Here is a 57,671-nt window from a genome sequence, read left to right on the forward strand (position 1 = left end):
ACACTGACCCAGCCTCATGTTGATGTGATTAATACGGGCATTCAAGAAATTACTGAAAATGGAATTTTAGATACGGACGGAAATCTAAGAGAGGTTGATACCATTATTTATGGTACAGGCTTTGCCGCAACAGAATTTATGGCGCCCATGCAGATTACAGGTCTTGATGGTCGCACCTTAAAAGACACATGGAAAGATGGTGCAGAAGCTTATCTCGGTTTAACTGTGAGCGGCTTTCCAAACTTCTTTATGCTTTATGGTCCAAATACCAATCTTGGGCACAACTCAATTGTCTATATGATTGAAAGTCAGGTGAACTACATTTTAGATGCCATTCAAACAACCCTACAAAACAAACTTCTGTTCACCAATGTTCGTGCAGAAGTTCAACATGAGTTCAACCAAAACATTCAAGAAAAAATGAAGAAAACCGTATGGGCACAAGGTTGTACCAGTTGGTATCAAACTGCTGATGGTAAGAATACCAATAACTGGCCAGGTTTTACCCTTGAATATCGACAACGCACTCGTCGCTTCGATGTTGAAAACTACACGCAGGTTTCGGCTATTTCTTAAACAAGCTTCACCATAGGAAATGAGAAAAATAAACGGAGAATTTTATGAAGTCTTTTAAAAATAAAGTCGCAGCTGTGACAGGTGCTGGCTCTGGTATTGGACAGGCAATTGCTATAGCACTCGCGAAACAAAGCTGCCATCTAGCACTTTCCGATATTAGTGAAGCTGGATTAGCTAAAACAGTCGAGCTGTTAACGCCTTATTCAGTCAAAGTAACCACACAAAAAGTCGATGTGGCTAAGCGTGATGAAGTTGCAACTTGGGCAAAAGCTGTTGTAGATGAGCATGGCCAAGTTAACCTGATTTTTAATAATGCTGGTGTCGCAATAGGTAGCACGGCTGAAGGTGTGAGCTATGAAGATCTTGAATGGCTTATTGGTATTAATTTTTGGGGCGTAGTTTATGGCACCAAAGAATTTTTACCATTTTTAAAGCAAAGTGGTGATGGACATATTATTAATATTTCCAGCATGTTTGGCTTAACAGCTCAACCGACCCAAAGTGCCTATAATGCCAGTAAATTTGCTGTTCGTGGCTTTACTGAATCTCTGCGTCAAGAACTTGATCTACAAAATGCTGGGGTTAGCGCGACCTGTGTTCATCCGGGTGGTATTCGTACCAATATTGCCAAAGCTGCACGTATGAATAATAGCGTCCAGTCTTTAGGAATGGACCCTGTTAAAAGCCAAGATGCTTTCGATAAATTACTGCGCACCCCTGCTGACGAAGCTGCTCAACAAATTTTAGAGGCTGTTCGTAAAAACCGTCGCCGTTTACTGATTGGAGCCGACGCAAAAGTCGTTGATGTAATTCAACGTATTCTTCCACCGGGTTACCAAAAGATTTTTGCAACTGCAACCGCGTTGCAAACTCGCCTACTCAACAAATCAGCAAAATAAAAATAGTGGTCAGCATACTCTTACTTTTAAGAGATGCTGGTCAATAAATGACAAGCTCTAGTATGAGTTCTTATTATGAAGCAGCTTCTTGCATGGACCATCCGTACCACGCTACGTCCAGCTTTATCCCCCAAAACACCACTCAAACTACAACGTTTTTGTAGTGATGCAGCCAGTGTTATTGTGCTTGGGCCACGTGGCTATAAAACAAAAAAGCAAACAATTGCTCAAGTGCCAACAGTTCATATTCAGCCCAAAACGACTAAGTCAGGGCTGGGTATCTTGTATTTACATGGCGGTGGCTATGTTGTTGGCAGTTCAAAAAGTCACACTAAGCTTGCTGCTCAAATCGGACATGCAGCTCAAGCTCAAGTCTGGTTACCTGAATATAGCCTCGCTCCAGAGCACTCAAGCCCCGCTGCTATTGAAGATGTCATTGCAGTTTATAAAGCTTTACTTGCTCAAGAACAAGACCCAAAAAAACTCGTGATCGCTGGCGATTCTGCGGGCGGCGGACTCAGTTTAAGTACTGCAATTGCGATACGGGACGCAGGGTTACCGTTACCAGCGGCGTTAGTTTTACTTTCACCTTGGGTTGACTTAAGCCTCTCTGGAAGCACGATGAAAACTCATGCAGTTCAAGATGCAATGCTGTCAGAAGACTGGTTAGCTTGGTGTGCAAAAAACTATTGCGCGAAAAAATCAGTAACCGATCCAACCTGTTCCCCACTCTATGCCGACTTAACTGGATTACCGCCTATTTTGATTCATGTTGGTACAGAAGAAGTTTTATTAGATGATGCAAAACGTCTCGCTGAACAAGCTGGAAAATATGGTATTCCGACGAACTTTAGGATTTATGACCAAGTCGGACATGTTTTTCAGTTCCACACGGGTATACTAAAAGAATCTAATGACTCGATTGAGCGCATTGGGCAATTCATTGATAAGCATCACAGTCAATATAAAAAATAATCGCCAGAGAGGAGCCTCGGCATGACAACAAACAATTATGACTATGATTATCTCATTATTGGTTCAGGCTTTGGTGGTAGTGTTTCTGCTTGCCGTCTAACCGAAAAAGGTTACTCAGTTGCTGTAATGGAAATGGGGCGTCGCTGGAAAGCCGAAGATTTTGCGAAAAATAACTGGAATTCCCGCCGTTGGATTTGGCGTCCGGGCATGAAGCTTTTCGGCTATTTCAATATGCGCTTTTTTCGCCATGTCACCATTATTTGTGGTAACGCCGTAGGTGGAGGCTCAATTACCTATGCCAATACCCTACTCGTTCCACCTGAACATATTTGGGACGAAGGCACATGGGCAGATGCTGCGGACTGGAAAAATGAAATGCCTCAGCACTATGCAGAAGCAGAACGCATGCTTGGGGTGACGGATAATAAAATTTTTGGTCCAGCTGACCATATGCTCAAACAAATGGGTGAAGCTATCGGCGTGGGTCACACATTTAAACCGACTCGTGTTGCGACTTTCTTCCCACCCGAAGGTGAACAAGGCGGCAAAACCTACCCTGACCCATATTTTAACGGTGAAGGTCCAGACCGTGCGACATGTACCGCATGTGGCGGTTGTATGACAGGTTGTAAACACAACGCAAAAAACACTTTGGATAAAAACTATTTGTACTTTGCCGAAAAAAATGGTGCCAAGGTTTATGAAGAAACCAAAGTTGTTGATGTTAAACCACTCAATGGTAAAGCAGATGGCAGTGATGGCTATGAAGTAACCACTGAATGCTCAACCTCATGGTTTAATAAACAGCGTCGTACATGGCGAGTACGCAACGTGATTTTCTCGGCATCTTCTTTGGGTACTCAAGAGATGTTGTTCCGCTTAAAACAGTCTGGTTCTCTGCCAAATATTTCCGATGACTTGGGTAATCGGGTTCGTACCAATGCCGAATCTATTTTAGGGGTTCGTTTCTTTGGTAAAGATGTCGACATGAGCAAAGGTGTTGCCATTGGTTCAAGTATTTACATCGATCATGACACTCATATTGAGGCAACTCGCTACCAAAACGGTTCCGATGCAATGGGTCTCATGTGTACTTACATGGCAAAAGGAAAACCGGGTTGGACACGTATCTTCTTTTGGTTATGGGCGTTAATCTGCCATCCATTTATTTTTCTACGCATGAGCAATCCAGTTGGTTTTGCGCGTCAAACCTTGATTTTCTTGGTGATGCAAACTGCCGATGCCTCAATTAACATGCGCTTGAAGCGTAACTGGTTTTGGCCTTTTGGCAAGGTGTTATCGAGCGAAGGTAAAAAGCTACCGGTTTATATTCCACAGGCCAATACATTTACCGAAAAAGTCGCCAAAATGTTTAATGGACACCCTATGACGACCATTACCGAAATTTTATTTAACGTGCCTTTTACCGCACACTGTATGGGCGGCTGTGCAATTTCCTCAAGCCCAGAACGTGGCGTGGTGGATGGACAAAATCACGTTTTTAACTATAAAAACTTATATGTTGTAGATGGTTCAATGTTAGGTGCCAATTTAGGTGTTAACCCAAGTCTCACCATTACAGCTTTAGCAGAACGTGCAATGTCTTATATTCCGGCTAAACACACTTTGGGCGAACATCAGGATCATAGAGCAGAGGCAGAAACCGTAGAGATCACGAAAGCTTCTGCTTAAAATAGAAATTTGTTTTATAAAAAAAGCCTATTTTTAAATAGGCTTTTTTTATTTCGCTTTTTAAATTACATCGTTACGGCTTTAGCACGAGCTGCATGCAATTTTTTATAGCTCTCGATCAGACGTAAATGGCGATCAAGTCCTTCTAGTTTCATGCTAGTCGGCGTTAAACCGTAGAAACGAACGTTACCCTCTACAGAACCTAATACTGCCTCCATTCGTGTGTCACCAAACATACGACGGAAATTAGTCAGGTAATCTTCAAGCTCTAGTTCTTCATCCAACATCACTTCAAGCACCACGTTCATGCACTGATAGAACAAACCACGCTCAACGGTGTTAGTGTTATATTGCAGGTAAGTTTCGACTAACTCTTTTGCCTCTTCAAATTGCTGCAAAGCAACGTAAATCAACAATTTCAACTCTAAAATCGTGAGCTGTCCCCAAACTGTATTGTCATCAAATTCAATGCCAATGAGTGTGGTGATTTCGGTGTAATCGTCTAACTCACATTCTTCTAAGCGTTCAACCAATGCTTCAAGTTGTTCATCATCCAAACGATGCAGATTTAAAATATCTTCACGGAATGAAAGTGCTTTATTGGTATTGTCCCAAATCAAATCTTCAACGAGATAAATTTCTGAATAATCCGGTACTAAAATACGGCAAGCGGTCGCACCTAGGTGCTCATAGACTGCCATATACACTTCTTTGCCCATCTCTTCGAGAATACCGAACAATGTTGCAGCTTCGTCTGCATTCGACTCTTCGCCTTCTCCAGAAAAATCCCACTCAACAAAGTCATAGTCAGATTTAGAACTAAAGAAACGCCAAGATACCAAACCGCTTGAGTCAATAAAGTGCTCAACAAAGTTGTTCGGCTCAGTCACCGCATTACTTTGGAAAGTCGGTTGAGGTAAATCATTTAAACCTTCAAAACTACGACCTTGAAGCAGCTCAGTCAAACTACGTTCTAATGCAACCTCAAAACTTGGATGTGCGCCAAACGATGCAAAAACACCACCCGTACGCGGGTTCATTAAAGTCACACACATCACAGGGAACTGACCACCTAACGATGCATCTTTAACGAGAACAGGAAAGCCTTGCTCTTCTAAACCTTTAATACCAGCAACAATACTTGGGTATTTTGCTAATACGTCTTCAGGTACATCTGGAAGTGCAATTTCACCTTCCAAAATTTCACGTTTTACAGCACGTTCAAAAATTTCTGACAAGCATTGAACTTGGGCTTCCGCCAAAGTATTACCCGCACTCATACCATTACTTAGGTACAAGTTTTCAATTAAATTTGATGGGAAATATACAACTTCATCGTCAGACTGACGTACAAAAGGCAGCGAACAAATGCCACGCTCTACGTTACCTGAATTGGTGTCATATAAATGCGTACCGAGTAATTCATCATCTGGGTTGTAAATCTCAAGACAGTATTCATCTAAAATTTCTTGAGGCAATTCACCATTTGGGCCCGGTTTAAACCATTTTTCATCTGGATAATGCACAAATTCAGCATTGGCAATCTCTTCACCCCAGAACTGGTCGTTATAGAAGAAGTTACAGTTTAAACGCTCAATAAACTCGCCTAATGCAGATGCCAAAGCACTTTCTTTAGTTGCACCTTTACCATTGGTAAAACACATCGGAGACTGTGCATCGCGGATATGCAATGACCATACATTCGGAACAATATTACGCCAAGATGCGATTTCAATCTTCATGCCCAAATTCGCCAAAATGGCAGACATATTGGCAATGGTTTCTTCTAATGGCAGGTCTTTACCCTGAATATAGGTATGGCTTTCTGAAGTTAAGCTTGGCAATAACAATGCTTGCGCATCTGCATCAATACTTTCAACTTCTTCAATAATAAATTCAGGGCCAGTTTGAATAACTTTTTTAACAGTACAACGGTCGATTGAACGTAAAATCCCTTGGCGATCTTTATCTGAAATATCGGCTGGTAATTCAATCTGAATTTTAAACGTTTGCTTGTAGCAGTTTTCAGGATCAACAATATTATTTTGCGATAAACGAATATTATCGGTTGGGATATCTCGAGCTGCACAATACACTTTTACAAAGTACGCTGCACATAATGCGGAAGATGCTAAAAAATAGTCAAATGGGCCCGGTGCCGAACCGTCACCCTTGTAGCGAATTGGTTGATCGGCAATTACCGTAAAGTCATCGAACTTAGCTTCCTGTCGAAGATTGTCGAGATAATTAACCTTGATTTCCATGCTGGCACCTAAATATTTTTATGTGTCAGCACAGACACATAAAATTCTAAATATTGAAATATAAGCCGAATCACAGCGAAGAAATTGACTTAAAAAAAATGAGAGATTAAAGCCATGTGTTTAATGAACGACTCAATTGGCTTTAATAAGATTGGCGGTATTATAGAGTGATTTTGTGAAGTTGATAACTAAAGTTAAAACATTGATGCTCACAATGCTTTAACTTGTCTTTAATTTACTTAAATATTGAGCATTAAAATTTAAAGGTGTAGTCAACATTCAACCGTGTTTCATTTGCCGAGTGAAATGTCATATTGCTTGGCATATCGTTACGATAGTGAGAAAAACGAGCTCGCATGCCTAGGCCTTTTAATTTCCCTTCAGGAATTTTATAGCCTAAATCAAACTCCATCGACTCTTCTTTAAAACGCTGATCGCCATATTGCAGCAAATCAATATCTTCCCCTTTTGCATAGCGGGTCATAAAGCGCAGTCCATTTAATGAAACATCACCTAATCGTGCATTTTTAAAGTCATATTCATAACGAATCGAATAGACTTTTTCGTCTTTATTTGAGTAGTCAGAACTCATAAAATCAAGCACGACTGGACTTTCGGTTCCCGACAAAAACGGCAAACCAGTCGAGCCAAACGACTGCATATAGCCCAAAGAAACCGTATGGTTTTGATAGTTCAAACCAAATAAACCACTCATATGGCGGTTATCGACCTCTCCTATTTTTTTGCTTCCAGTTTCTTCACTATTAAAAAAACGCACGTCACTTAAAAAATTAAGCTGGTCATTTAAAGGCTGTTTTCCGTTAAAACCCAAAAATTGTTGCTGGTAAATGTCTTTGAGTTCAGCATGGTAGGCACGGAGACGATAGTCTTTTAACTGATAACTTCCTCCCAGCGTGTAAAAAGAATCAGTGGTTGCCGCCTTGTCAAAACGACGGTTGATATTGTCCGTTCCAACATCTGTAAAGCGAATTGAATCGCGCTGCCGCACTTCGTCGACATAAAACCCTTCGAGTTGAAGATTTGGAATTTCATTTGAAACAAAGCGAATACCGCGATAAGTCTGGGGGAACAAACGGGCTGGCGATGAAAATATGGTCGGTAATTGCGGAACCAGATCACCCACAAAAAGCTCATTTTTTCTAAATTTAGCCTTCCCTGTAATACCAATTTTTCCATAATAATCGTCACGAGAGTTATCAGTATTGACGGGTAATAAGCCACTACGTGCATAGTCATCAGCGCGACTTCCCATCAGGTTAAAACCCGCCATTGCCAGTACATCAACACCGAATCCAACTGTCCCTTCGGTATAACCCGACTGTCCTTTAAAAATTAGACCCTGCGCCCAATCTCTGGCAGCTGTATAGGGATATGGATCTTTTTTATAGTCTCGGTCAAAGTAAAAATTACGCAGTGTTAGCTCAGCTTTACTGTCTGCAATAAACTCCGCATGCACAACTTGACTAAATAATGGGCACAAGCATACCCCCACCCACAATGGTGTCTTTTTCATTTTTTATCTCAACTATTTAATTTTTAATGGATTAAGGTGCTGTTTTAAGCGAGTAGTTCTGCTCTTTCTTACTTCGGTAAAAAGCGCTACCCAGACTTAAAATCAGGAAAATAGCCAAAATAAAGACCACACCGTAATAGGCATAAAGCGTTGCGGGCGCAATACCTTTATCCAGAAAAATACCTGCAATCGTTGGCGATAAAATTGCCCCAATACGGCCAAAACCAATGGCATAACCCACACCGCGACTACGGATTTCGGCGTCATAAATTGTTGGAGAAATAGAATATAGACCTGCCACACAGCCATTAATAAGTGTGCCGAGTAATAACCCCACCATGAGTGCGACACTCACTTGAGACGAGACTGCGACAAATAGGAAAACACAAGCAGACGTTAGCCCTAAAAATAGGCTTAAGGCATAGAAAATTTTTATGCGTGATGCGAGTAAACCAATAATGGCTGCACCGAAAATACCGCCAATACTAATTAAAATACCGGTACTTACCCCTTGCTCTGGTGACATTCCCATTGAAATAAGAATTTTTGGCGTCCAGCTCATGACAAAGTAAAAGCCGAACATCACTAAAAAGAAGGCAAACCAAAGGCAAAGTGTTTGAAACCCCAGTTGTCCGGCAAATAATTTGCTGAGTTCACTGCCATTTTGCGTACTCATTTTTTCATAGCGCGGCATAACTGATAGTTCGTTAAACCCCATACGATTTACAGTTGTATTGATTCGTTCTAATGCCTGTTTTGGTCGTTTCGCGAGTAAGTAATCTAAAGATTCAGGCAATAACCATGCACTGATCAGCAACATTGCAATGGTGGTGATTCCACCCGCTAAAAAGATTGAACGCCAACCTAAATGTTCAATCAATGCCAATGATAGTACTCCGCCAAGTGTCGCGCCAATTCCATAACCTGTCGACATTAAGCTAACTGCGAGACTGCGCCAGCGAGCATTGGCATATTCACTTGCTAACACATTACTACTGGCAAGAATCCCCCCCACCCCAATTCCGGTAATAAACCGCAATGCTGCCAGCATGCCGTGGCTTTGTACAAAAGCACAGCCCAACATGCTAAGACCTGCGATCACAAGACAAACCAAGATGAGTAAACGGCGACCGATTTTATCAGCTAACGGTGCGAGAAAAATTGAACCAGCAGCCATTCCAAAAAGACCTGAACTGAGCAACAAGCCAATTTGTGCGCCTGAAAGTGACCATTCTGCTGACACGGACGGTGCGGTAAATGCCATTACCATCACGTCAAAGCCATCAATAATATTGAGACAAATACAGATCAAAATAACAAACCATTGGTAGCGGCTCATATTGTTCTGATTGATCTCACTCAGCACGTCTCTTTCCATTTGTGTATCTCCCTTGGATAAGACATACACACGACATTGCTAATATGAGCGATTGGGTGGTTATGCACATCCGTATCCATAATGACCTAGAGGAATATTTGTTTTTTGAGCATCCTGCTCTTTTTCTATACTGAATATTTGGATCCAAAAAATCAACTAAAATTATAAACGGATTATTAATAAAGTATATAAACGTATAAATTATATAACTATAAAATTATTAAAAACATAAAATTAGAAAGCTTAAATATTTTTATGGATCCATATTAAAAAATCTATTATGATCGATTCCAGAGCATTTTTTAGCCAAAAAAAAGCTCAGTTTATTTCCAGGAAATGCAAGATGCATTTATGAAACTTCAAAGGATTGTTGTTATGAAACTCAAAAGAGCAAGCCAGCTTACATTGGGACTTTTTTTTGCCAGCCAATTGTTTTACACAACGCAAGCAGCACCTCCAAAAAATCAACAACCACCTAACATCATGATTATTTTGGCCGATGATCTTGGATTTTCAGATATTGGCGCTTATGGCGGCGAAATTAAAACCCCTCATATTGATAGCCTGTTAAAGCAAGGAAAAATGCTTTTTAATTTTCATGCTTCATCAATGTGCTCACCCACTCGTGCGCAGCTTATGACAGGTGCAGATAACCACTTGGTAGGTTTAGGTGCGATGTATGAAACTTCAAAACGACAAGAACAAGTGGTTGGAGCCGATAGCCCGCGTGCACTCCTCAAAATTGATGGATATTCAGGTCACTTAACGCAAAATGCTTATACACTCGCAGAGATTTTAAAGACAAAAGATTATTACACCTTCATGGTCGGTAAATGGCACTTAGGCTATGCTCCCGAACAAAACCCTAAAGCCCGTGGTTTTGATCAATCTTTTGCTCTGCTCGATGGCTTCGATTTACACTTTAAAGACCAACCTAAAAACTATCCTCGTAACACCCAATACACTGAAAATGGTCAAAAGGCCACATTACCTGACAACTACTACTCGACCGACTTTTTTACACAAAAAGCTTTCGAGTACTTAGACAAAAATAAAGCACAAAAACCATTTTTTGCTTACCTAGCCTATACCGCTCCACATTGGCCAATACAGGCGCCTGCTCACTATAGAGACTTATACAAAGGTAAATACGATCAAGGCTACGATGAAATTCGAAAACAACGCTTTGAGAGACAAAAGCAATTAGGATTAATTCCTGCTAATGCAGAATACCCAGTCGAGCGTGGCAACCAAGCTTTAGGTACCAAAAGCTGGAATGAACTGACATCACAAGAGCGCAAATACGAAGCGCGTAAAATGGAAGTTTATGCGGGCATGGTTACCCAATTAGACGACCGCGTGGGTGATGTCATTCAATATCTTAAAAAGCATCATTTATATGACAACACTTTGATTGTGTTTATGTCAGATAACGGCGCTGAAGGTGGTGATCATAATTTCCCAATGGGTGATGCCGACAATCGCTATGAAAATATAGGCCATGCCAGCTCATATGTTTATATGGGACCACGCTGGGCCGAAGTGAGCAGCACACCATTTACCCACTGGAAGTCAGCTGCTTCAGAAGGCGGAGTACGAGTTCCATTTATTGTTAAATCGCCTGTGCAAATTTCTAAACAACGTGGAATCAACAATAACTTTGCGACAGTCAGAGATATATTCCCAACTGTTATGGAACTCGCGGGGATTCAAAATAATCAGGTTTATCCAACTTCAAGCACCAAAATTAAACCATCGGGCTTTAGTTTGATTCCTGCTTTTAAAGATAACACTGCCCGTATTCGTCCTGTTAATTATTATGACTTCAAAGAATTACATGGCAGCCGCTACGCCAAAACTGACGAATGGAAGCTTATTGAAAACTCACCTTCTAAATTTAAGAGCCATGGCTGGGAACTCTACAATTTAAAAACAGATTTTAATGAGCAACATAATGTTTATGCAGCCCATCCTGAGATTATCAAAGTCTTAAATGATAAATATTTAAGATATGCCGATGAAAATGGTGTTGTGGATTTTGAGCAATACAACAAAAAGTAGGAAAAATTAGATGAAACAGATCATGATGCTTTCATCGTTCCTCTTACTTTGTGCATGCCAAAAAACCACACCTCAACTAGAACAGACCACCTTGCCAGACTTAGGCAGCAAAGCTAAATGTACTTCTTATTCGGGCCTTCCTTCGGGTTGGCCTAAAAATAAAGAAGCAGGCATGGCCAAACTTCCGCAAGGAAAAATTGTTTTAGGCACTACACAAGGTTATGAAGATGAACGCCCATTAAATTTACAGGCAACTTCAGTTCCCGCTTTTTTAATTGATGCAACTGAAGTCACCAATGCTCAATTTCAAGAGTTTGTTAAACAAACGGGTTATGTCACCGATGCAGAGAAGCAAGGCGGCGCAGCTATGTTTGTACAACCAGATCGTCCAGTTGAAGAATTACAATGGTGGCGATTTGAAAAAGGTGCCAATTGGAAACATCCATGGGGTTTAAATAATCCCAAACAACCCGCACCTCACGAACCTGTTCGCATGGTGACATGGAATGATGCCTACGCTTATGCAAACTGGCTGGGTCATGACTTACCGACTGAGCTTGAGTGGGAATATGCAGCCAAGGGTTTTCAGCAAAATTCCGATATCGGCCCTACCCATGAAGGCCATATTGTAGCCAATTTCTGGCAAGGTGAATTTCCTTACAAAAACGTTCAGGAAGATGGTTTTAAGGATGTTGCCCCTGTTGGCTGTTTTAGTAAAAACCCCTTTGGGTTATATGACTTGATTGGCAATGTATGGGAATGGACGCAAACACCCTACACAGGCCCACGAGATCACCACATGGGAGATCCATCGAAATATCGGCAAAGTCATGAACAGATTTTGCAATACACGATTAAAGGTGGGTCTTATTTATGCGCAACTAATTATTGCGCGCGTTATCGTGCTGCCGCAAGGCATCCACAGGAACTCGACCTTGCAACTAGCCATGTCGGATTTAGAACAGTAAAACGCTTTTAAACGGATTTAAAAATGAAGCATATTTTTATTTATGGGATTTTATTCTCAGGGACAATCCTTGCCTGCTGTTTAGCTCACAGTGAAGTAGACGTTAATTTTCAAAATACACTCACACTAAAAACATTCAACTTCGACAGACAATATGAAAATGGTACTAGTCCCGATACTCATAGCTTGAGTCAAGGCTTGATTTATCGTGGTGACTGGACAACCAAGCTTAATGATGTACAACTACACCTCAATCCAAGCATTCAATATGCATATCGCCTAAGTAGCGACCAACACACCAATGATATGGTCATACCCTTTGACACAAATACCAAAAAACAAGCACAAGACCAAGTTAAATATGGCTTAGGTGCTGGAGTTGAATATCAAAACTTTCGCATGAATATAGGTGAAATCACCCCCGACTCACCACTTACCCCACAAGTCGATACACATCAATTACGGGTGAACTATAAAGGCTTAGAATTAAAATATAAGACATCGCAACAAAATTTCGAGCTGGGTTTAATTAACCGTTATTCGCCAAAAAATGAGGAGGACTACCACAAACTTGCCGTCTCAAAACATGAATCTGATGGGCTTTACTTTTTCCAGTGGGATGGGAAAACGCCTCAATATAATTGGAAATTTTATAATGGTTACTTAACAGATCTCATCAATCAAAGTTACTTTGCTTTTGATTATCAATGGACAAAGCAGCACACCACAAAATTACGTGTGTTTCGACACGACGATGTCGGTAAATCAAATCTTGGTGAATATGACAATACATCCGTAGGGGCTATGCATTTTATCAAACATGGCAATTTTACAACTGGAATTGGCTACCAAGAAAACTTTGGCAAAGATGGTATTCCAAAACTCGACAATATGCCCATCCCGCATATGGTTAACTGGACCTTAGGTGCGTTTACCAAAGCAGATGAAAAATCCTATCATTTCCTTGCTTCGTATGACTTTAAAGAATATATCAAAGGTCTAAAAATCACCTATAAATATATTTATGGAGATTCATTTCAGACCATGAATCAAAATGATTTTGAGCAAGAAAGTGATGTGTTGATTCAATATGACCTAAATGCTTGGATTAAAAATCTTAAATTTCTTTTCTTAAATATTAACTACGACACTAAACATGGCAAAAGTCTGGATGAACAGCGCATGATGCTTCATTACACCGTTAATTTCTAAATCTCAACACTCCCATAATGGCTTAACCACAGCCATTATGGATCCAAACTAAAACCACAAAATATTTCGCTTCTAAAATTCAAAAGAAATACAAAATCCTTTAATAGCAATTAAAAATACACAAAATAACCAAATCAAAAGAACAATATTTCTTAAAAAATATACTGCTTATCAATTGACCAATATTTTTATTTACTATAAATTGGATCCAATAAGTGATAAGGAGTCGTCACAATGTTTATTAAAAATGCATGGTATGTTGCCTGCCGTCCAGAAGAAATCCAAGACAAACCACTAGGTCGCACCATTTGTGGCGAAAAAATCGTTTTTTACCGTGGCAAAGAAAACCAAGTTGCAGCCGTTGAAGATTTTTGTCCGCATCGTGGTGCCCCACTTTCACTAGGTTATGTCGAAGATGGAAACCTCGTGTGTGGCTATCATGGTTTAGTCATGGGCTGTGATGGAAAAACCGTTTCAATGCCAGCCCAACGCGTAAATGGTTTCCCTTGCAACAAAGCATATGCAGTTGTTGAAAAATTCGGTTTTATTTGGATATGGCCAGGCGAAAAAGCTTTAGCTGATGAAGCAAAACTGCCAACTTTAGAATGGGCAGATCATCCTGAATGGAGCTATGGCGGAGGCCTGTTCCATATTCGCTGTGACTATCGCCTCATGGTCGATAACCTGATGGATTTAACCCACGAAACCTATGTTCACTCAAGCAGCATCGGACAAAAAGAAATTGATGAATCATTACCAATCACTAAAGTTGATGGTGACCATGTCATTACTGAACGCTATATGGAAAATGTGATCGCACCTCCATTTTGGCAAATGGCCCTTCGTGGCAATCACTTGGCAGATGATGTGCCTGTTGATCGCTGGCAACGTTGCCACTTCTTTGCCCCAAGTAATGTCCATATTGAAGTCGGTGTGGCACATGCTGGACATGGCGGTTATCACGCACCAAAAGACAAAAAAGTTTCATCAATCGTCGTAGACTTTATTACTCCAGAAACTGAAACCTCACATTGGTATTTCTGGGGAATGGCACGCAACTTCCAGCCAGACAATGCTGAACTCACCGATCAAATTCGTGAAGGCCAAGGCAAAATCTTTACTGAAGATTTAGAAATGCTGGAGCAACAGCAGCAAAATATCTTAAACAATCCACATCGCAAGTTACTAATGCTCAACATCGACGCAGGCGGTGTACAGTCCCGTAAAGTGATTGAGCGACTCCTTGCTGAAGAAAATAAAACGCCTCCTGAAACATCCGCACAAAAGTTTCCAAACATTCGGATTATTTAAAGGAGCATGAACATGGACGTTATTATTCAGAAAATTCACCAGCTTACCCCGACCATTCGTGCTTTTGAATTGGTTGCGGCAAATGGCACAGCGCTACCGAATTTTGAGGCGGGTGCACATATTGATGTGCATCTTAAAAACGGTCTAACCCGCCAATATTCACTTTCAAATTGTTGCAGTGAAAAGCATCGTTATGTAATTGGTGTTTTACATGATGCTAACTCACGCGGTGGTTCACGTTGTATCCATACTGAATATCGTGAAGGTGATCATTTAAAGATTGGTGAACCACGTAATTTATTTGAGATTCATCCTCAAACAAAGCAGGCGGTTTTATTTGCGGGTGGTATTGGCATTACCCCCATTTTATCGATGGCGTATCGACTTAAGTCAGTCAATATTCCTTTCGAATTGCACTACTTTGTCCGTAGTCATGAAATGATTGCCTTCTATGGCAATTTAACTGAGCACTTCGGTGATCAAGTCTATTTTCACATTCAAGATCAGCCAGATACCGAATGTAATATGGCAGAGGTTTTAGGTCAGAGTTCACCAGATAGACACTTATATGTATGTGGGCCTACAGGGTTTATGCAGTTTGTAATGAGCTCGGCTGAACAAGCTGGCTGGCACAGCGAGCAATTACATCAAGAGCACTTTGTCGCACAAAAAGCAGATACATCAAACAACGAAGCATTTACTATTGAAGTTAAAGGTACGGGCCGCCGAATTGAAGTATTGCCAGAGCAAACTGCTACTGAAGCATTAATTGCAAATGGTTTTGATATTCCTGTTTCGTGTGAACAAGGCATTTGCGGAACGTGTATTACTCGCGTTGTAGAGGGTACGCCTGATCATCGGGATCTATTTATGACCGATGAGGAACATGCTTTGAACGACCAATTTACGCCCTGCTGTTCTCGTGCAAAAACTAAAAATCTTGTGATTGAGCTTTAATAGCTAAGTTCCTTTATTAAAAAATAAAGAAACTTATTTCACCTTAAGCACTAAGAACATTTCTTAGCGTTTCACCTAAAATCACTACACTACTGTGCTCACGCATTAAGGTTTCAGCACGCCCTGCCTGACGATGTGTCAACGCATCGAAAATCGAACAATGCTGTAAATGTGCATAGTGCAAACGACGATATTCCGACAAAGCTTGCTTCTCATCATAGGTAATGGCTTGAGCAGAAGCCATCGGCAATTGATTGTTTTTTGCTAAAGCTTGTATGAGTGCTACATTTTGCGCGCCCTCAATAATCGTGTCATGAAAAATGACATTAAAATGATGGTAACGTTCTAGTTCAGCATCGCCAAACTCGTCTTTTTCATTAAAGAGTTTTTCAGTTTCTTGAATGCAATGTTGGAGGGTCTTTTTCTGCTCTTCGCTTAAACCTTGTTCTGCCAAAGTTTTTGCAGCCAACCCTTCCAGCACACCTCGCACTTCAAGCGCATCATGGACCAGTTGTTCTGAAATTTCACGGACGGTGTAGCCACGGGTTGGGTTCTTGATGAGAAGACCTTCTTGTTCGAGCAGCCGAAATGCAATACGAACAGGCTGTCTCGAAACACCAAGTAACTCGGCAGTGGGAATCTCAGCAATTCTGGCACCACCTTCAAGTTCCCCTGAAATAATCATTTTTCTTAATTTAAGTAAAACTTGTTGCCCTGAAGACATTTGCTGCCACACATTGTCAAAAACGTCACTTCGATGCTAACAAGTTCATTTGCAAAATGAAATAAATTTTCTGTGTGAATCAGTGCGTAGGAATTTAGCTCAACCTAAACAAGCTCATTTATTTAAAGGCTTTTAAGATTATTCACCATGATATCGAGATTATTACGAATTAAATAAGCCAGATTGATATCAATGCCTTCAAGCATTTTCTCTTCAACTTTTAATACAACTTCATTGCATTTATTGAGTTTTTCAACACCGCTTTCGGTCAGTGTAATTAAAATACGGCGGCCATGCGTAGGGTCTGGTTTCTTTTCAATCCAACCATTAACCAGCAAATCTTGCAGAATTTTATTGGCCGATTGCGGCTTTATGAAAGAACGCTCAGCAAGTTTTGCATTGGATACATTACTTTTTGAAGCTAAAACAGAAAGTGCCGTAAATTGTGGCAAGGTAATTTCAAGCTCTTTTAAATGCTCTGTTAAATGTTTACTAATAATTCGGTCAACACGAGCAATCATGTAACTTAACTTAGGCTCATCTTCTACTTTTTTTTGAACTAAATTTGAACGTACCATAACCTTTCATTCATCATAAGAAAATCTGTAGTGAAAGTATGAGATAGTCACCCCATACTTTCGTTAAAACTTAGCGAGCACCTGAGCTTTGTACTAAATGTACAGGCTGTTTAGGTTTTTTGACAAGAAGTAATGCAGAGATCGCTGCAATTAAGATCACAGGAATGCTTGAACCAATCACAATGGTCGGGCTTTGTCCAAGTGAGAGTAAAAAACCAGCCATTAAAGGTCCAGCAAAAGAACCAATACGCCCAATTGCAACCGCTGCACCAACTCCAGTTCCACGCATTTCGGTTGGATAATACATTGCTGCCAGACCGTACAATGCCGATTGTCCGCCCACAATGAATAAACCACAGCCCACTGCCGAAAGTGCCAGTAATGCAACGGTTGGAGAAATTGCCAAGCAACAAAGTGAGAATAAAATGCCTAGATAAATCAGCTTAATCACAAAACTCATGCGTAACTTATCAAGCAATACACCCATTAAGATTGAACCCAAAATTCCACCAACGTTGTAGCCCATCTGTACATAGTTTGCTTGTAGCTTCGATAAGCCTTGCGCACCCATCAATAACGGCAACCAGTTTAACAAGAAGTACAGCACCACTAAGGTACAGAAGAAACTCACCCAAAGCTGAATGGTCGACATGCGGCGTTCTTTAGCAAATAAAACTTCAAAGAATGGTGTGGTTTTCTGCGCTTGAACTTTACGTTGCAGGTAATCATTTGACTCAGGTAAAAAGCGCATGATGAGTGGAATTAACAAAATAGGCGCAATCCCACCAATATAGAAAATATGACGCCACTCTGCATCACCCGCCAACGACATGGCAACCACAGAAGTCAGTAATCCACCAAAAGGAATGCCGCTATACATGATACTTACCGCTTTGCCCTTGTGCTGGTCAGGCACAGCTTCAGAGGCAAGTGTAATCATCATCGGGAGTGCCCCACCCATTCCTAAACCGGTACAAAAACGGATGAGTAACAGCAAACTGAAGTTAGCAGCATATGCTGTTAGCAAAGACATAATTCCAAAAAGCAGAATACTAAAAATCAGAATTTTCTTACGCCCGACAATATCTGCAAATCTGCCGCCTAATATGGCACCCGGTAGTGTTCCTAAAATTGCAGCACTAAATGCCCATGCCATCTGGCCATTATCCAACATAAACTCAGCCCGCATTCGTGGAGCGGCTACCCCCATTGATTGAAGATCAAAACCTTCAAAAATTGCGATTGCAAAACAAAGCAGTAACGTAATCTTTGCTCTTGCAGACTGTCCTAATATCTTTTCCATTGTGTTGTCCTTTATTGACTAGTCGTTCCATTTAGCCCTTTGTGTATTGTTGTTTAAACACACCAAAAATATCAGTTAAACTTACTAAAAAATCAACATATTTTTATATAAAATTATTTATTAAATTAATTTTTATTTAAAATACATGCAATTATAAAATAATTATTAAATTTTAGAAAAAAGACTTGAATGTAAGTTTAACTGATATTAAATTAAATCTCAGAACATCACAAAATCATTCAAGGAGTATGAAGATGACTTATGAAAATCGCTGGGAAACCGTAGATGTTAAAGTTGAAGATGGAATTGCTTGGGTCACACTAAATCGCCCAGAAAAGAAAAATGCCATGAGTCCTACACTCAATCGTGAAATGATTGATGTGCTTGAAGCCATAGAACTTGATCAAAATGCACGTGTTTTAGTGTTAACTGGTGCGGGTGACTCTTGGACAGCTGGCATGGACTTAAAGGAATATTTCCGCGAAGTCGACACTCAGCCTGAAATTTATCAAGAACGTATTCGCCGTGACTCATGTCGTTGGCAGTGGCAACTTCTTCGTATGTATTCAAAACCAACTATTGCAATGGTTAACGGCTGGTGTTTCGGAGGCGGTTTCTCTCCATTAGTAGCATGTGATCTTGCAATTGCAGCAGATGAAGCAACCTTTGGTTTATCTGAAATTAACTGGGGTATCCCACCGGGTAACCTTGTAAGCAAAGCAATGGCAGATACTGTGGGCCACCGTGCATCTTTGTATTACATCATGACGGGTAAAACCTTTAGTGGTAAAGAAGCCGAAACCATGGGGCTGGTAAATAAAAGCGTACCACTTGAACAGCTAAAAGCAGAAGTGACTGAGCTTGCAAATTGCTTACTTGAGAAAAACCCTGTAGTGCTTCGTACTGCTAAAAATGGCTTTAAACGTTGCCGTGAACTGACATGGGATCAAAACGAAGATTACTTATATGCCAAGTTAGATCAATGTATCCATCGTGATACTGAAAATGGTCGCCAAGAAGGTTTGAAACAATTTTTAGATGAAAAATCAATTAAACCGGGTTTACAGAGCTATAAACGTACTGGTTAACTTTTGATTCTTTAATGGCAATGTAAGGACACAACCCATGCAAAATGTACAGTTACTAATTCACGGTCAATCTGTTGATGCATCAAATCAGGCAACTTTTGAGCGTATTAGCCCCATTGATGGATCAGTGGCAAGCAAAGCCGCTGCTGCAACTTTGGACGATGTTGATCGTGCAATCGAATCGGCACAACAAGCTTTTAAAGTATGGTCGAAGCTCTCACCTACCGAACGCCGTTTACGTTTGTTAAAAGCAGCCGATTTAATGGACCAAAAAACCGAGCAATTCATTGAAACTGGAATGCAAGAAACAGGTTCAACTGCCACATGGTATGGGTTTAACGTTCACCTTGCTGCCAACATGTTACGTGAAGCAGCAGCAATGACCACGCAAATTGACGGAAGCCTGATTCCGTCAGATGTGCCGGGCAATCTTGCGATGGGTGTACGAGTTCCTTGCGGTGTGATTGTAGGGATCGCACCTTGGAATGCACCTGTCATTTTGGCAACACGTGCGCTTGCCATGCCATTGGCTTGTGGCAACACAGTGGTGTTAAAAGCATCGGAAGCCTGCCCAGCAACACATCGTCTCATTGGTGAAGTGTTACATGAAGCGGGTCTAGGTGAAGGTGTCGTGAATGTGATTACGCATGCCGCTGAAGATGCACCACAAATCGTGGAGCGCTTAGTGTCTCATCCAGCTGTGAAGCGCATTAATTTTACCGGTTCAACCAAAGTCGGAAAAATTATTGCCGAGACTGCTGCTAAATATTTAAAACCTGTTTTACTCGAATTGGGTGGCAAAGCCCCTGTTGTGGTTTTAAACGAGGCCGACATTAATGAAGCCGTAAATGCAGTTGCTTTTGGAGCATTCTTTAATCAGGGGCAAATCTGTATGTCGACCGAACGTGTTTTGGTTCAAGACAATATTGCCGACCAGTTTATTGAAAAGCTCATTGAGAAAACACGTTCCATTCAGGCGGGCAACCCAACCTCGAAAGAAAATGCACTCGGTGTTTTAGAAAGTCGCCGTGCCGCAAACCGTATTCAGCATTTACTTGAAGATGCCCAAAACAAAGGTGCCGACTTACCTTTAGGTATTCATATTGAAGACACCACCATGCAACCGACGCTGGTACTCAATATTAAACCTGACATGCTGCTTTACCGCGAAGAATCGTTTGGGCCTGTCTGCACAGTTCAACGTTTTACAACCGTTGAAGAAGGTGTAGCACTGGCAAATGACAGCGAGTTCGGTCTTTCTTCGGCAGTGTTTAGCCAGAATATTTTGCAGGCATTGGAAGTGGCTAAACAGATTGATTCGGGTATTTGTCATATTAACGGCGCAACCGTGCATGACGAAGCTCAAATGCCATTTGGTGGTACAAAATCGAGTGGTTACGGACGATTTGGTAGTAAAGCCTCTATTGGTGAATTTACCGAACTACGCTGGATCACCATTCAGACCCCATCACGCCATTACCCGATTTAGTCGGATTAATGCGAACAACGACATATTAAATAAAAATTGCATGATGCAAAAAATAAAGCGCAGTGATGCGCTTTCCATGGAGTGAAAGAAATGCAAATGAATGCCACTCAATCACAAGACCGCGAACGGTTCGTAAAATTAGGGCAACATGATATTCATTATCACCATAAAGATGACACGCTCTATATCAGCCCAAAAGAGCAATTAAAACCGTATCCACAAAAACTGACAGATCGGTTAATTCATTTTGCACAAACCAAACCAGACCATATTTTTGCAGCAAAACGCAATGCTCAAGGTGAGTGGGTCAAACTAAGTTATGCAGAAGTTTTACAACGCGCATGGCATATTGCTCAGGCTTTACATGAACGTAAGTTAAGCCAAGAAAGACCTTTAGTCATTTTAAGTGGTAATGATCTTGAACATTTAACACTCTCTATGGGTGCTATGCTGGCGGGTGTGCCTTTCTCTGCTATTTCCCCTGCCTACTCTCTTATTTCTCAAGACTTTGGCAAACTCAAACATGTGTTTGAAGTGCTCACACCTGGATTGGTCTATGCCAGTGATGGTCAAGCATTTGCCAAAGCCATTCAGGCATGTATTACATCCGACATTGAAGTGGTGACCAACAAAGGTATTGTGGGCGATCAGATCTGCACGTCTTTTCAATCTCTGTTAGATACGCCTGTTTCAAATGTTCAAGAGTTTTACCAAACCCTTGATGAAAACCAGATTGCTAAATTCCTATTTACATCAGGTTCAACCAAATTGCCTAAAGCTGTACCGACCACACATTTAATGTTGTGTGTTAATCAGCAAATGCTATTGCAGACTTTCCCTGAGTTTGAAGAGACTCCTCCTGTTCTTCTTGACTGGTTGTCTTGGCACCACACGTTTGGCGGCAGTCACAATGTCGGCATCGCGCTCTATAACGGCGGTACGATATACATTGATGACGGCAAGCCTGTTCAGGGAAAATTTGACGAAACCATTCGTAATCTCAAAGAAATTTCTCCAACAGTTTATTTAAATGTGCCAAAAGGTTGGGAAGAACTGACCGAAGCTTTAGAAAAAGATGAAGAATTAAGAGAGCGCTTTTTTGCCAAAGTTAAAATTTTATTCTTTGCAGGTGCAGCACTTTCAGAAGCGGGCTGGAACAGGCTCGATAAAATTGCTCAGCAACATTGTGGAGAAAAAATTCGCATTATGAGCGGATTGGGTATGACTGAAACTGCACCATCTTGCGCTTTTACAACTGGTCCACGCGTGATGGCTGGCTTTATTGGCTACCCTGCTCCGGGATGCGAAATTAAGCTAGTGCCATGTGGTGACAAACTTGAGTTTTGCGTTCGTGGCAAACATGTCATGAAAGGCTATTGGCGCTTAAAGGCGGACCAGCAAAGCACAGTTTTTGATGATGAAGGCTTTTTCCACACAGGTGATGCTGTTCGTTTAGTCGACATCAATGATCCAACCAAAGGCCTCATGTACGACGGACGCATTGCCGAAGACTTTAAACTCAATACAGGCACTTTCGTCAATGTCGGCACACTACGCAACAAAGTGCTTATTCAAGGTAATTTACTGGTTCAAGATGTCTGTATTACAGGTTCAAACCTGAATGCTGTTGGCTTTCTGATTTTTCCAAAATTAGAAACTTGTGCTCAATACGCAGGCCTTAAGCTTGGCGAGCATTCTGCAACAGAGATATTACAGCATCCTAAAGTTCAGCAATGGTTCCGCCAATTTTTAACGACATTTAATAAAGATGCGACTGGCAGTTCAAATACAGTCTCAATGCTTTATTTAATGACCGAACCGCCTCAGCTCGATGCTGGAGAAGTGACCGATAAAGGCAATCTCAATCAAAGCAATATTACTAAACGTCGTGCTGCCTTAATTGATGAGCTTTATCAAAAGCAGGGCGACAACCCACTCATTATTCGGGTACCTACCTTAAAGCAATAAACAGTTGAAATAAAAAAGGAAGCTCAAACTTCGGTTTGAGCTATAGCCCCACTTTTGCCTAAAAAAAGGTTCAACATGCCACACGATACAGAATTTGAACTATTTCGAGACAGTTACCGCAGGTTCTTAAAAGAACAGGTCGCTCCGTATTACGAACAGTGGGAACACGATGGCCTAATCCCACGTGATCTATGGCTTCGTCTTGGGGAAAATGGCTTTTTGTGCGTAGATGTGCCCGAAGAATATGGCGGCTATGGCGCTCCTGTTCATTATTCTCTCATGCTAGTTCAAGAAACTGCTCAAGCTGGCTTTGCATCTTTGGCAGTTGCCATTGGTGGGCAAAGTGAGCTGGTTTCTCCTTACTTGCAAAATATTGGTTCCGAAGAACAAAAACGCTATTGGTTACCGAAAATGGTGACAGGTGAAGTTGTCACCGCAATTGCGATGACCGAAGCCAATGCAGGCTCAGACTTACAGGCCATACGAACTCAAGCCGTTTTAGAAAATGATTACTATCGTGTAAATGGTTCAAAAACATTTATCTCAAATGGTTTGCACGCCGACCTGATCGTTCTTGTGGCTAAAACCAATCCTCAAGCCAAAGCAAAAGGTATTTCAATTTTTCTAGTCGATGCCGCTTTAAACGGTGTTAAAAAAGGCCGCTCTTTACAAAAAATCGGACTACACGCTCAAGATACTGCCGAACTTTTTTTTGATGATGTGTATGTTCCTGCAACCCAGCGTTTAGGTGAAGAAGGACAAGGCTTTGCCTATTTAATGCAAGAGTTACCGCGTGAACGTTTAAGTATTTCCATGATGGCTTTGGGGTCAATTTTAGGCGCCATCGAACTGACCAAAGACTATGTGCTGGAGCGTAAAGCTTTCGGACAACCTTTAAGCCAAATGCAAAACACACGGTTTGTGCTCGCGAATGCACAAATCAAAGCGAAAGCCGCCCAAGCTTTTGTAGACCAATGTGCAGCGCTGTATCAACAACACCAGTTAAGTGTCACTCAAGTTGCCGCACTGAAATGCTTTATCACCGATGTCCAATGCGAAGTGATTGATCAATTACTTCAGCTTTTTGGTGGCTACGGTTACATGCAGGAATACCCGATTTCACGCTTTTTTGTGGATGCACGGGTACAAAAAATTTATGGGGGAACCAATGAAATTATGAAAGAAATCGTTGCCCGAGAACTGCTCGGAAAATAATTCGATTTAAAAACCAAATAAGGCAGACAGAACAACCATGCCTTGTTGAAAACAAAAAATGATATTTCAGGAAGAAATGCTATGTCGAAATTATGGATGTACTCTACCCTTATGCTCTCTGGTTCAGTGTGGGCTGGCAATTTTATTGATAACAGTTCAGTAGAACTCACCACACGAAATTTCTATTTTGACCGCGACTACCAAGAGCAATCTGCCTACCCTGCTGCCAAGGACTGGACACAAGGGTTTATTCTTAAAGCCAATTCAGGTTATACCGAAGGGACTGTCGGTTTTGGGCTGGATGTGCTTGCAACGGCAGGCTTTAAACTCGATGCCGATGCCGAGCATGGAGGTACAGGAAACTTACCCAGAGACACTCGCACCAATGAGCCTGCCGACTCATATGGCGAAATTGGTGTAACAGCAAAAGCTAAAATGAGCCAGACAGAGCTGCGCATAGGCACACTAATGCCGATGAACCCTGTTTTAGTAGCTTCGCCTGCTCGCTTGTTACCTCAAACTTATCGAGGAATTTCACTGACCAGTAAAGATATTAAAGATTTTGACTTACAGGCAGCCTATCTCGATAAAGTGAATCATCGTGATTCAACTAACTATGAAAAAATTAAAATTTCAGGAGTGAATGGACGGTTTAAAAGTGCCGAAACTGACGGACTGTATTATTTAGGTGGGAACTATCAGCTTGATCCAACAATCAAGCTCACAGCGTTCTATATGGATGTTGATGATCTTTATAACCAGACCATGGTCGGTGCCTTACACCAACACAAAATTAATGACACTACTAATCTGAGCTCGCAGTTACGCTACTACCGCAGCCGTGATGACGGACAAGCGAAGGCTGGTTTAGTCGATAATGATCTTTATCATGCTCACTTTGAGTTAAAACATCAAAACCATAAGTTTATTTTTGGAACCTTCCAACATCACGGCGACACTGCCTTTCCGTATTTGACCGGCGGTGAAACAGGCCTGTTAATTGATACATGGCCGGGCGAGTTTTTAAACCCAAAAGAAAAAGCCTATAGCTTCCGTTATGAATATGACTTTAAAGATTATGTACCGGGTTTACGTTTCATGACCCGTTACACCACAGGTCACAATATTTATGCACCTAACTTAGGTGGAACTAATCTAAAAGAACGCGAAACAGACTTTGATTTAGGCTACACCGTTCAAAGTGGCTGGTTAAAAAATCTAGGGTTACGCGCGCGCTATGCAATGTATGACAACAACATGCTCTCCACTGCCAACATCAAGCCTGTAAATGAAACCCGTATCAACATTGATTACACATGGAAATTTAAATAATTCAAAACAAGAGGTTCAGTTACACATAGAACCTCTTTTTATTTCGGGAAATTCATCATGAAGAAAGTTGTAACGCTACTCTGTGGAATGAGTCTGATTGCCCTGACTCATGCCGAAACGCAATATAACCCACCACCTATTCAGCTTGAGCCTTTAGCAAAATTTAGTGTTGATTTAAATGCGCCTGTTTGGGAATTAGGCACAACCAGTGATGCTGGTAAACGCCGAATTATTCCTATTACAGGAGGGTCATTCGAAGGCAAATCACTTAAAGGGCGCATTTTAAATAATGGCGCAGATTGGCAAATCGTTGACAGTAAAGGACTAGCCATTATTGATACACGATATTTGTTAGAAACCGATGATGGTGCGCTTATTTACCTTCAAACCAAAGGTTACCGCCATGGCTCGGCAGAAACACTAAAACAGCTTGCTCAAGGCAAAGATGTCGACCCAAAAAATTACTATTTCAAAATTACCATGCAGTTTGAAACCAGCTCACCTAAATATGCCTGGCTTAACCAGACCGTTGCGGTAGGTAGTGCAATGCGTTTGGGTAAAGCAGTTATTTATGATGCCTATACCCTGAAATAATAATTTTTATAACACCTACAAAAAGGATGGACCCTTCATTATGGATCAAAAAACTTTAGAACATTTACCACCAATCCATCACCATTTGGGTGGACACAATATCCATTGGAATGAAAAAAACACTGAGCTCGCCATCCACTACACGGCGCTAGAAAGCTTTACCAATCCACGCGGCACCGTTGAAGGCGGCATGATCTGCGCCATGCTTGACGACGTGATGGGACTTTTTGCATTTCTTGCCAATAACCATAAACCCGCCACCACCATCAACTTAACCATGGACTTTTTAAGACCCTGTGCTGTGGGCGAAGTCATTACAAAATGCCGATTCATTAAACAAGGCAAAACTGTACTGAATATCGAAAGTGAAGCTTGGCAAAACAACAAAATGATTGCACGAAGCACAGCTAATTTTCTGGTTTTAGATTAATTGCAAACATTCATTCAATAAGGATATGAATAAATGAATTACACCAACAATAAACGAATTTTGACCCACTCCGCTTTAGTACTTGCCATGCTTGGTTCTTTGGCAGGCTGTGGAAGTGATAGTGATGACACAACTACTCTCTCAACAACGAAACCGCCTCAGTTGTCTCCTGCTGTGGGCGTAAAAATGACAGGAAGCTGTTCAGACTTACTCGGATTTCAATACAACAATACCGTCATTAGCTCAGCCACTCTTCAAGAGGCAGGCACATTGACTGTAGCCAACAAACCAATTGGGGCTCATTGTTTGGTCAAAGGTTATATGGACCAACGTGTAGGCCCTGTCGATGGACAAACCTATCAAATTGGTTTTGAAATGCGCTTACCTGTTGATTGGAACGGCCGTTTTCTCTATCAAGGCAATGGCGGAACCGATGGTAATTTAATTCCTGCAACGGGTCAGGTCGGCAGCGGCGGTCCACTTACCAATGCCCTTCATGATGGTTTTGCTGTTATTTCTTCCGATGCTGGACATAATGCCTCACAAAATCCAATGTTTGGTTTAGACCCTCAAGCCAGAATCAACTACGGCTATGGTGCGATTACCAAACTCACGCCTATGGCAAAAAATCTAATTAAAACAGCATATGGTAAATTGCCAGACCGCTCCTATGCAGGCGGCACTTCAAATGGCGGACGCCACGCCATGATTGCCGCAACCCGTTTAGGCGACCAATATGATGGAATTCTAGCAAGTACACCCGGTTTTCATTTACCTCGTGCAGCCGCAGCTCAACTTTACACAGCACAGCAGCTTCGTCGTGTCGCAACCGATGAAAATGACTTAAGTACCGCTCTTACCCTTTCAGAGCGCAAAGTATTAGCAAAAGCGATTTTAGATCGATGCGATGCTCTAGACGGTGTTGCAGATGGGCTGGTTCAAGATGTTGAGGCTTGCCGTACTGCATTTGATATTCACAAAGACGTACCCGTTTGTTCAAGCACAAGAGATGGCACCTGTTTAAGTACCGAACAAATTGATGTACTAGCCAACATTTACCGTGGCCCTGTAAATTCGGCTGGACAAGCCCTCTATGCAACCCAACCTTTCGACCCAGGTTTAGTCGGCAGTAACTGGGCAAGCTGGAAATTTGAATCTTCGGTTGGAACAGCGCGTGACCCAGTTGCTGTCGGTATTCTTTTTCAGGTTCCACCAGACCCAACTGTAGTTCAAAACTCTAGACAGTTTGCTTTTAACTATAATTTTGATACTGATTATCTAAAACTATCGGCGACCAATGATGTATACACCGAAAGTTCGATGTCCTTCATGATGCCGCCCGATGAATTGAACTTGGATAAACTCCGTAATCACGGTGGAAAAATGATTGTGGTACAAGGTACAGCAGACGGCGTTTTCTCTGTGGATGACACCCAAAATTGGTACGATCAACTGCTACAACACTATAAAAATGATGCAAAAGGTACAGCGCCTGAATTTGCACGTTTCTTTAGAGTTCCAGGCATGAACCATACCCGTGATGGCATTGCGACCGACCAATTTGACGCATTGACTACTTTAGTCAACTGGGTGGAATATGGGCAAGCGCCTGACAAAATCATTGCGACTGCACGCGGCGCAGGTAATCCAAGTGGTCAAGTGAATACTGAACTTCCGCAAGACTGGGCACCAGACCGTACTCGTCCACTTTGCCCTTACCCACTGATCGCTCGTTACAATGGTCAGGGTGATAGCGAAAAAGCTGAAAACTTTAGCTGTAAATAACACCCTATAAGATAAAAAGAGAGCTTACATAGGCTCTCTTTTTATCTCACTCAACTTAATCTTAGCTCAAGCTTTACTGCTTAAACTTTTTAATACTTTTAGACAGATGAGCACGCATCATTTGTCGAGCCAACAAACCATCTTGATCAACAATTGCGTTATAAATATTGACATGATCATGGTGAACCGCTTTTAAATACTCTTCACGGTTTTCTGGGCTTTGCTCAATAGATTTTAAGCGTGCACGCGGAATAATTTTTTCACCAAGGTACTTTAAAAAATCAACGAAATATTGATTTTCAGAAGCTTCAGCAATCGCAATATGAAAATCATAATCTGCTTTTACCGTGCCATCATTTGCATCTGAAGAAATATGTCGCTCAAAGTCTTCAAGCGCTGCCTTCATTTTATCGATATGGATTTGCTTACGACGCTCTGATGCTAAAAAGACAGCTTCAGACTCAAGGCTAATCCTAAGCTCCAATAAAGAAACAATATCGTTAATGGTTTCTAAACTGGCATTAGAGAGCAAAAAATTCTGTTCCACAGTCTGCTCTTTGACAAAAGTACCAATCCCGTGACGAGTCTCTACAAACCCTAAAGAACGCAACTCAGTGATTGCTTCACGAATGACAGAACGGCTTACTTCAAAAGTTTCAATTAATTCAAGTTCGGTCGGAATCTTCTCTCCGACTTGGAAGTCTCCAGACTGAATTTTTTCGATCAGTTGTTCTACAATAATCTGGCTTAGTTTTTTTGTTGATCTAGGTTTAATTGCACTAGACATAATCTGAAGAACTCATGAAATGTTGAAAAAATTAGAAAATTCATTTTACTATAAACTTAGACGATAGTCATATTCGGTTTTTATACCCCTAAGTTATTAAAATCAAAATATTTTATCTCAATTATCAAACATTCACACATATTTAAAAAGTAAGCAACTTGTACTTATTTGAATATTTAATAATTCGTTGAATAAGTTAAAAAATATGCAGCCCAATACCCTTGATTGAGCTGCACAATTTTTAAATTTGAGCCTGACTTAACTGCCCATTGACCAGACGAGTAATCTGTAATGGATTACTATCTTTTAAGGCATCGGGTAATAAAACTTGTGGCGTATTTTGGAAACATACTGGACGCAAGAAACGCTCAATTGCTCCCGTACCTACCGAAGTTCCGCGTGCATCACTGGTTGCAGGGAAAGGGCCACCATGCACCATAGCATCAGACACTTCAACTCCTGTCGGGAAGCCATTAAACAATACACGACCCGCTTTGCCTGTTAACAAATGAAGAAGCTCACCTGCTTGAGATAATTCAGCGTCATCACCAATAATGGTTGCAGTAAGCTGGCCACCTAAAGCGTCAATTCCTTTTAATAAGGTTGCCTCATCTTCTACACCAATCACAATCGACATCGGTCCAAACACTTCATGTTGAAGTTTCGGGTTGCCCGATAATAAAACAGATTGGTCTGCTTTAAATAAGTGTGCTTTTGCTTGAGAAACTAGCTCAGGTTCCTGCCCCATTGCAATCACTTCAAAACCAGATTCGCCAGTTAATGCATCAATTCCTTGTCGATAGCTTTTTAAAGTACCTTCGTTTAGCATGACTTGAGGTACAGATTTTTGCGTAGTTTCACTTAAAGCTGCTACAAAACGATCAAACTCAGGACCTTGTACACCTAAAATGAGTCCTGGTTTTGTACAGAACTGACCACATCCCATATTAAATGAAGCAACCGTTTCTTGAGCAATTTGTTCACCACGTGATGTAAGGGCTTCGGGCAACACAACAACCGGATTAACACTCGACATTTCCGCAAAGAATGGAATCGGCTGAGGACGGCTCTGCGCAAGGTTATAAAGCGCCATTCCACCTTCAAGAGAACCTGTAAAACCAGCTGCTTGAATCAGTGGATGTTCTACTAAGTTTGCACCAACACGAGATCCAAAAATCATGTTGAATGTGCCTTTAGGCATATCGCAAACTTCAATTGCTTTTTCAATGGCTTCTGCTACAAGCTCAGCGGTTGCCATATGGCCTGAATGTGCTTTGAACACAACCGGACAGCCTGCTGCTAAAGCAGCTACGGTATCACCGCCGGCGGTTGAAAATGCAAGCGGGAAATTACTTGCGCCAAAAACAGCAACCGGACCTACCCCAACTTTGTACTGGCGAAGATCAACACGCGGCAAAGGCTTACGTTCTGGCAATGCAACATCTATGCGGGCACCGTAAAAATCACCACGTCGTAAAAGTTCCGCAAATAGTCTTAATTGACCAGTAACACGGCCTGTTTCGCCTTGAAGTCGGGCAAGTGGCAAACCTGTTTCAAGTGAAGCCACTTCTTGTAAGTTCGCGCCTAATGCTTCAATTTGACGAGCAATTTCTTCAAGAAAAGAGGCACGTTGCTCTTGAGATGTTTGGCTATAAACTAAAAAAGCATTATGTGCAGCTTGAGCAGCTTGATCCACTTCTTCAAGCGTTGCCTGACTAAATACATAACCTGTTGGTTGATAGTCTTTTGCACCTACACTTTCTATGCTTGGTGCATTTGCAGCAATACGTTGCCCATTAATAAACTGCTGACCATTATTTTTACTCATGTTTCGTCTCCAATGCCTGAATACATAAAATTATTGCGGACCTAAGGTTGCGATTAAGGCAGCTAAATCGTCATAGTCTGCTTGAGTTAAATCGCTCAATGGTGGACGTACAGGACCTGCATCATGCCCAACAATTTTGGCACCTGCTTTAATCATGCTTACCGCATACCCTGATTTACGGTCACGAATTTTAATAAGCGGCAAGAAGAAATCTTTAATTAAACGATTCGTCGTTGCAAAGTCATCACTGCGAAGCGCGTTATAAAACTCCATTGCAGTCTTTGGAATAAAGTTAAATACAGCCGATGAATAAACTGGACAACCTAAGGCTTTATATGGTGCTGCAAAAACCTCTGCTGTCGGCAGGCCACCTAAATATGACAAACGATCACCAATGGTTTGCGTTACCGCAGTCATCATGTCGATTTGACCAGAGCTATCCTTAAAGCCAATTAAGTTTGGGCACATCTCAGTTAATTTCTGAATCGAATCCAGATTTAATCTTGATACGCTACGGTTATAAAAAATTACGCCAAAGTCTACTGAGTTACATACTTGCTTGACATGTTCGATCAAACCTTCTTGGCTTGCTTCAGTTAAGTAATGCGGCATTAACAAAATACCGTGTGCACCTAAGCGTTCTGCTTCTTTCGCTTGTGCAATCGCTTGTCGTGTCGGACCGCCTGCCCCAGCAATAATAGGTACGCTACCTTTGCAAGTGTCTACAGCGGTCTTAATCACTTCCGAGTATTCATCTCCAGTTAACGAGAAAAACTCACCCGTACCACCCGCAGCAAATAAAGCACTTGCCCCATAAGGCGCTAGCCATTCAAGACGTTTTGCATAAGAAGATTTGTTGAAGTCCCCATTTTGGTCAAAGTCAGTCACTGGAAAAGAAAGAAGACCATCAGAAACAATGTTTTTTAACTCAAGAGCATCCATTAGCAAATATCCATACGTGTTTATGTTGTCAGACATCTTACATCACAAGTTTTATTTTTATCAATACATTTTCTCAATGAAAACTGAAAATTTTTAAAGAGCTAAAACTCCTCTATAACAACCTAATTAAATTAGACTTAAATATTTGTTTTATATTTAAAATTTAAAAATCACCTCAAATTTGTGTACAAACACAAAAAAGCTGCCCATCAGGGCAGCCATAAAATAAAAACATGTTGTATTTAAAACTAACGAACCAGACACGGTTTTTTATTATTAAACGACCAGTTTGGTATTAAAAATTGCATGGCATCGGCATCATTACGGGCACCTAAACCTTTTAATTTATAGAGTTCATGCGCTTGGTTAATTCGGTCCCAGTCCAGCTCAACACCAAGCCCCGGTGCTGTTGGTACCTGAATTTTACCGTCTTTAATTTCAAGCGGCACTTTCGTTAGCTGATCTGTACCTTCTTGCCAAATCCAATGTGTATCAATTGCCGTTACCTTACCTACCGCAGCAGCTGCAACGTGGGTAAACATAGCAAGTGAAATATCGAAGTGATTATTAGAATGTGAACCCCACGTTAAGTTGTACATATTGCAGAGCTGTGAAACTCGAACCGAACCTTCCAATGTCCAAAAATGTGGATCAGCCAGAGGAATATCAACGGCTTGCAACTGAATGCTATGCGACATTTCTCGCCAGTCAGTAGCAATCATGTTGGTCGCAGTGGGTAAACCTGTGGCACGTTTAAACTCGGCCATAATTTCGCGGCTTGAATAACCTTGTTCTGCACCACACGGGTCTTCTGCATAAGCCAATACACCTTTAAGATGTTTGCCTAACGCAATTGCTTCGTCTAAAAACCATGCTCCGTTTGGATCAAGCGTCACACGTGCTTCTGGAAAACGGCGCGCGATTGCTGTGACAGCTTCAGCTTCTTGTTCACCGTGCAACACCCCACCTTTAAGCTTAAAGTCTTTAAAGCCATATCGGTCATAAGATGCTTCGGCCAAACGCTGTACAGCATCGGGTGTTAATGCTTTTTCGTGACGAACTTTGTACCAGTCATGGTTATGCTGAGGTGTGGTCGCATAGTCTAAAGAAGTCTGTTTTTGGTCGCCAATAAAGAATAAATATCCTAAAACCTCAACTTCACTACGTTGCTGCCCTTCGCCAAGTAAACTTGCAACATTCACATTTAAATGCTTACCAAGCAGATCAAGTAATGCTGACTCGTAGGCAGTCACTACATGAATTGTGGTACGTAAATCAAAGGTTTGGTTCCCTCGTCCACCACTATCGCGATCAGCAAAATTTTGCTGGATTTTTTTGAGTAAATTCTTATATTCCCCAATAGGCTGCCCTTCTACCAATGCTTTTGCATCATTTAATGTGGCTAGAATTTTTTCTCCACCCGGAATTTCTCCAACACCAATATTTCCAGAGTTATCTTCGATAATAAGTATGTTACGAGTGAAATAAGGTCCATGGGCACCACTCAAATTGAGCAGCATACTGTCATGTCCAGCAACAGGAATTGCTCGAATTGATTTAACGATAGGTGTAGAGGTCGCCATTAAAATACTCCTTGGCATACTGATGTATTTTTCACAAATAAAACTTACAAGACATCATATGACTTGTCAATATAATCTCGCATAAAAATTATTTTTCGAGGCTACTTGCCAAAATAATATTTTTAATCATATGATGTCATACATCTAAAGGCGCGGTTTTAGAACTAGGACTATAGAGTAGATACAAAATTCCGTTTTCTCATCTATTCTATCGATGAATTTGACATGACGTCACCTATTTCACGGATATGCAAATAGGTCGATTATTAAAAGAGTTTGTATATGGATAATTTGCAAACAAATATCGCTGTAGTGACTCAGCAAAGAGCCAAACATACGAAAACTCGCTATTACATTCTAGCGATGATTTTTTTGGTAACGGCTTTTAATTACGGTGATCGTGCAACCCTTTCAATGGCTGCAACGCCAATGTCTCATGAACTGGGCATCGACTCGGTTACCATGGGATATATCTTCTCAGCCTTCGCATGGGCTTATGTTATTGGTCAAATTCCAGGTGGTTGGTTACTCGATAAGTTCGGTGCTCGCCGTGTGTATTTCTGGAGCTTGTTTTTATGGTCTTTATTCACTGTTTTAATTGGGTTTACCAATATTTTAGGTGACACAGCGACCATTATTACTTCTCTATTTGTCTTAAGGTTTTTAGTTGGATTATCCGAATCACCAGCTTTCCCAGGTAACAGTAAAATTGCTGCTGCATGGTTCCCTACCAAAGAACGCGGAACGGCTGCTGCCATTTTCAACTCTTCTTCTTATTTTTCCACTGTACTTTTCGCCCCCCTCATGGGTTGGCTTGTTGCAACCGTACATTGGCAATCTATTTTTTGGGTCATGGGTGGTTTAGGAATTCTACTTTCCTTTATCTGGCTAAAAGTTATTTATAGCCCGACCGACCACCCGACAGTTAACCCAGAAGAAGTAAAATATATTGCTTCAGAAGGTGCTTTACTCGACATGGGTGAAAATAGCCAGAATACTAAAAAAGAAAAAATTACATGGAGCAAGGTCAAACAACTACTCTCATCACGCATGATGCTCGGTATTTTCATTGGACAATATTGTGTAAATACGCTCACTTATTTTTTCTTGACTTGGTTTCCTGTCTATCTTGTAAAAGAAAGACATCTCAGCATTTTAGAAGCTGGTTTTGCAGCAGTTGCACCTGCACTCTGCGGCTTTGTGGGCGGGATTTTAGGCGGGTTAATTTCGGATAAATTAATTCGCATGAATTATGGCTTAAGCTTTTCAAGAAAGCTTCCAATCGTGGTCGGATTCTTAGTTTCAACCTCAATCATTATGTGTAATTACGTCGATTCTCAAGCGGCCATCGTGTTCTTTATGTCGTTATCTTTCTTTGGTAAAGGCGTAGGCTCTTTAGGCTGGGCAGTTATGTCTGACGTTGCACCGAAAGAAATGGTAGGACTATCTGGTGGAATGATGAATGCATTTGGTAATACAGCAGGAATCGTCACCCCAATTGTGATCGGATATGTCTTGGCAAGTACGGGTTCTTTCAACCTTGCATTGACTTATGTAGGCGTGCATGCAATTGCAGCTGTCATTTGCTATACCGCTATTGTCGGCAAGATCCAACGCTTCGAGTTAAAACCAACATCTTAAAACTTTAGCGCTATAACGCTTGAACAAATTAAGCGTTATAGCCCCCCTCTTCAAATGTATACAAGGAATGATCATGCCCAAGCCTATCCTGATAAGAATTAGTCCCCTTGATAATGTTGCTATTGTAGTTAATGACGGCGGTTTGCCACCATCTACAAATATTGAAGAATATCAATTAACCTTGGTTGATCATGTACCTCAAGGGCATAAAGTTTTATTAGAAGAATTAAAACAGGGCGAAGCAATTATTCGTTATGGCGAAACGATTGGCTATGCCAACAAAGACTTACCTGCAGGCTCATGGGTGAATGAAAATGTTACCGAAATGCCCCAAGCACCTGAACTAGATGATCTCGAGTTAGCAACCCGTCCTGATCCACAACTTCCTACTCTTAGCGGATATACATTTAAAGGCTATAAAAATAAAGATGGCAGCGTAGGCACAAAAAATATTTTAGGCATTACCACAAGCGTTAACTGCGTAGAAGGTATTGTCGATTATGTCGTCAAAATTATTGAAAAAGATCTATTACCTAAATATCCAAACGTAGATGGTGTCGTCGGTTTAAACCACTTATATGGATGTGGTGTGGCCATTGATGCACCTGCTGCAATTGTGCCTATTCGTACTATCCATAATCTTGCACTCAACCCTAATTTTGGTGGAGAGATTATTGTTGTAAGTCTGGGCTGCGAAAAAATGCAACCTGAACGACTCCTAAATATTCCAAAAGAAAACAAATATATTCCCCTAGCAAATGAAGACATTATTCAGTTGCAAGATGAACGCCATAACGGATTTGAAAGTATGGTGAACCATATTTTAGCCGTGGCAGAACAACATCTGGAAAAATTAAACCAGCGTACACGTGAAGAAGTTCCAGCATCTCATCTTGTCGTAGGAATGCAATGTGGTGGGAGTGATGCATTTTCTGGAGTAACCTCAAACCCTGTCATTGGTTTTGCAGCCGACCTGATTGTGCAATGTGGTGGCACAGTCATGTTTTCCGAAGTTACAGAAGTTCGCGATGGTATTCACCTACTCACCCCACGCGCAGCAAATGAACAAGTTGCCAAAGACTTAATTCGGGAAATGAAATGGTACGATGACTATTTAGCAGCAGGCCAAGTAGATCGAAGTGCCAATACCACGCCGGGCAATAAAAAAGGTGGACTCAATAACATTGTAGAAAAAGCGATGGGATCGATTGCTAAATCTGGTCGCTCACCGATTGTAGAAGTCCTCTCACCCGGGCAAAGACCGACTAAAAAAGGATTAATTTTTGCAGCAACACCTTCAAGTGACTTTATCTGTGGTACTCAACAAATGGCATCGGGAATTACCGTTCAAGTCTTTACCACAGGTCGTGGCACCCCCTATGGTTTAGCAGCAGTGCCTGTCATTAAAATGGCAAGCAGAAACAATATTGCAAACCGTTGGTATGACCTGATCGATATCAGCGCTGGTGATATTGCCATTGGTAAGAAAACCATTGAAGAAGTGGGCTGGGAACTTTTTGAACTGATTTTACAAGTGGCGAGTGGTGAGCAACAAACGTGGTCGGACCGTTGGGGAATCCATAACTCACTTGCTGTATTTAACCCTGCACCTGTGACCTAATAAGATTTAAAAGATGAGGACATTTCCTCATCTTTTCACATTTTAGTTATTAATTACGACACATTTCACCAAAACTTACCATCGCTGCTAAAATAACACAGAAAATTAAGAACTCTATTTCTCTATGCAAAACCAGACTGCTCCAACTCTCCCCTCAACTCAACTTGGAAAAGCATTGCTTTGTCTCATGACATCGGCATTATTATTTTCCATTATGGGAGTATGCATTCGTTTTGCTTCACAAACAGTGGACAATGCCACCGTCGTATTTTTTAGAAATGCAGTGGGTTTATTTATTTTTATTCCTATGCTCTTTAAGCAAGGGCTGGACTTTGTTAAGACCGATAAGCTTTGGATGCACACGTGGCGAAGTGTCGTGGGGCTCGCTGCAATGTATGGTTTTTTCTATGCCATTGCCAACTTAAAACTATCGAATGCGATGGTTTTTAGCTACTCATCTCCAATCTTTATTCCACTTATTGCATGGCTTTTCTTAAAGGAAAAAATCACAAAATCGATGATTTTTGCCGCCGTTATTGGGTTAATTGGAGTTTTATTTGTTGCTAAACCCGATCAAGGCCTACTCAATGCATTGTCCTTTATTGGTTTAGGCGCATGTTTTTTATCAGCGATGGCTTTTGTAACTGTAAGAGCTTTAACCAGTACAGAACCACCTGAACGTATTGTTTTTTACTTCTGTATTTTTGGTAGCTTAATTTCATCAATTCCAATGTTCTGGCATTGGCGTATTTTCACTTGGCATGAACTCGCATTGCTGATTGCCGCAGGACTTTTAGCAAACATTAGTCAGCTTTTTATGTCTTATGCTTATAGCTTAGCACCAGCAGGACAAATTGGCCCAATGAACTACATTGCCATTATTTTTGCAGGAATTTGGGGATTTGTTTTTTGGCATGAATTACCGGATCTGTTTACTCTGATCGGCATATTTATTATTTTATTTGCTATTTTGCTCTGTAATCCATTTTTGCAAAAAAAGTTATTCTCTTGCTTTAAGTAGCAGGCAAATCTTATTCTAATTTTGATACTGTAATCGATACTCATTCGGTGAAATGCCTGTCCAGTGCCGATAGGCTTTTCTAAAATTAGAAGTATCTGAAAAGCCAATTCTCTCGGCAATTTCATCTATAGATAAAGTCGTCTCTCGCAAATATTCATCCGCAAGACGGCGCCGAGTTTCATCTAACAATTCTTGATAGGTTAAATTAAAACCCGCTAACCGCCGATGTAAGGTACGCTTTGAAATATGCAACCGCTCAGCCATTTCTTGAGCCGATGGGAAAAGTCCTGTTCCATCTAACAAGATCAAACGAATCGTTTTCACCAACTCAGGCTCTTCAAGTTCAGCTGTACCTAACATCCGCTCACAAAAAGACTTACACATGTCTGCAGTAATCGGGTTGGCATTTGGACAAGGTACATCGAGCCACTTTAAATCAAAATGCCATTGCATTACGCCAGCATTAAACTGAACGGGGCAATGAAAAACTTTTTCATATTCTCCTGCATAGTCAGGTGCTGGATAAGGCAATAAAAGCTTCTTTGCTTGAAATGGCCCTTCAAGCACACGTTCAATTAAGGTTTGCATTGAGCTAAACCAAAACTCGCACACCAAAGGCAGAAGCTTACCAAGTGCAATAATGTCTTGCCCTTCAAAAACAGCAGCATCCTCTCGAATATGAAAAGACTTCTTTAAAATAGGCCCAGCAAGTTTAATATGTCGAATGCCAAGTTCTACCGCTTGTCTAAAATTACGCGAAGAATAGAGTGCGTAACTATATACCCCAAAATCTGACAGCCGCTGCTTTTGTCCTGCACGCAATCCAATTAACGGATCATGAGATAAACGTTGAATATTTTGAAATAACTGGATTTTTTGAAGTTGAGAAATATATAAAGAGGGTTGATTCATCGCATCTGATGAAATATTTGTACCAGATAGAACATCTGACATTGAATGGCCTTGCAAGCCCATTTCATCAAATAAACTGGTCAACCCCAGCAAATATGTATTCGAACCAAAAGATGTATTATCATAATTTCCTTCGATAACAACATTTGTATTTTTATAAATATTATTAGCCATTTAACTCACACCATCCATAGAGTGACGTGCATAATGGCACTAAACTACCTCTTGTTGTCTCAATTTAACATCGACCATACAACGCTTCAAGCATAAAGTATGATAAGCAAAAGTATGGGAAGGAATAAAAATGGAACACTCCACTTTAAAAGAATATAGCGGCTCTGCCACCGAACATATGGAACTTATTTTTTCCAAACAACGTGCTAATTTTGAAGCGGACCCTTACCCAAGCCTTGAGGCTCGCCGAACAAAACTGCATCAACTCAAAAAACAAATTATTCGTTATCAAGATGCTTTAGCTGCTGCGATTAATGCTGACTTTAGTTCAAGATCACTGGATGAATCTAAACTATTAGATTTACTTGGCTCTGTGTTAGAGGCTGATCATGCAATTCATCACTTACGCCGCTGGATGCGCCCAAGTAAACGCCGTACCGAGCTTTTATTTTTATCAAATCGTTTAAGTGTGCAATACCAACCTAAAGGCGTGGTTGGTGTAATTGTTCCTTGGAACTTTCCAGTTTATTTAGCACTTGGTCCGCTCATTGCCGCATTAGCTGCGGGCAACCGAGTCATGATTAAATTGTCTGAAATTACACCGAATACCAATGCAATGCTACGACGTATGCTCGCCGAAGTCTTTAATGAAGATGAAGTCGCAGTTTTTGGTGAAGAAATTACAGACCCAGCAAGATTTACCTCTTTACCGTTTAACCATATTGTATTTACTGGCTCTCCAGCTATTGGCAAAGTCGTAATGAGAGCAGCGGCTGAAAACCTAACTCCAGTTACACTTGAGTTAGGTGGTAAATCACCAGCAATTGTGAGCCGTAGCTACCCGATTGCCGATGCCGCAAAACGTATTACGCATGGTAAGGCTACCAACAGTGGGCAAATCTGTGTAGCGCCTGACTATGCTTTGGTTCCCAAAGAAAGTATTGATGAATTTGTGGATGCTGCAAAATCAAGCTTTATAAAAATGTTTGGTCAAAACATTACAAACAATGAGAATTACACGTCCATTGTAAATGACCGTCATTTAAAACGTATTCAAGATATTTTGACCGATGCACAAGAAAAAGGTGCGCGGATTATTCCTTGCGACTCTTATAGCTTTGACCAACAAGGCCGCAGAATGCCTGTACAAATTGTGCTTAATTGCACTCCCGACATGCGCATTATGAAAGAAGAACTCTTTGGCCCTGTTTTACCTGTGGTTGCATATGATTCTTTAGATGATGCGATTACTTATGTGAAATCGGATGAACGACCTTTAGCACTTTACTTCTTTACACATAGCTCAGTAGAACGTGATCGTATTTTACGTGAAACTCATTCGGGTGGTGTGACCATTAATGATTGGGGTTGGCATGTAGTTAACCATGATGCTCCTTTCGGCGGTATCGGCAACTCAGGCATGGGGTCATATCATGGTGAAGAAGGTTTCCGTGAACTTTCACATGCAAAAACGGTATTTACACGCCATCGGTTTTTCCCGACTCAACTTTTCCACCCTCCTTATGGAACATTCCTACAAAAATTAGCGATCCGCTTTTTCTTGAAAAAAGGTGATCCAAATATTAAATAAGGATTATAAAAAAGCCTCGTAATGAGGCTTTTTTTATTGGGTTTAAGATAAAAACACTTCTAATAAAACCACTAGACTTTATTTAAATATAATCAACCTTTTGAGCTTTTAAAATATCAAGCTGCAACATCTTTTTCTTTTTATATCTATAGGCAATAAACAAACCAATAAACCAGATTGGTGAACACTCAAGTGCAATTAAAGTGTCATGATCTAAAGCTAAAATTACAATAGTGAAAACTAAAAACAGCATCGTAAACCATGCCATAAATAATCCACCCGGCATTTTATATTGGGATTGAATATGTAATTCAGGGAATTTTTTACGATAGGAAATATAAGAAAGTACAATCAACATGAATGTAAAAATACATAAAATTGAAGTGAGCGCTGAAATAATTGTAAACGCAGTCATAACGTTTGGAACAATAAATAAAATAGACGTTCCCACCGTCACGCAAGCCATCGAAAATACGAGTCCTCTAATTGGAACCTTACTTTTAGATAACTTACTAAAGCTTTTAGGTGCATCATTGTCTAATGCTAAACCGTATAACATACGACTGGTCGCAAAAATTCCGCTATTGGCAGAAGATAGCGCTGAAGTTGCTACAACAAAATTGATTAAACCTGCTGCAATTGGTAAACCCACCAATGTAAACATTTCTACAAATGGGCTTTTTTCTGGTGAAACTTTTGCCCAAGATGTGACCGCAATAATACAAATCAATGCACCTACGTAGAACAATAAAATACGTAAAGGAATAGAGTTAATCGCTTTTGGAAGTGATTTATGCGGGTCTTTGGTTTCAGCAGCAGTTGTACCCACCAGTTCAATACCCACAAACGCAAATATGGCAATTTGGAAGCCTGCCAAGAAACCTGTTACACCATAAGGAAACATCGACTCTGTTTCAAACAAATGGCTAACCGATGCCTTAACACCATTTGGAGAAGTAAATCCGGTACTAATTAAGTAAATACCCGCAAGAATGAACAGAATAATTGCTGTAATTTTGATGAGGGAAAACCAAAATTCGAGTTCACCAAATAGCCGAACGGCTACAAAATTGAGTATGGTTAAAATTGCTAATGAAGTAAATGCAGGAATCCAAACGGGTAAATCGGGATACCAAAACTGCATGTACCCTCCGATCACAATCACATCGGCAATAGCAGTAATAATCCAGTTACACCAGTAGGACCAACCCAGGAAGAATCCCGCCCACGGACCAAGATATGCCGTTGCAAAATCTGCGAATGTTTTAAAATTAGTATTCGCCAGAAGCAACTCGCCCATTGCTCGCATTACGAAGAAAAAGAAGAAACCAATAATTAAATAGGTTAAAACAATTGAAGTTCCTGAAATACTTAATGTTTTACCGGAACCCATAAATAATCCAGTACCGATTGCACCGCCAATCGCAATCATCTGAATATGACGATTGGTTAATGAGCGTTGCAATTTCTCTTCTTCTTGCTCAGTCATATGTTGACTACCAAGAAGATCTCCTTCCAGGAATTGCTTTCCGTTATTCTTACTCATGTAATATTTACTCCAATTTATAGCAATCGTTGTAAATGTTTTAATAATAAATAAATTATATGATTATCAATTTAGTCCATTAAATCATGTTAAAAATATTATTAAATCATTTAAAACCTTATAAATTCCTTTTTAAAAGCTATTACCTATAACAATAAAAATTAATCATAAATCCTTTCCTTCATTATTATATTAGCCTGACCTCTATCAATATAATTGTCTGTCGTTTATAGAATAGCGGCAGGCTAATGAATTCCAGATCAGCGAGCAAGATTGTGTTTATCCATGTACCAATCTTGCGTTAGCGATAATATAGTATTCCTTCTTAAATTTGGTGAAATGTATAGTATTTCTGCTTAATTAACAGCCATTCGCAAATGATCAGTCTCTTTGAGTTTGTTTACCACTTCTGGACTCGAAACCTGTTTAGCTTGAACACTTAGCACACGAACTAAACAACCATTTTCGGCATTCAATTGTTCTGCCTGTTCTTTAGTTAATTGCAGCTTTTCTCGATAAGGTTTGCTGTATACAAGAATGGCGCGATAATTTTCATAGCCATCATTGGCTACAATGTAAGGTTCATCCCCTACCGCAATATTTTCAGGTTGTTCAATTTGGACCACTACAGATTGACTTTCTTTAATCGCTCGTAAGTTTTCAATATCGGCCTGCAATGTCGCCCCACCATCAAAAATATCGACATATCCTTTATAGCGCAGCCCTTCTTCTAGCAAGAGATTATAGGCTGGTCGAGTATTTGGATGAACAATACCAATCGCTGCTTTAGCATCATCTGGCAACATATCGACATAGAGTGGATGTCTTGGCATCAGCTCTGCAATAAATGCTTTTTGCCCGACTCCACTTAAATAATCGGCTTTGGTAAATTCAATATCAAAAAACTTATGACCTACCGCATTCCAAAATGGTGACTGCCCATTTGCATCGGAATAGCCACGCATTTCTGCCACAATGGTTTCTTCAAAATATTGGCGAAATGCCGACAGAAACAAGAAACGAACTTTAGATAAAAATTTGCCATTTTTATTTAAGCGATAGTCCGGGTCTAAAAACAAAGTGCAAAGCTCACTACAATTGGTATGGTCATTACTCAAATATAGTGTTGGTAAAGCTTTATAAACACTTAGCGGTTCCGAGGCATGAACTTGCGTCCCTACATGAAAGTTGTACCAAGGCTCTTTTAAACCAAGTGCGACTTCAATGCCACAGACCCCTACTACTTTGTTGAGTTCAGTGTCTTCAAGAACAAATAAATAAACCTGATCTGCCTTTGGTAATTCGCCTGCGACTGTTTTACACGCCCGTTCAATACGAGCAGCAAGCTTTTCCATATTTGGCTGTAAAGATGTCAAACCAAAACCTGCTTTTTGCGCCAACAGGTAAAGGTCATTAACATCTTTAGGTTCGATGTAGCGAATAATCATCATGCCGCTTGTTCATCCTTTTGAATTGCTACGAAGCGAGCAAGTGCACGATCAAATCTTTTTAAACCTTCATCAATATCAGCCAAAGGAATAAGCAGAGATGGTGTAAAGCGCACAACATTTGGACCAGCAATAAGACTAAGTAATCCCTCTTCACCCGCAAGGTTGTTAATATCTTTTGCTTTGCCAGCGAACTCTGATTTTAAGACACAGCCAATCAGTAAACCTTGACCACGAATTGTTTCAAAGATTTCATATTTTTCATTTAATTTATTTAAAGCTTTTTTATAGTAGTCATGACGCGCTTTAACCCCGTTAAGCACTTCAGGGGTATTAATAAATTCGAATACTGCACCTGCAACTGCACTTGCTAATGGGTTACCACCGTAAGTCGTACCGTGGGTACCGACTGAAAAATGTGATGCAAACTTATCGGTTGTTAACATTGCGCCAACTGGGAAACCACCACCTAGTGCTTTTGCAGTTGTAAGAACATCTGGAATAACACCAGTGTTCATGTAGGCATAAAGAGAACCTGTACGACCTACACCAGTTTGTACTTCATCAAAAATAAGTAAAGCACCAAACTCATCACATAGTGCGCGTAAGCCTTTTAAAAATTCGATGTCAGCCGGAATAACGCCGCCTTCACCTTGTATCGGCTCAACAATGACTGCGCATGTTTGCTCATTAATCACTGCTTTTGCTGCGTCTAAATCATTAAAGGCAACATGGTTAATGCCGTTTGGAAGCGGTGCAAAGTCTTGTGAATATTTAGGTTGACCGCCTGCTGAAACGGTAAATAAAGTACGACCATGAAAAGCATTTTTAAATGCCACAATGCCACTTTTACCAGCAACACCGCTATCTAAACCCACTTTACGAGCTAGTTTTAATGCCGCTTCGTTAGCTTCTGCACCTGAGTTACAGAAGAATACCTTGTCTGCAAATGTATTTTCAGTGAGTTGTTTTGCAAGGCGTAGAACAGGTTCATTTGTATAACCATTGCCTACATGCCAAAGTTTTGTTGCTTGTTCTGTTAAAGCATTCACTGCCACTGGATGCGCATGACCTAATGCGTTTACTGCAATCCCGCCTGCAAAATCAATATATTCTTTATTTTCTTGATCCCAAATACGTGAACCTTCACCACGTACAGGAATGAAATTTGCTGGTGCAAAAACTGGAACCATCCAGTCGTTAAAGTCACTACGAGAAACTGCAAAATTATTCATCTTATCTAGTCCATTAAATTAAAATTATTAGGGTTAACTGATGACCCTATTATTCAAAATCAAATTGATTCACAAAATTTGTAATTCAGTAAAAAATGAATTATTTTTTACCAATCTGATAATTGACAATTACAATATGGATAACATTGATCAAATTATTTTAGGTTTGCTTAAAGATAACGCACGGATGTCTGTTACCGAGTTAGCCGAAAAAGTTCACGTTTCAAGAGCAACGGTAAAAAAGAGAATCGAGTATTTAGAGTCGTCAGGCATCATTACCGGATACACGGTACGGTTTAAACCCAATGCAGAACGAAATGTCATCCGTGCATGGATGAGCATTATGGTTGAAGGCACTAAAGCGCAGTCTGTGATTAAAGAACTACGCCTAGAAAGTGCGGTCGAATGTTTGCATAAAACCAATGGCAAATGGGATATTTTGGTCGAGCTACGATCTGACACTTTAGAAAACTTCGATAAAGTTTTAGAAAGAATTAGAAATATTTCAGGTATTTATAACAGTGAAACCAGCATTCTGCTTGCGAGTCATAAGACCTGACAACTCACTTTAATTTCAAATAATAAGGACGAAAAATTGATGGGCTAAGCATAAGGTTTGGCTCATCAAGCTGCTCTCGATTATAAAAATTCTTCTATTGTCTTTCGTCAAATCAACAAAACTATTACGACGTTCAACCTATTCTAAAAATCTTCAATAAATTTTTAACTTTTTTTAAACAATCAAATCAAAAACTTAAAATCTAATTTGATTTAAATTCCACCTTTTTTCACTCACTCCCCTCATCAAAGCATTTGACAGAAAATTTAAAACATAATACATATAGTATTATATGTTATATGTTAAAACCTAAGGACAAGGTATAAAAATGGCTAAAACTCAACTAAAACACTTTATTAACGGCGAATATGTTGCTAGCAAAGGAAATGATTATTTCGACTTGGTAAGTCCAGTGACTGGTGAAGTTTATGGTCAATCGCCTAATGCAACCGAGGCAGAAGTTGATGCTGCTTACGCTGCTGCAAAAGAAGCTTTTAAAATTTGGGGACGCAGTACACCTTCAACTCGTCAAAAAGCATTATTGAATTTGGCAGATGCTATTGAAGCAAATGCGGAGCGTTTAATTGAGGCGCAAAGTCGTAATACGGGTCAGTTAAAACACTTAATTGCATCTGAAGAAGTCGGTGCATCGGCAGATCAGGTTCGTTTCTTTGCAGGTGCTGCCCGCTTACTGAATGGCACAGCTTCAGGTGAATATTTAGAAGGTTTAACCTCTTCTATTCGCCGCGAACCAGTCGGTGTAGTGGGTCAAGTTACACCTTGGAACTATCCACTCATGATGGCTGTTTGGAAAATTGCTCCTGCTTTAGCAGCTGGTAACACTGTGGTACTTAAACCAAGTGACACAACACCAGAAAGTACACTTTTACTGGCAGAAATTGCTGCACCATTTTTTCCTAAAGGTGCATTTAACGTGGTGTTAGGCCAAGCTCAGGTCGGTTCAAAAGTTGTATCACATAAAACACCTGCGCTCGTTTCTATTACAGGTTCGGTTCGTGCAGGCTTACAAGTTGCAGCTTCTGCGGCAGCAAATTTAGCGAAAGCCCACCTTGAGCTTGGTGGGAAAGCACCTGTAGTCGTTTTTGAAGATGCCGACATCGATAAAGCTGTTGAAATGATTGCTTTAACGGGTTACTTCAATGCAGGACAAGACTGTACCGCTGCAACGCGCGTGATTGTTGCTGAAGCAGTGCATGACGAATTTTTAAGCAAGTTGGTTGAAGCTGCAAAAAATACACGCTTTGGTGAACCAGATGATCAAGACGCACTTTATGGTCCACTCAACAATGCTAATCAATTAAAGAATGTTAAAACCTTTATTGACAACTTACCTGCTCACGCCAAAGTTGAAACTGGTGGCAAACAAGCCGATCGTCCAGGATTCTATTTTGAACCAACTGTGATAAGTGGTTTAAAGCAACACGACGAAGCAATTCAAAATGAAATTTTTGGACCAGTCATTACTGTTCAAAAATTTACAGATGAAAATGATGCCATCGAAAAAGCCAACGATATTGAATATGGCTTGGCTTCAAGTGTTTGGACCAAAGATCATGCCCGTGCAACTCGCCTGTCTCGTGAACTTGATTTCGGAACCGTTTGGATTAACACCCATATTCCTTTAACTGCAGAAATGCCACACGGCGGCTTCAAAAAATCAGGTTATGGTAAAGATTTATCAGGCTACGGTTTTGAAGAATATACTCGCGTTAAACATGTAATGAGTTCAAATGAATAATAAAAATCAGATTTGAAAGGAGATCAAAATGAATAAACAAGAAATGAAAGACTTTGTGAGTAAGGCGCACCACGAGTTATTTAATTTACATGACACCACTGCTCTAGACCGTTATTTTTCGGAAGACTTTATTGAGCACTCTCCACTGGTTGCCAACGGTATTTCAGGATTGCGTCAACTGGTAGAAGACTGCCCCGACATGCAACATGAAGCTGTGCGTGTACTGGCAGATGGCGACTTGGTTGCGATTCATGGGCGCTTTCAAGGACTAGATGAAAACCCGTTAGTTGGCTTTGATATTTACCGAGTGAAAGACGGCAAAATTGTAGAGCATTGGGATGGACTGGTAGCAGAAGCAGCTCCGAATGTGAGTGGCAGAACACAATTAGATGGTCCAACCGAAATCGTAACTCATCATGACCCAGAGGAAAATCGTGAGATTGTGACCTCTTTCTTTAAGAAGTCATTAATTGATGGTAATTACGAAGCATTTAAAGAATACACCCAAGGCGATCAGTTCATTCAACATAGCCCAGATATTGGTGATGGCGTTAAGGCAGTGATTGATTTTTTGAACAATATCCGTAATGAAGGGCAAGGTTTGGTATACTCCAAAACTCATCGCTCCATTGCTGATGGTCAATTTGTATTGACACATTCTGAAGGAAATATTGCTGGAAATCGACATGCTTATTTTGAATTGTGGCGTGTAGATAATGGCAAAATTGTTGAACTTTGGGATGCAATACCAGCTGTGCCTGAAGATGAACAGGCAGTCCATCAATATGGCGTGTTTTAATCATTTATCCGTTTCATTAAGCTAAGTCACTGACTTAGCTTTTAGAGAATTCGCCATGTCAGCATATACGATAATTTTTGCACCTATCGCTCAGGCAACTCGCTCGGAACAAGTTGTTGAACGCTTGGAAAATGCAATTATCTCTGGATTGCTCAAAAGCAATGAACAACTTCCTAACGAGGCGGATTTAGCTCGCTTAATGGGAGTGTCACCGATTACCGTTCGTGAAGCGTTAAATACTTTACGGGTAAAAGGTCTGATTGATACACGACGCGGACGAAACGGTGGAAGTTTTGTTTGTGAGTTACCTTCTGACTTACTCTTAAACAAACATCCTTTGCGTCAAGCTTCAAATGAATATCTTGCTGATCTAGGTGAATTTCATAGTGCAATTTTAAGCCATGGTGCCTATTTAGCAGCACAAAGAACCACTGAATATGAACTGGGCAAAATCAAAGAATTGATTGAGCAATTTGAACAAGCCGTTGAAGCAGACACTCGTGCCCAGCTTGATTTACGTTGCTTGCTGACGCTCACCTCTTTTGCCCAATCAGCTCGACTAGCAAATCAAGAGTTAACCATACAAGCCGAATGGGCACCGCTCATCGCAGTGCTTTATCAAGATGATCATTTTCATCAATTGGTCGTCGCGCAATACCACCAACTTTTATCATCTTTTGTTCAAGGCAATGAAGATGATGCTGTTATTCAAGCACGAAAAATTATTTCGATGCTAACAGACCAAATGCTTCGATATAAGTTATCTATCGAATAAAAATAATAAAACAGAGCGCTTATCAAATATCGAGTGAGAAATACGGAATTTTAGGAGTTATAGGAATGACCCAACATTTAGATATAGAAGAGCTTCAAAATTTGTTAAAGACGGTGGTTGAAGAAACGACAGCCATTACAGAAAAATTAGCGGCTAAAGCGAGCAAAATTCTGTCAAAACATGAACCTGAAAAAACAAAAGATATTAAGCTTTCAGGTTCAGAACGTTCAGCTTTGCAAAAGGAAATTAAAAAGGCACTACAGGAAAGCCATTACAGTCAAGGTATCGGCTTTGCAAGTTATAGTCCTGCAACGCAAGAAGAACAAGATTATTGGACACTCGAATGGTGGTATAAAAAAGAAGATCAGTTACAACAAGCCAAACTTGAAAACTATCAAAATGCTCAGCGATTTTTAGATTTTCGCTCTTTTGAGTGGTTCCATAAACCAGCTCAAAATAAAAGTCCGTGCATCCATGGGCCTTATGTCGACTATATCTGCAATGGTGCATATACCATCACCCTTGCCCATCCGGTCATGATTCGTGATCAATTTATCGGTGTAATTGCCACCGACATTTTAGTTTCAGCACTCGAAAAACTTCTTATGCCGAAGCTTAAAAACATCAAACAAAAAGCAATCGTGATTAACGATTCTTCTCGAGTCATTACTTCAAATGACGTCACCATCAGGACAGGCACACTATTTAGAAGACAAAGCTCTGAGCAGGTTCTCTCACGACCGTGTCAATCTTTTCAATTGGTCGTTATCTAGAGCGAAGTCAAAAATACTAAATATTTGACCTTGCTTTAGGGCATCACCAAAGCGAAACAGCACCTGAAGCCTCTGGCTTTTGTTCAAACTTTCTTCAAATAGACTTGCTCATTCAGGTCTTGGGGAAGTTTTGGCTCAAAAATAGCATCGCTTTTCCGGATGAAAAGCAAAACAACGAAATTTGAGGTTGAAATGACATGGAAAATAAAACGTCTTCCTTAAAAAAACTGTCTCTTTGGCAAGTCACGATTATTGGTATTGCCTACATGACGCCAATGACAGTGTTTGATACTTTCGGCATTGTCTCTGGAATTACCAATGGTCACGTGCCACTTGCATATTTACTCGCACTTGGTGCCATGTTACTCACCGCTTGGAGCTATGCAAGATTCAGTAAAACTTCAGAAAAGTCAGGCTCGGCATATAGCTATACTGCCGAAAGCCTAGGCCCTAAAAGTGGCTTTTTTGTCGGTTGGTGCTCCCTACTCGACTATCTGTTATTACCACTCATTAATGTTTTGCTTGCCGCAATTTATCTCACTGCCCTCATTCCAAGTCTGCCTTACTGGTTTTGGGTGCTTGTGTCGGCGAGCTTAGTCACCTTAGTAAACTGTTTCCGTATTCGCTTACTGGCCAATTTAAGCCTGTTGTTTGTGTTTGCACCCATCATACTCATGGTTATTTTTGTCTATTTAGTGATTCAGGGTATTGGCTCGACTCAAGGTTATGAGCATGTGCTTACCTTGGCTCCCCTCTGGCATGAGCACCAATCTTTACTACCGCTCGTGGCGGGCGCCTCAGTTTTGTGCTTTTCATTTTTAGGTTTCGACGCAGTCACAACGCTTTCAAATGAAACCAAACAACCCACCAAAAATATTCCACGAGCAGTCATGTTAACAACACTTGCTGGTGGATTCATTTTCTTTACCGCCGCTTGGTTTATTCAGCTTTATTTTCCAAACAATCTTCGCTTTCAGCATCCTACTGAAGCGCTTCCTGAAATTGTGCTTTATGTCGGCGGGGCTTTTTTCCAGTCCATATTCTTATGCGGGCAAATTATGAACACTGTTGCCTCTGGCCTAGCCTCACATGCCAGTGCTTCACGTTTACTGTATATAATGGGCACTGACAATATTTTTCCTAAAAAGTATTTTGGAACAATTCATATCTCCTTAGGTACACCATTTTTCTCGGTTTTATTTGTTGGTCTTATTTCGATGTCCGCGGTTTTTCTAGATTTAGCACAAGTCGTAAGCCTTATCAGCTTTGGTGCTCTAGTCGCTTTTACAGCCGTAAACTTCTCGGTTTTTATGAAATTTTATATTAAAGATAAACAGCGCTCAGGGTTTAAAAATAAATTTCTAAACCTATTTTTGCCGCTTATATCAGTCATCAGCATTATTTGTCTCTGGCTTAACCTTGACTCATCTTCACTGACTTTCGGATGTTTCTGGTTATCTTTAGGCATTCTTTTATTTATCTATAAAACGATTAAAAAACAAAGTATTGCTATTAGTAATGCTTATTAATTTTTAAGGAAATTCATCATGAATATTATTTCTAAACCCCTGTTTTTAAAAGACGTGGAATATAAACCAAGTAAATCTCTACAAGTGGGCAAAGAATGGAGTTGGTTAAATCCGAAACATGCAAAATTTGACACAACCACTGTAGAAGGCACATCGGTAGATAATCCAGCGAACTACTATGAAAGCTCGCTTTCTGATTGGCATACATTTGACAGTTTAAAGGCCGATTTAGAATGTGATGTGGTTGTTATTGGTGGCGGTTTATTAGGTTCATCGACAGCCTTACATTTAGCCGAACAAGGCGTAGATACCGTTTTATTAGAAAAAAATCGTATTGGTAGTGCAGCTTCTGGTAGAAATGGCGGACAACTCACCCCCGGTTTGGCACGCTGGGAAGCTCAAGAAATGGCCGATCGATTAGGTTATGAAGATGCAAAAAAACTGTGGCATTTTACCTCTACAGAAGCCATGCAACTTATTGATGACATCTCGGAAAAATACCAGCTTAACTTTGACCGAAAATACGGTCACATTACTGCCGCCGTTCATGAAGGACATTTAGTGGGTCTGACCCAAGGCGCCGACGCCCGAAAATATTTAGGTGAAGACCATACCCGCATTGTAGGTAAACATGAACTCATGGACTATATTAAGTCTGATTATTATACGGGGGGTTTAATTGATGAGTTGGGTGGACAAATTCATCCTTTAGCTTTAAACCGTGGCTTAATTTATGGTTTTTGCCAAAACGGCGGTTCTGTTTATGAGCAAACAGAAGTCATTTCGATAGAAGAAAAGGCAGATGGTATTTATGTTCAAACTGCAAATGCTGTCGTGAAAGCTAAAAAGTCTGTGGTTTTGGCAATTCACCATGCTTCGTTTAAACTTTTATCAGAACAAAACAATACCACTATTCCATTTTATACCTATGTTGCGACCACCGCTCCGCTAGAGCTTGATACAAAAGAGCTTCTGCCATTTGGACATCCGGTTTATGACACCCAGTTCCAGATTGATTACTACCGTCCTGTGTTTAACAACCGCTTACTGTTTGGTGGTCAAGGCACTGGAACGTGTTGGGGTCCAGAGAAAACCTTAAATTATCTAGAGCACCGAATTCATACGGTGTTCCCTCAAATTAAAAATCTAGAAATGGATTTTGTCTGGAGTGGAACAACTGATTTAACGGTAAATGGTGCAGTGGATAGCCGTAAGTTTGGTAATAAATTCCCAATTTATGCTGTTCACGGCTGGAGCGGTCATGGTGTGGCGCAGACTGTTCGTATTGGTAAAGCCATCGCAAGTGATTTTGTTGGGCAATCTAACGACTTCGAAATGTTATCTAAAATTGACCATCAAAATATTATGTTTGGTCGTACCCTTGCACCCGTTGTTATTCCGCTCGCAAAAAGTATGTATGGCATCGGTGCAATGCTGAACCCCGGCAAAATGGTGTCTTTCTAATTTATAGAACCACTAATTTTCAAAAAAGGATTCGTATAGCTTTGTACGGATCCTTTTTATTTAACTGAGTAAAATCCTTTTCAAACTAGGTTATCCCTAACCAATCTATTACAATAGTGCCAGCTTTTTAATTCAGCGCATATATTTTGAGCAACTCATCTTCCCAATTAAAACGTGGACTTAAAAATCGTCACATCCAGTTAATCGCTATGGGTGGTGCTGTCGGGACAGGTTTATTTTTAGGTTCTGCACAAGTCATCCAGTCTGCTGGTCCTTCTATTATTTTAGGTTATGCCATTGTCGGTTTGGTTGCATTTTTAATTATGCGCCAAATGGGTGAAATGATCGTAGAAGAACCTGTAGTCGGCTCTTTTAGTTACTTTGCACAAAAGTATTGGGGCAAATTCCCAGGTTTTTTATCGGGCTGGAACTATTGGGTGGTTTACATTCTGGTTGCAATGACAGAACTAACAGCGGTTGCTAAATATGTGCATTATTGGTGGCCCCACATTCCCGCTTGGATATCAGCCTTATTTTTCTTTGTTCTAGTCACATGTTTAAACTTAGGCAATGTTAAATTTTATGGTGAATCTGAATTTTGGTTAGCCATTATTAAAGTCGCTGCTGTCATTTCGATGATTGTGTTTGGTCTATATTTATTGCTTACAGCGGGTAGTGACTCTATCGCTAGCTTCTCAAACCTATGGCAGCATGGCGGATTTTTCCCACATGGGTTCTCGGGCCTATTTTATATGCTCGCCTTTTTAATGTTCGCCTTTGGCGGCATTGAACTGATTGGGATGACTGCTGCTGAAGCGGAAAATCCTGAAAAAAGCATTCCACAAGCGATCAACCAAGTCATCTTTCGAATTTTGATTTTCTATGTGGCTTCACTTGCCATCATTATGTCACTTATTCCGTGGAATCAGCTTGACCTTGGTGGATTAGATAAAAGTCCATTTGTCATGATTTTTAGCCAGCTTGGCATTGGTTGGGCTGCACATTTACTCAACTTTATTATTTTGACTGCTGCGCTTTCGGTTTATAACAGCGGCATGTATGCCAACAGCCGTATGTTATATGGGCTTGCAGTACAGGGCCATGCTCCAAAAGTTTTTGCACAAGTGAGCAAACAAGGTGTTCCTAAAGCTGCTGTTATCTTCTCTTCTATTTTGATTTTTGGTTGTGTATTACTTAACTATTTCGTACCAGAAGAAGCGCTAAGCTATCTCATGTACATGGCCGTAGCCGCTTTAGTTTTAAACTGGGCAATTATTAGCTTTACCCATTTGAAGTTTAAACGTGCGATGAAACTTGAAGGTAAAGCTATCAAATTTCCTGCGCTATTTTCGCCTTTGAGTAACTATATTGTTTTAATTTTCATTGGCATGATTTTATATATTATGTGGACTCAAGGGTTTGAAAAATCGGTGATTTTACTTCCGATCTGGATCACTTTCATGTTTGGACTATATAAATTTTTAAGTTGGAAAAAAGCACTCTAATATTCAAAGAAGGCTTATTCAAACAGGATAAGCCTTTTATCATTTAACAGCTCATCACCCTAAGTAGCTTCAGAAAATCTACTCAAAAAACCATTCACATTCTATTCATCATTATTGAATGACCCTCTGCTAGACAACTTCATATGTAATCCTTCGTCATTCTAAAGATTGGTATTTAATGGGATAATTATTAAAGTACAAGTGTTTACATGATCTATAAATATTTGCGCTCATGTTCAGCTAAAATCGAAGCAGACCAGTTTATTGTTGCAATCACTCAACAGGCAAAAGACACTCCATCGTAAGATAGGTTCTTTACTCACTTTACTGATTTAGCGCCGTCAACTGTGTCACTCAATGATGAAAGACAGGAAATTTTATGGAAAAAGCTCTGCAATGTCCTAAGTGTGGTTCTACAGAAATTGAAGCACGTGACCATGACAAATTACTTAGAACAACTGGCGGTGTTTTACTAACTGCTGCTGGCACAACAGCAGGCACTGTAGGTGGTGCAGCAACTGGCGCTACTGTTGGTGCAGCTATTGGTACGATTGCTGGTCCTTTAGGTGTGATTGTTGGTGGAACTGTTGGAACTTTTGTCGGTGCAATTAGTGCAGGAATCACTGGCGGTGTGGTGGGTAATATTTTTGGTAAAAAAGCGGGCGTGATGATCGACAAAAATATTTTTCAGGACTATCTCTGCCTAAAATGCAAATACCGTTTTAAGCAAAAGAAGTAGATCAAATTAAGTAGGAGAACTAGTTGCTCTAGCTCTCCTACTATCATAAATACCACCATGTCTGTATAAATATAAGCCTTATTTTTTATGGATGAGAAAGTTTTTAGACTGTAATCCGACTCGTATTAAAGTTAACTGGCTGCTTTCAATCCCTGCTGGACTTGTTGGTATTCATCAAAAAGCTGTTCTTGCTTAACCTCTTGACTACCTACACTGCATACAGCTTTATCTTCAGCAACTTTTTTATCTACATCTTCACCTTTTCCACTACGACGGGATTCATAAACTGTTCTCTGTCGGAAGTAACTAAATGGTTCCGCGTTGCTAATAAAACCATATTTGGAGTCATGTATATAATTCTGATAAAAGTCCATAATTTCTGGGCTTGCTCCTTTTCTCCAGCTTGCAAACTCCCAATCATCAATACCCAAGTAAAACTCATAAGCTTTCGAAACAGGCGATAATAATCTAAAGATATTAATTCCCCCTGTCGTATTTGAAGCAGTGAGTTTCTGTAGTTTTTCCAAACGACTAATCTCAGTTGCCATATCTGACGGGCCAATCGGAATATATTCACGAATTTTATTGTCATTACGCGCTTGCTGACTTACAGAGACTATTTTCTTTTCAGCTAAAGCTCCATAAGCCGCATAGTAGACTTTCATGGTAGCAATAATTTGATCTTGAATTTTTCCGCTAGATTGCATTTCTGCTTTCACAGCATTATATAAATGTAGGGTTTTATCTTGAATTTCAAACTGATCAGCAAATAAAGCCCCATATTTTTCTTTTAATTGATTATAGTCAAACATACGAACACCCGCATTGACAGCTTCCTCCAACATATCCTTAAGTGGAATGCGAGCATAGTTATCATTTACATTTTGGCTTCCAGGAGCATAACCTCCCCCCACATCTGAATGCATACCGGGATAAACAATTTCTTTCCAGTTAGAGTTCGCAATTTCACCATTTTCTTTATGAATTAAATCAACTGGAAAGGCGAAACGCTGTTCATTTCCCGCAATATGATGAACACACATTTTGACTCTTTCATCAATGACCATATCACGGCCTTCAAAAGTTAAATTATTATTTAAGTTAGTCGCAGGTAAGCCAAAAGAGGCAACTGTATCGAAGATTCCCATGAATTTAAACTCTATAGGATATTTTCCAGTACCATAAGTTAAACCATTGCAATCAGATTCACACTGCCACATAAACTGATTGGTAAAAGCACGTGCTAAGGCAGCGCCACGTGAAAAGCCAAAAGTAGAAATATTAATTTTTTTGATGAGACGATGTTGACTTAAACTTTTCTCTACTTCAGCAAAACTATAAACTTTTTTTTCGCTAGCATATTTACTCGTATCTATTTCTGCTTTTTTGGCATTCATAATCATGACTTGTTTTAAGGCATCATTGAGTTGATCTTCTCCATAATCGAGCCTTCGGGTCCCCCCCGATCCAACACCAAGCCCAAAACCACCGTGATCTTGGATCATAGCAAGTGCTCGTTGGAAGATATTTAATTCTCCATTAAAACGTGTCCCTACCCCTGATACATATATTGAGTAATTTGTTCTAATCCCGTTACTTTCACTTTCTTGAGCATATTGATCAGCACTTTTCCATAACCTTGCAGGATTTGACCATTTCTTTAGTTCTTCATCAGCATCTTTATTATTACCTGTACCATCAAAAAAGACAGAAATATGAACCACATCTGAACAATCTTGTTTTGCCGCAGGTGAAGTGTTTGGAACATCACTATTAGTTTCTATAGTTCGTTTGATAACTGTTTTTTTAAACATTATTTAGCCCCATTCTTTCTTATTCTTTCTTGCCACTTTAAACCCTTTTCAGTTGGATTTGGCCAATTAAGAGATGTAACTATTTCAATAGTGTCATCTGGGTATAGATGGACAACAAGATATTTCATATCCTTAACGTCATTCTTTTTTAAAAAAACTTGATTTTTCGCTGTATGTAATTCACCAGTTTTAGCATCTTTCCAAGTTACATTCTGTAAACCTAGTATCACTGGCGAAGTATTCATTGAACCTAGTGCTCCACCAATAATATGATTATTTAGCTTCACATCATAAGTATTATATGATGGATTATAATTAACAGATGTTGTCCCCATATAATATGTTGCATTTGGCCCAATACCTGCACAACCTGCTGAACTGAACACTAAACTTATTGGTAGGAGTAATAATTTTTTGAGACTCATAGTATTTCTTCTTGCTATCTTAGACCTTTTACAGCTGGACTTGGTCAATTGTTAGATGTAGTAATTTCTACTGTATCATTAGGATATAAATATGCAGATAAATATTCATACCTTTGAACTCCCTACTACCACTTAAATTTGCCCATACATCCAATTACAACCAGTTAAAATTACTGGTATAGCAAGTAAAATAAATAGTATTCTATATTTCATTATTTCTCTCCATTTAGAACTCTTATTAATTTATTTCAATAAAAGTATATTAGCCATGATTAAAAAATTAATTATCCAGCTTCAGACATTAAGCTATTCATAATCTGATCCATTGTTAGCTTTTTATCTTTCAGATTATTTAATAAATGCTGTAAGTTATGGTCCGACTCAAAGTGGACTCCATACATCAATTTTAGGCAGATAAAATTTAAAATATCACGAGTACCAGATAAACAGTGATCTCTTGCTTCAGGGATACTTTCAATTACAAATTCATATAATGAAACATCATCAATTTTATCAACCAAAAATGAGTTGTTGAGTTTGAGGTAATAAATTAGATTGTCAGGAAAAGTTGCCTCTACCATCATTTCTTCTTGCTCCACCGTAAAATGTAAAGGCTTTTCGATGGATGGCAGTACTTCAACTCGCTCATTTAATCCAAATATTCCTTGCAGATTACTTAAGCGATCCCAATACCACCAGCTTTGAATAGGTTTAAGTAAAGCTTCAATTTGCTGGGGGGTAAATACAGGACCTTGTACATATAAAGTCTTATCAGCTTTGTGCCCAACCAATGTCGCCAAGATAGTCGGATCCCAAAATGCCAGCATCATTTCTAGACCACCGTCAAATTCAACATCTAAAAAATTTCT

The 57,671-nt window shown here is 40.3% G+C and carries 47 protein-coding genes (2 of these 47 cut by a window edge); 30 read left to right on the forward strand and 17 right to left on the reverse strand.

Features of this window, described 5'->3' with window-relative positions:
• The 4 genes from RMB03_RS08435 to RMB03_RS08450 form a co-directional block, all read left to right on the forward strand.
• Nucleotides 1–576 carry the 3' end of an NAD(P)/FAD-dependent oxidoreductase gene (locus RMB03_RS08435; RefSeq protein ID WP_311075313.1) on the forward strand. Its footprint begins 912 nt before the window's first position, so 576 of the gene's 1,488 nt are visible here — the last part of the coding sequence; its start codon lies beyond the left edge, outside the window; its stop codon occupies nt 574–576.
• A 44-nt stretch (nt 577–620) separates the two neighbouring features.
• Nucleotides 621–1,475 (forward strand): SDR family oxidoreductase, encoded by an 855-nt coding sequence (locus tag RMB03_RS08440; protein WP_311075315.1) that lies wholly within the window; start codon nt 621–623, stop codon nt 1,473–1,475.
• 75 nt (nt 1,476–1,550) lie between these two features.
• Nucleotides 1,551–2,450 carry an alpha/beta hydrolase gene (locus RMB03_RS08445; protein ID WP_311075317.1) on the forward strand — a complete coding sequence of 300 codons (900 nt, stop codon included), beginning with the start codon at nt 1,551–1,553 and terminating at the stop codon, nt 2,448–2,450.
• A gap of 21 nt (nt 2,451–2,471) precedes the next feature.
• Nucleotides 2,472–4,142, forward strand: a complete 1,671-nt coding sequence (locus RMB03_RS08450; protein WP_270903846.1) for a GMC family oxidoreductase — start codon at nt 2,472–2,474, stop codon at nt 4,140–4,142.
• Nucleotides 4,143–4,207: 65 nt separating this feature from the next.
• Here RMB03_RS08450 and RMB03_RS08455 read toward each other — a convergent pair whose 3' ends face one another.
• The 3 genes from RMB03_RS08455 to RMB03_RS08465 all read right to left on the reverse strand — a co-directional run bounded on the left by RMB03_RS08455 (nt 4,208) and on the right by RMB03_RS08465 (nt 9,318).
• Nucleotides 4,208–6,406 carry an OsmC domain/YcaO domain-containing protein gene (locus RMB03_RS08455; RefSeq protein WP_311075319.1) on the reverse strand — a complete coding sequence of 733 codons (2,199 nt, stop codon included), beginning with the start codon at nt 6,404–6,406 and terminating at the stop codon, nt 4,208–4,210.
• Nucleotides 6,407–6,659: 253 nt separating this feature from the next.
• Nucleotides 6,660–7,940, reverse strand: coding sequence for an OprD family outer membrane porin (locus tag RMB03_RS08460; protein ID WP_056478676.1), 1,281 nt, complete (start codon nt 7,938–7,940; stop codon nt 6,660–6,662).
• 31 nt (nt 7,941–7,971) lie between these two features.
• Nucleotides 7,972–9,318, reverse strand: a complete 1,347-nt coding sequence (locus tag RMB03_RS08465; protein ID WP_005041997.1) for an MFS transporter — start codon at nt 9,316–9,318, stop codon at nt 7,972–7,974.
• Between the two features lie 375 nt (nt 9,319–9,693).
• Here RMB03_RS08465 and RMB03_RS08470 point away from each other — a divergent pair, with 375 nt between their 5' ends.
• The 5 genes from RMB03_RS08470 to RMB03_RS08490 all read left to right on the forward strand — a co-directional run bounded on the left by RMB03_RS08470 (nt 9,694) and on the right by RMB03_RS08490 (nt 15,826).
• Nucleotides 9,694–11,379, forward strand: a complete 1,686-nt coding sequence (locus tag RMB03_RS08470; RefSeq protein ID WP_311075322.1) for an arylsulfatase — start codon at nt 9,694–9,696, stop codon at nt 11,377–11,379.
• Nucleotides 11,380–11,404: 25 nt separating this feature from the next.
• Entirely contained in the window at nt 11,405–12,358 is a 954-nt protein-coding gene (locus RMB03_RS08475) for a formylglycine-generating enzyme family protein (protein ID WP_311075419.1), read from the forward strand.
• Between the two features lie 12 nt (nt 12,359–12,370).
• Entirely contained in the window at nt 12,371–13,558 is a 1,188-nt protein-coding gene (locus RMB03_RS08480) for an OprD family outer membrane porin (RefSeq protein ID WP_311075324.1), read from the forward strand.
• Between the two features lie 234 nt (nt 13,559–13,792).
• Nucleotides 13,793–14,869, forward strand: a complete 1,077-nt coding sequence (locus RMB03_RS08485) for an aromatic ring-hydroxylating dioxygenase subunit alpha (RefSeq protein ID WP_311075326.1) — start codon at nt 13,793–13,795, stop codon at nt 14,867–14,869.
• Between the two features lie 12 nt (nt 14,870–14,881).
• Complete coding sequence (locus tag RMB03_RS08490) at nt 14,882–15,826, forward strand: PDR/VanB family oxidoreductase (RefSeq protein WP_311075328.1); 945 nt, start codon at nt 14,882–14,884, stop codon at nt 15,824–15,826.
• Between the two features lie 43 nt (nt 15,827–15,869).
• Here the strand turns inward: RMB03_RS08490 and RMB03_RS08495 are convergent, their stop codons facing one another.
• The 3 genes from RMB03_RS08495 to mhpT all read right to left on the reverse strand — a co-directional run bounded on the left by RMB03_RS08495 (nt 15,870) and on the right by mhpT (nt 18,431).
• Complete coding sequence (locus RMB03_RS08495) at nt 15,870–16,562, reverse strand: GntR family transcriptional regulator (RefSeq protein WP_080593028.1); 693 nt, start codon at nt 16,560–16,562, stop codon at nt 15,870–15,872.
• 110 nt (nt 16,563–16,672) lie between these two features.
• The gene (locus RMB03_RS08500) at nt 16,673–17,128 is read right to left on the reverse strand and encodes a MarR family winged helix-turn-helix transcriptional regulator (RefSeq protein WP_017391609.1); all 456 of its coding nucleotides are present in this window, start codon (nt 17,126–17,128) and stop codon (nt 16,673–16,675) included.
• 70 nt (nt 17,129–17,198) lie between these two features.
• Nucleotides 17,199–18,431, reverse strand: a complete 1,233-nt coding sequence (mhpT, locus tag RMB03_RS08505; protein WP_311075331.1) for a 3-(3-hydroxy-phenyl)propionate transporter MhpT — start codon at nt 18,429–18,431, stop codon at nt 17,199–17,201.
• A 248-nt stretch (nt 18,432–18,679) separates the two neighbouring features.
• Between mhpT and RMB03_RS08510 the strand changes: the two genes are divergently transcribed.
• The 8 genes from RMB03_RS08510 (at nt 18,680) to RMB03_RS08545 (ending at nt 28,332) form a co-directional block, all read left to right on the forward strand.
• Complete coding sequence (locus RMB03_RS08510; protein ID WP_171058526.1) at nt 18,680–19,519, forward strand: p-hydroxycinnamoyl CoA hydratase/lyase; 840 nt, start codon at nt 18,680–18,682, stop codon at nt 19,517–19,519.
• Nucleotides 19,520–19,556: 37 nt separating this feature from the next.
• Nucleotides 19,557–21,008 (forward strand): aldehyde dehydrogenase, encoded by a 1,452-nt coding sequence (locus RMB03_RS08515; protein WP_311075333.1) that lies wholly within the window; start codon nt 19,557–19,559, stop codon nt 21,006–21,008.
• Between the two features lie 81 nt (nt 21,009–21,089).
• Nucleotides 21,090–22,976 carry a feruloyl-CoA synthase gene (locus RMB03_RS08520; protein WP_311075335.1) on the forward strand — a complete coding sequence of 629 codons (1,887 nt, stop codon included), beginning with the start codon at nt 21,090–21,092 and terminating at the stop codon, nt 22,974–22,976.
• Between the two features lie 75 nt (nt 22,977–23,051).
• Nucleotides 23,052–24,191 (forward strand): acyl-CoA dehydrogenase family protein, encoded by a 1,140-nt coding sequence (locus RMB03_RS08525; protein WP_311075337.1) that lies wholly within the window; start codon nt 23,052–23,054, stop codon nt 24,189–24,191.
• Between the two features lie 81 nt (nt 24,192–24,272).
• Nucleotides 24,273–25,523, forward strand: coding sequence for an OprD family porin (locus RMB03_RS08530; protein ID WP_311075339.1), 1,251 nt, complete (start codon nt 24,273–24,275; stop codon nt 25,521–25,523).
• Nucleotides 25,524–25,580: 57 nt separating this feature from the next.
• On the forward strand, nt 25,581–26,117 hold the full coding sequence (locus tag RMB03_RS08535; RefSeq protein ID WP_311075341.1) for a DUF3237 domain-containing protein: 537 nt from the start codon (nt 25,581–25,583) through the stop codon (nt 26,115–26,117).
• Between the two features lie 40 nt (nt 26,118–26,157).
• Nucleotides 26,158–26,547, forward strand: coding sequence for a PaaI family thioesterase (locus tag RMB03_RS08540; RefSeq protein ID WP_311075343.1), 390 nt, complete (start codon nt 26,158–26,160; stop codon nt 26,545–26,547).
• 33 nt (nt 26,548–26,580) lie between these two features.
• A complete protein-coding gene (locus tag RMB03_RS08545; RefSeq protein ID WP_311075346.1) occupies nt 26,581–28,332 on the forward strand; it encodes a tannase/feruloyl esterase family alpha/beta hydrolase in 1,752 nt (583 codons plus the stop codon).
• Nucleotides 28,333–28,405: 73 nt separating this feature from the next.
• On the opposite strand, the gene RMB03_RS08550 is transcribed toward RMB03_RS08545, so the two are convergent.
• From RMB03_RS08550 to gudD, 4 genes are all read right to left on the reverse strand, one after another.
• Nucleotides 28,406–29,119, reverse strand: coding sequence for a FadR/GntR family transcriptional regulator (locus tag RMB03_RS08550; protein ID WP_005042034.1), 714 nt, complete (start codon nt 29,117–29,119; stop codon nt 28,406–28,408).
• Nucleotides 29,120–29,360: 241 nt separating this feature from the next.
• Nucleotides 29,361–30,947, reverse strand: a complete 1,587-nt coding sequence (locus RMB03_RS08555; RefSeq protein ID WP_311075348.1) for an aldehyde dehydrogenase (NADP(+)) — start codon at nt 30,945–30,947, stop codon at nt 29,361–29,363.
• 30 nt (nt 30,948–30,977) lie between these two features.
• A complete protein-coding gene (kdgD, locus tag RMB03_RS08560) occupies nt 30,978–31,889 on the reverse strand; it encodes a 5-dehydro-4-deoxyglucarate dehydratase (RefSeq protein WP_017391618.1) in 912 nt (303 codons plus the stop codon).
• Nucleotides 31,890–32,137: 248 nt separating this feature from the next.
• On the reverse strand, nt 32,138–33,472 hold the full coding sequence (gene gudD, locus RMB03_RS08565; protein WP_311075351.1) for a glucarate dehydratase: 1,335 nt from the start codon (nt 33,470–33,472) through the stop codon (nt 32,138–32,140).
• A 282-nt stretch (nt 33,473–33,754) separates the two neighbouring features.
• On the opposite strand from gudD, the gene RMB03_RS08570 reads away from it, so the two are divergent.
• The 3 genes from RMB03_RS08570 to RMB03_RS08580 all read left to right on the forward strand — a co-directional run bounded on the left by RMB03_RS08570 (nt 33,755) and on the right by RMB03_RS08580 (nt 37,755).
• On the forward strand, nt 33,755–35,113 hold the full coding sequence (locus RMB03_RS08570; protein ID WP_005042042.1) for an MFS transporter: 1,359 nt from the start codon (nt 33,755–33,757) through the stop codon (nt 35,111–35,113).
• A gap of 73 nt (nt 35,114–35,186) precedes the next feature.
• Entirely contained in the window at nt 35,187–36,734 is a 1,548-nt protein-coding gene (garD, locus tag RMB03_RS08575; RefSeq protein WP_311075354.1) for a galactarate dehydratase, read from the forward strand.
• 124 nt (nt 36,735–36,858) lie between these two features.
• Nucleotides 36,859–37,755, forward strand: a complete 897-nt coding sequence (locus RMB03_RS08580; protein WP_311075356.1) for a DMT family transporter — start codon at nt 36,859–36,861, stop codon at nt 37,753–37,755.
• Between the two features lie 15 nt (nt 37,756–37,770).
• On the opposite strand, the gene RMB03_RS08585 is transcribed toward RMB03_RS08580, so the two are convergent.
• On the reverse strand, nt 37,771–38,841 hold the full coding sequence (locus tag RMB03_RS08585) for an AraC family transcriptional regulator (protein ID WP_311075358.1): 1,071 nt from the start codon (nt 38,839–38,841) through the stop codon (nt 37,771–37,773).
• A 130-nt stretch (nt 38,842–38,971) separates the two neighbouring features.
• Here RMB03_RS08585 and RMB03_RS08590 point away from each other — a divergent pair, with 130 nt between their 5' ends.
• Entirely contained in the window at nt 38,972–40,432 is a 1,461-nt protein-coding gene (locus tag RMB03_RS08590) for a coniferyl aldehyde dehydrogenase (protein WP_311075360.1), read from the forward strand.
• Nucleotides 40,433–40,514: 82 nt separating this feature from the next.
• Here RMB03_RS08590 and RMB03_RS08595 read toward each other — a convergent pair whose 3' ends face one another.
• The 3 genes from RMB03_RS08595 to RMB03_RS08605 form a co-directional block, all read right to left on the reverse strand.
• Complete coding sequence (locus RMB03_RS08595) at nt 40,515–41,978, reverse strand: amino acid permease (protein ID WP_311075362.1); 1,464 nt, start codon at nt 41,976–41,978, stop codon at nt 40,515–40,517.
• A 356-nt stretch (nt 41,979–42,334) separates the two neighbouring features.
• The gene (gene astA / locus RMB03_RS08600) at nt 42,335–43,429 is read right to left on the reverse strand and encodes an arginine N-succinyltransferase (RefSeq protein ID WP_311075364.1); all 1,095 of its coding nucleotides are present in this window, start codon (nt 43,427–43,429) and stop codon (nt 42,335–42,337) included.
• Complete coding sequence (locus RMB03_RS08605) at nt 43,426–44,661, reverse strand: aspartate aminotransferase family protein (protein WP_311075366.1); 1,236 nt, start codon at nt 44,659–44,661, stop codon at nt 43,426–43,428. Before RMB03_RS08605 ends, astA begins: the two co-directional genes overlap by 4 nt.
• Before the next feature lie 136 nt (nt 44,662–44,797).
• Here RMB03_RS08605 and RMB03_RS08610 point away from each other — a divergent pair, with 136 nt between their 5' ends.
• From RMB03_RS08610 to RMB03_RS08650, 9 genes are all read left to right on the forward strand, one after another.
• On the forward strand, nt 44,798–45,220 hold the full coding sequence (locus tag RMB03_RS08610; protein WP_002120489.1) for an Lrp/AsnC family transcriptional regulator: 423 nt from the start codon (nt 44,798–44,800) through the stop codon (nt 45,218–45,220).
• A 328-nt stretch (nt 45,221–45,548) separates the two neighbouring features.
• Nucleotides 45,549–46,979: a gamma-aminobutyraldehyde dehydrogenase gene (locus tag RMB03_RS08615; RefSeq protein WP_127494204.1), complete on the forward strand. Its 1,431-nt coding sequence runs from the start codon at nt 45,549–45,551 to the stop codon at nt 46,977–46,979.
• A 28-nt stretch (nt 46,980–47,007) separates the two neighbouring features.
• Entirely contained in the window at nt 47,008–47,778 is a 771-nt protein-coding gene (locus RMB03_RS08620; RefSeq protein WP_231761637.1) for a nuclear transport factor 2 family protein, read from the forward strand.
• A gap of 55 nt (nt 47,779–47,833) precedes the next feature.
• Nucleotides 47,834–48,553, forward strand: coding sequence for a FadR/GntR family transcriptional regulator (locus RMB03_RS08625; RefSeq protein WP_004641942.1), 720 nt, complete (start codon nt 47,834–47,836; stop codon nt 48,551–48,553).
• Nucleotides 48,554–48,618: 65 nt separating this feature from the next.
• Nucleotides 48,619–49,326 (forward strand): cache domain-containing protein, encoded by a 708-nt coding sequence (locus RMB03_RS08630; RefSeq protein ID WP_311075370.1) that lies wholly within the window; start codon nt 48,619–48,621, stop codon nt 49,324–49,326.
• A gap of 197 nt (nt 49,327–49,523) precedes the next feature.
• Nucleotides 49,524–50,855: an APC family permease gene (locus RMB03_RS08635; protein WP_281835512.1), complete on the forward strand. Its 1,332-nt coding sequence runs from the start codon at nt 49,524–49,526 to the stop codon at nt 50,853–50,855.
• 18 nt (nt 50,856–50,873) lie between these two features.
• Nucleotides 50,874–52,319: an FAD-dependent oxidoreductase gene (locus RMB03_RS08640; protein WP_311075372.1), complete on the forward strand. Its 1,446-nt coding sequence runs from the start codon at nt 50,874–50,876 to the stop codon at nt 52,317–52,319.
• Nucleotides 52,320–52,465: 146 nt separating this feature from the next.
• Nucleotides 52,466–53,824 (forward strand): amino acid permease, encoded by a 1,359-nt coding sequence (locus RMB03_RS08645; RefSeq protein WP_311075374.1) that lies wholly within the window; start codon nt 52,466–52,468, stop codon nt 53,822–53,824.
• 379 nt (nt 53,825–54,203) lie between these two features.
• Nucleotides 54,204–54,563 (forward strand): hypothetical protein, encoded by a 360-nt coding sequence (locus RMB03_RS08650; RefSeq protein ID WP_003652784.1) that lies wholly within the window; start codon nt 54,204–54,206, stop codon nt 54,561–54,563.
• A 131-nt stretch (nt 54,564–54,694) separates the two neighbouring features.
• On the opposite strand, the gene RMB03_RS08655 is transcribed toward RMB03_RS08650, so the two are convergent.
• The 3 genes from RMB03_RS08655 to RMB03_RS08665 form a co-directional block, all read right to left on the reverse strand.
• The gene (locus RMB03_RS08655) at nt 54,695–56,377 is read right to left on the reverse strand and encodes a DUF2235 domain-containing protein (RefSeq protein WP_311075377.1); all 1,683 of its coding nucleotides are present in this window, start codon (nt 56,375–56,377) and stop codon (nt 54,695–54,697) included.
• Complete coding sequence (locus RMB03_RS08660; protein ID WP_311075378.1) at nt 56,377–56,802, reverse strand: hypothetical protein; 426 nt, start codon at nt 56,800–56,802, stop codon at nt 56,377–56,379. The genes RMB03_RS08655 and RMB03_RS08660 overlap by 1 nt, the downstream gene beginning before the upstream one ends.
• Before the next feature lie 284 nt (nt 56,803–57,086).
• Nucleotides 57,087–57,671 carry the 3' portion of a DUF4123 domain-containing protein gene (locus RMB03_RS08665; protein ID WP_311075380.1) on the reverse strand. Its footprint extends 321 nt past the window's final position, so the window shows 585 of its 906 coding nt (coding positions 322–906); the start codon falls outside the window, past its right edge — the gene reads right to left on this strand; it ends in the stop codon at nt 57,087–57,089.

Source organism: Acinetobacter sp. V91_7 (genome assembly GCF_031799075.1).
Taxonomy (GTDB): domain Bacteria; phylum Pseudomonadota; class Gammaproteobacteria; order Pseudomonadales; family Moraxellaceae; genus Acinetobacter; species Acinetobacter calcoaceticus.

Coding starts and splice junctions, on each gene's coding strand:
- RMB03_RS08440 (WP_311075315.1), top strand. CDS start 621: ATGAAGTCTTTTAAAAATAAAGTCGCAGCTGTGACAGGTGCTGGCTCT.
- RMB03_RS08445 (WP_311075317.1), top strand. CDS start 1,551: ATGAAGCAGCTTCTTGCATGGACCATCCGTACCACGCTACGTCCAGCT.
- RMB03_RS08450 (WP_270903846.1), top strand. CDS start 2,472: ATGACAACAAACAATTATGACTATGATTATCTCATTATTGGTTCAGGC.
- RMB03_RS08455 (WP_311075319.1), bottom strand. CDS start 6,406: ATGGAAATCAAGGTTAATTATCTCGACAATCTTCGACAGGAAGCTAAG.
- RMB03_RS08460 (WP_056478676.1), bottom strand. CDS start 7,940: ATGAAAAAGACACCATTGTGGGTGGGGGTATGCTTGTGCCCATTATTT.
- RMB03_RS08465 (WP_005041997.1), bottom strand. CDS start 9,318: ATGGAAAGAGACGTGCTGAGTGAGATCAATCAGAACAATATGAGCCGC.
- RMB03_RS08470 (WP_311075322.1), top strand. CDS start 9,694: ATGAAACTCAAAAGAGCAAGCCAGCTTACATTGGGACTTTTTTTTGCC.
- RMB03_RS08475 (WP_311075419.1), top strand. CDS start 11,405: ATGCTTTCATCGTTCCTCTTACTTTGTGCATGCCAAAAAACCACACCT.
- RMB03_RS08480 (WP_311075324.1), top strand. CDS start 12,371: ATGAAGCATATTTTTATTTATGGGATTTTATTCTCAGGGACAATCCTT.
- RMB03_RS08485 (WP_311075326.1), top strand. CDS start 13,793: ATGTTTATTAAAAATGCATGGTATGTTGCCTGCCGTCCAGAAGAAATC.
- RMB03_RS08490 (WP_311075328.1), top strand. CDS start 14,882: ATGGACGTTATTATTCAGAAAATTCACCAGCTTACCCCGACCATTCGT.
- RMB03_RS08500 (WP_017391609.1), bottom strand. CDS start 17,128: ATGGTACGTTCAAATTTAGTTCAAAAAAAAGTAGAAGATGAGCCTAAG.
- mhpT (WP_311075331.1), bottom strand. CDS start 18,431: ATGGAAAAGATATTAGGACAGTCTGCAAGAGCAAAGATTACGTTACTG.
- RMB03_RS08510 (WP_171058526.1), top strand. CDS start 18,680: ATGAAGATGACTTATGAAAATCGCTGGGAAACCGTAGATGTTAAAGTT.
- RMB03_RS08515 (WP_311075333.1), top strand. CDS start 19,557: ATGCAAAATGTACAGTTACTAATTCACGGTCAATCTGTTGATGCATCA.
- RMB03_RS08525 (WP_311075337.1), top strand. CDS start 23,052: ATGCCACACGATACAGAATTTGAACTATTTCGAGACAGTTACCGCAGG.
- RMB03_RS08530 (WP_311075339.1), top strand. CDS start 24,273: ATGTCGAAATTATGGATGTACTCTACCCTTATGCTCTCTGGTTCAGTG.
- RMB03_RS08535 (WP_311075341.1), top strand. CDS start 25,581: ATGAAGAAAGTTGTAACGCTACTCTGTGGAATGAGTCTGATTGCCCTG.
- RMB03_RS08540 (WP_311075343.1), top strand. CDS start 26,158: ATGGATCAAAAAACTTTAGAACATTTACCACCAATCCATCACCATTTG.
- RMB03_RS08545 (WP_311075346.1), top strand. CDS start 26,581: ATGAATTACACCAACAATAAACGAATTTTGACCCACTCCGCTTTAGTA.
- RMB03_RS08550 (WP_005042034.1), bottom strand. CDS start 29,119: ATGTCTAGTGCAATTAAACCTAGATCAACAAAAAAACTAAGCCAGATT.
- RMB03_RS08555 (WP_311075348.1), bottom strand. CDS start 30,947: ATGAGTAAAAATAATGGTCAGCAGTTTATTAATGGGCAACGTATTGCT.
- kdgD (WP_017391618.1), bottom strand. CDS start 31,889: ATGGATGCTCTTGAGTTAAAAAACATTGTTTCTGATGGTCTTCTTTCT.
- gudD (WP_311075351.1), bottom strand. CDS start 33,472: ATGGCGACCTCTACACCTATCGTTAAATCAATTCGAGCAATTCCTGTT.
- RMB03_RS08570 (WP_005042042.1), top strand. CDS start 33,755: ATGGATAATTTGCAAACAAATATCGCTGTAGTGACTCAGCAAAGAGCC.
- garD (WP_311075354.1), top strand. CDS start 35,187: ATGCCCAAGCCTATCCTGATAAGAATTAGTCCCCTTGATAATGTTGCT.
- RMB03_RS08580 (WP_311075356.1), top strand. CDS start 36,859: ATGCAAAACCAGACTGCTCCAACTCTCCCCTCAACTCAACTTGGAAAA.
- RMB03_RS08585 (WP_311075358.1), bottom strand. CDS start 38,841: ATGGCTAATAATATTTATAAAAATACAAATGTTGTTATCGAAGGAAAT.
- RMB03_RS08590 (WP_311075360.1), top strand. CDS start 38,972: ATGGAACACTCCACTTTAAAAGAATATAGCGGCTCTGCCACCGAACAT.
- RMB03_RS08595 (WP_311075362.1), bottom strand. CDS start 41,978: ATGAGTAAGAATAACGGAAAGCAATTCCTGGAAGGAGATCTTCTTGGT.
- astA (WP_311075364.1), bottom strand. CDS start 43,429: ATGATGATTATTCGCTACATCGAACCTAAAGATGTTAATGACCTTTAC.
- RMB03_RS08605 (WP_311075366.1), bottom strand. CDS start 44,661: ATGAATAATTTTGCAGTTTCTCGTAGTGACTTTAACGACTGGATGGTT.
- RMB03_RS08610 (WP_002120489.1), top strand. CDS start 44,798: ATGGATAACATTGATCAAATTATTTTAGGTTTGCTTAAAGATAACGCA.
- RMB03_RS08615 (WP_127494204.1), top strand. CDS start 45,549: ATGGCTAAAACTCAACTAAAACACTTTATTAACGGCGAATATGTTGCT.
- RMB03_RS08620 (WP_231761637.1), top strand. CDS start 47,008: ATGAATAAACAAGAAATGAAAGACTTTGTGAGTAAGGCGCACCACGAG.
- RMB03_RS08625 (WP_004641942.1), top strand. CDS start 47,834: ATGTCAGCATATACGATAATTTTTGCACCTATCGCTCAGGCAACTCGC.
- RMB03_RS08630 (WP_311075370.1), top strand. CDS start 48,619: ATGACCCAACATTTAGATATAGAAGAGCTTCAAAATTTGTTAAAGACG.
- RMB03_RS08635 (WP_281835512.1), top strand. CDS start 49,524: ATGGAAAATAAAACGTCTTCCTTAAAAAAACTGTCTCTTTGGCAAGTC.
- RMB03_RS08640 (WP_311075372.1), top strand. CDS start 50,874: ATGAATATTATTTCTAAACCCCTGTTTTTAAAAGACGTGGAATATAAA.
- RMB03_RS08650 (WP_003652784.1), top strand. CDS start 54,204: ATGGAAAAAGCTCTGCAATGTCCTAAGTGTGGTTCTACAGAAATTGAA.
- RMB03_RS08655 (WP_311075377.1), bottom strand. CDS start 56,377: ATGTTTAAAAAAACAGTTATCAAACGAACTATAGAAACTAATAGTGAT.
- RMB03_RS08660 (WP_311075378.1), bottom strand. CDS start 56,802: ATGAGTCTCAAAAAATTATTACTCCTACCAATAAGTTTAGTGTTCAGT.